At 61.1% G+C, this 57,671-nt stretch carries 39 protein-coding genes and 1 tRNA gene (1 of these 40 running past the window's edge); 15 read left to right on the top strand and 25 right to left on the bottom strand.

Annotated features, from left to right (window positions below; all coding sequences use genetic code 11):
- Positions 1-736, top strand: the 3' end of a protein-coding gene (locus J1G34_RS22075) for a S8/S53 family peptidase (RefSeq protein ID WP_222994634.1). Its footprint begins 1,031 nt before the window's first position; the window shows 736 of its 1,767 coding nt (coding positions 1,032-1,767); its start codon lies beyond the left edge, outside the window; it ends in the stop codon at positions 734-736.
- Positions 737-804: 68 nt separating this feature from the next.
- Here J1G34_RS22075 and gbdR read toward each other — a convergent pair whose 3' ends face one another.
- The 9 genes from gbdR to J1G34_RS22030 form a co-directional block, all read right to left on the bottom strand.
- Entirely contained in the window at positions 805-1,890 is a 1,086-nt protein-coding gene (gene gbdR / locus J1G34_RS22070) for a choline metabolism transcriptional regulator GbdR (RefSeq protein ID WP_222994633.1), read from the bottom strand.
- Positions 1,891-1,911: 21 nt separating this feature from the next.
- Positions 1,912-3,318, bottom strand: a complete 1,407-nt coding sequence (locus J1G34_RS22065) for an amino acid permease (RefSeq protein ID WP_104503802.1) — start codon at positions 3,316-3,318, stop codon at positions 1,912-1,914.
- Positions 3,319-3,470: 152 nt separating this feature from the next.
- Positions 3,471-6,035 (bottom strand): hypothetical protein, encoded by a 2,565-nt coding sequence (locus J1G34_RS22060; protein ID WP_139113400.1) that lies wholly within the window; start codon positions 6,033-6,035, stop codon positions 3,471-3,473.
- A 49-nt stretch (positions 6,036-6,084) separates the two neighbouring features.
- Complete coding sequence (locus J1G34_RS22055) at positions 6,085-6,486, bottom strand: InvB/SpaK family type III secretion system chaperone (RefSeq protein ID WP_065884205.1); 402 nt, start codon at positions 6,484-6,486, stop codon at positions 6,085-6,087.
- Between the two features lie 159 nt (positions 6,487-6,645).
- On the bottom strand, positions 6,646-8,379 hold the full coding sequence (locus J1G34_RS22050) for an OPT family oligopeptide transporter (protein WP_222994632.1): 1,734 nt from the start codon (positions 8,377-8,379) through the stop codon (positions 6,646-6,648).
- 573 nt (positions 8,380-8,952) lie between these two features.
- Positions 8,953-9,579 (bottom strand): glutathione S-transferase family protein, encoded by a 627-nt coding sequence (locus tag J1G34_RS22045; protein WP_122462042.1) that lies wholly within the window; start codon positions 9,577-9,579, stop codon positions 8,953-8,955.
- Between the two features lie 67 nt (positions 9,580-9,646).
- Positions 9,647-11,704 (bottom strand): methyl-accepting chemotaxis protein, encoded by a 2,058-nt coding sequence (locus J1G34_RS22040; RefSeq protein ID WP_065895495.1) that lies wholly within the window; start codon positions 11,702-11,704, stop codon positions 9,647-9,649.
- Between the two features lie 261 nt (positions 11,705-11,965).
- Entirely contained in the window at positions 11,966-12,661 is a 696-nt protein-coding gene (locus J1G34_RS22035) for a tRNA (adenine(22)-N(1))-methyltransferase (RefSeq protein WP_122562091.1), read from the bottom strand.
- A gap of 13 nt (positions 12,662-12,674) precedes the next feature.
- Positions 12,675-13,385, bottom strand: a complete 711-nt coding sequence (locus tag J1G34_RS22030; protein WP_130138896.1) for a FadR/GntR family transcriptional regulator — start codon at positions 13,383-13,385, stop codon at positions 12,675-12,677.
- 327 nt (positions 13,386-13,712) lie between these two features.
- Here J1G34_RS22030 and J1G34_RS22025 point away from each other — a divergent pair, with 327 nt between their 5' ends.
- The 3 genes from J1G34_RS22025 to J1G34_RS22015 all read left to right on the top strand — a co-directional run bounded on the left by J1G34_RS22025 (position 13,713) and on the right by J1G34_RS22015 (position 18,151).
- Positions 13,713-15,074, top strand: coding sequence for an MFS transporter (locus J1G34_RS22025; RefSeq protein ID WP_222994631.1), 1,362 nt, complete (start codon positions 13,713-13,715; stop codon positions 15,072-15,074).
- Positions 15,075-15,093: 19 nt separating this feature from the next.
- Positions 15,094-16,419, top strand: a complete 1,326-nt coding sequence (gene gudD, locus J1G34_RS22020) for a glucarate dehydratase (protein ID WP_222994630.1) — start codon at positions 15,094-15,096, stop codon at positions 16,417-16,419.
- A gap of 355 nt (positions 16,420-16,774) precedes the next feature.
- Entirely contained in the window at positions 16,775-18,151 is a 1,377-nt protein-coding gene (locus J1G34_RS22015) for a hypothetical protein (protein WP_222994629.1), read from the top strand.
- Positions 18,152-18,329: 178 nt separating this feature from the next.
- Here J1G34_RS22015 and J1G34_RS22010 read toward each other — a convergent pair whose 3' ends face one another.
- Entirely contained in the window at positions 18,330-18,686 is a 357-nt protein-coding gene (locus J1G34_RS22010) for an addiction module antidote protein (protein ID WP_065883237.1), read from the bottom strand.
- Position 18,687: 1 nt separating this feature from the next.
- Positions 18,688-18,990 (bottom strand): type II toxin-antitoxin system RelE/ParE family toxin, encoded by a 303-nt coding sequence (locus J1G34_RS22005; protein WP_065936397.1) that lies wholly within the window; start codon positions 18,988-18,990, stop codon positions 18,688-18,690.
- Positions 18,991-19,688: 698 nt separating this feature from the next.
- On the opposite strand from J1G34_RS22005, the gene J1G34_RS22000 reads away from it, so the two are divergent.
- The 3 genes from J1G34_RS22000 (at position 19,689) to J1G34_RS21990 (ending at position 21,686) form a co-directional block, all read left to right on the top strand.
- Entirely contained in the window at positions 19,689-20,300 is a 612-nt protein-coding gene (locus tag J1G34_RS22000) for a DapH/DapD/GlmU-related protein (RefSeq protein ID WP_222994628.1), read from the top strand.
- A gap of 100 nt (positions 20,301-20,400) precedes the next feature.
- Positions 20,401-21,429, top strand: a complete 1,029-nt coding sequence (locus J1G34_RS21995) for an alpha/beta hydrolase family protein (RefSeq protein ID WP_222994627.1) — start codon at positions 20,401-20,403, stop codon at positions 21,427-21,429.
- 86 nt (positions 21,430-21,515) lie between these two features.
- On the top strand, positions 21,516-21,686 hold the full coding sequence (locus J1G34_RS21990; protein ID WP_065895488.1) for a DUF2986 domain-containing protein: 171 nt from the start codon (positions 21,516-21,518) through the stop codon (positions 21,684-21,686).
- Here the strand turns inward: J1G34_RS21990 and J1G34_RS21985 are convergent.
- From J1G34_RS21985 to J1G34_RS21975, 3 genes are all read right to left on the bottom strand, one after another.
- Positions 21,658-22,653 (bottom strand): GlxA family transcriptional regulator, encoded by a 996-nt coding sequence (locus tag J1G34_RS21985; protein WP_065936394.1) that lies wholly within the window; start codon positions 22,651-22,653, stop codon positions 21,658-21,660. The genes J1G34_RS21990 and J1G34_RS21985 overlap by 29 nt on opposite strands.
- 4 nt (positions 22,654-22,657) lie before the next feature.
- Positions 22,658-23,200, bottom strand: a complete 543-nt coding sequence (locus tag J1G34_RS21980) for a cysteine hydrolase family protein (protein WP_122461433.1) — start codon at positions 23,198-23,200, stop codon at positions 22,658-22,660.
- A 134-nt stretch (positions 23,201-23,334) separates the two neighbouring features.
- Complete coding sequence (locus tag J1G34_RS21975) at positions 23,335-24,546, bottom strand: YeeE/YedE family protein (RefSeq protein ID WP_065883250.1); 1,212 nt, start codon at positions 24,544-24,546, stop codon at positions 23,335-23,337.
- Between the two features lie 837 nt (positions 24,547-25,383).
- Here J1G34_RS21975 and J1G34_RS21970 point away from each other — a divergent pair.
- Positions 25,384-25,665: a BrnT family toxin gene (locus tag J1G34_RS21970; RefSeq protein WP_065883251.1), complete on the top strand. Its 282-nt coding sequence runs from the start codon at positions 25,384-25,386 to the stop codon at positions 25,663-25,665.
- Between the two features lie 3 nt (positions 25,666-25,668).
- Positions 25,669-26,037 carry a BrnA antitoxin family protein gene (locus J1G34_RS21965; protein WP_065895484.1) on the top strand — a complete coding sequence of 123 codons (369 nt, stop codon included), beginning with the start codon at positions 25,669-25,671 and terminating at the stop codon, positions 26,035-26,037.
- Positions 26,038-26,121: 84 nt separating this feature from the next.
- Here the strand turns inward: J1G34_RS21965 and J1G34_RS21960 are convergent.
- Both J1G34_RS21960 and J1G34_RS21955 read right to left on the bottom strand, forming a co-directional pair.
- Positions 26,122-26,197: transfer RNA gene (locus J1G34_RS21960), tRNA-Asn, on the bottom strand.
- A gap of 54 nt (positions 26,198-26,251) precedes the next feature.
- The gene (locus J1G34_RS21955; RefSeq protein ID WP_130138892.1) at positions 26,252-27,154 is read right to left on the bottom strand and encodes a LysR family transcriptional regulator; all 903 of its coding nucleotides are present in this window, start codon (positions 27,152-27,154) and stop codon (positions 26,252-26,254) included.
- A gap of 100 nt (positions 27,155-27,254) precedes the next feature.
- On the opposite strand from J1G34_RS21955, the gene lldD reads away from it, so the two are divergent.
- Together lldD and J1G34_RS21945 are read left to right on the top strand one after the other, a co-directional pair.
- Positions 27,255-28,391 (top strand): FMN-dependent L-lactate dehydrogenase LldD, encoded by a 1,137-nt coding sequence (gene lldD, locus J1G34_RS21950; RefSeq protein WP_128876318.1) that lies wholly within the window; start codon positions 27,255-27,257, stop codon positions 28,389-28,391.
- A gap of 305 nt (positions 28,392-28,696) precedes the next feature.
- Positions 28,697-29,623, top strand: coding sequence for a GGDEF domain-containing protein (locus J1G34_RS21945; protein WP_065895481.1), 927 nt, complete (start codon positions 28,697-28,699; stop codon positions 29,621-29,623).
- Positions 29,624-29,644: 21 nt separating this feature from the next.
- Here J1G34_RS21945 and J1G34_RS21940 read toward each other — a convergent pair whose 3' ends face one another.
- From J1G34_RS21940 to J1G34_RS21915, 6 genes are all read right to left on the bottom strand, one after another.
- On the bottom strand, positions 29,645-30,418 hold the full coding sequence (locus J1G34_RS21940; protein WP_262411909.1) for a TenA family transcriptional regulator: 774 nt from the start codon (positions 30,416-30,418) through the stop codon (positions 29,645-29,647).
- A 75-nt stretch (positions 30,419-30,493) separates the two neighbouring features.
- On the bottom strand, positions 30,494-32,956 hold the full coding sequence (locus J1G34_RS21935; RefSeq protein WP_222994626.1) for an EAL domain-containing protein: 2,463 nt from the start codon (positions 32,954-32,956) through the stop codon (positions 30,494-30,496).
- A 71-nt stretch (positions 32,957-33,027) separates the two neighbouring features.
- Positions 33,028-34,812 carry an ABC transporter ATP-binding protein gene (locus J1G34_RS21930; protein WP_222994640.1) on the bottom strand — a complete coding sequence of 595 codons (1,785 nt, stop codon included), beginning with the start codon at positions 34,810-34,812 and terminating at the stop codon, positions 33,028-33,030.
- A 7-nt stretch (positions 34,813-34,819) separates the two neighbouring features.
- The gene (locus tag J1G34_RS21925) at positions 34,820-35,458 is read right to left on the bottom strand and encodes a DsbA family protein (protein WP_065895479.1); all 639 of its coding nucleotides are present in this window, start codon (positions 35,456-35,458) and stop codon (positions 34,820-34,822) included.
- A gap of 3 nt (positions 35,459-35,461) precedes the next feature.
- Entirely contained in the window at positions 35,462-36,403 is a 942-nt protein-coding gene (gene trhO, locus J1G34_RS21920) for an oxygen-dependent tRNA uridine(34) hydroxylase TrhO (RefSeq protein WP_122560524.1), read from the bottom strand.
- Between the two features lie 130 nt (positions 36,404-36,533).
- Positions 36,534-39,440, bottom strand: a complete 2,907-nt coding sequence (locus J1G34_RS21915; protein ID WP_222994625.1) for an RHS repeat-associated core domain-containing protein — start codon at positions 39,438-39,440, stop codon at positions 36,534-36,536.
- Positions 39,441-39,624: 184 nt separating this feature from the next.
- On the opposite strand from J1G34_RS21915, the gene J1G34_RS21910 reads away from it, so the two are divergent.
- From J1G34_RS21910 to J1G34_RS21900, 3 genes are read left to right on the top strand one after another with little or no spacing between them, the layout of a single operon-like run.
- Positions 39,625-42,447: a Tc toxin subunit A gene (locus tag J1G34_RS21910; RefSeq protein ID WP_222994624.1), complete on the top strand. Its 2,823-nt coding sequence runs from the start codon at positions 39,625-39,627 to the stop codon at positions 42,445-42,447.
- A 2-nt stretch (positions 42,448-42,449) separates the two neighbouring features.
- Positions 42,450-47,264 carry a Tc toxin subunit A-related protein gene (locus J1G34_RS21905; protein WP_222994623.1) on the top strand — a complete coding sequence of 1,605 codons (4,815 nt, stop codon included), beginning with the start codon at positions 42,450-42,452 and terminating at the stop codon, positions 47,262-47,264.
- Positions 47,261-51,817, top strand: coding sequence for a SpvB/TcaC N-terminal domain-containing protein (locus J1G34_RS21900; RefSeq protein WP_222994622.1), 4,557 nt, complete (start codon positions 47,261-47,263; stop codon positions 51,815-51,817). The genes J1G34_RS21905 and J1G34_RS21900 overlap by 4 nt, the downstream gene beginning before the upstream one ends.
- 143 nt (positions 51,818-51,960) lie before the next feature.
- Here J1G34_RS21900 and J1G34_RS21895 read toward each other — a convergent pair whose 3' ends face one another.
- The 3 genes from J1G34_RS21895 to J1G34_RS21885 form a co-directional block, all read right to left on the bottom strand.
- Positions 51,961-54,942 (bottom strand): RHS repeat-associated core domain-containing protein, encoded by a 2,982-nt coding sequence (locus tag J1G34_RS21895; RefSeq protein WP_222994621.1) that lies wholly within the window; start codon positions 54,940-54,942, stop codon positions 51,961-51,963.
- Positions 54,943-55,079: 137 nt separating this feature from the next.
- Positions 55,080-55,373 carry a BolA family protein gene (locus J1G34_RS21890; protein WP_065895473.1) on the bottom strand — a complete coding sequence of 98 codons (294 nt, stop codon included), beginning with the start codon at positions 55,371-55,373 and terminating at the stop codon, positions 55,080-55,082.
- 6 nt (positions 55,374-55,379) lie between these two features.
- Entirely contained in the window at positions 55,380-55,898 is a 519-nt protein-coding gene (locus tag J1G34_RS21885) for a DUF2059 domain-containing protein (protein ID WP_003175221.1), read from the bottom strand.
- Positions 55,899-56,079: 181 nt separating this feature from the next.
- On the opposite strand from J1G34_RS21885, the gene J1G34_RS21880 reads away from it, so the two are divergent.
- Positions 56,080-57,468, top strand: a complete 1,389-nt coding sequence (locus tag J1G34_RS21880) for a class II fumarate hydratase (RefSeq protein ID WP_065895472.1) — start codon at positions 56,080-56,082, stop codon at positions 57,466-57,468.
- The last annotated feature ends 203 nt before the right edge of the window (positions 57,469-57,671 follow it).

Raw genomic sequence — 57,671 nt, 5'->3', positions numbered from 1 at the left:
CGCCGCATCAGTCAACCTCGTGGAGGACGGCGTGCGCGTGCTCAACTGGAGCTGGGGCGTTCATCGCGTCGGCACCAAGGACGTCAACGGCCATGACGTCGACTCGCTGGTGCGCTCGGGAATAGCCATGAGCGGCTACGAAGAACTGCTCGAAGAGTTTTTCCTGTGGCTGCGCAAGGAACACCCCGACGTGATCGTGGTGAACTCCGCCGGTAACGGTTCGGCCTTCTCGGGCAGCGACGAGTACCGCCTGCCCTCCTCCTTCGTCACCGAGCAATTGCTGGTGGTGGGTGGGCACCAGCGCAATGAGCGCGACGACGTTGCCGTCGATGATCCCGCCTACGCCGTCACGCGCAGCTCTTCGAACGTGGACATGCGCGTCGACATCACCGCCGCCGCCTGCGCTCACGCGTCAACAACGGGCGCCGACCAGGAAGGCGCCGTGCATTGCGGCACCTCCTACGCCACGCCGATGGTCGCTGGCCTGCTGGCGGCGATGCTGTCGATCAACCCGCAGCTGCAACCCGAACAGTTGCGCACGCTGTTGCGCCGCAGCGCCCTGGCGATCGGCGATAACCATGACTTCGAACGCAGCGACGCCCAGGACCTCACGGCACCGATCCTGCCGTCGGAGCGCAATTACCAGCTCAATGACAAGGATGTGGGGCGCTCGGCGCGGCTGGATATGCAAAAGGCGCTGGACCTGGCGGTGCAGAGTCGCACGCGGGTGCGGTAATGGCGAGCGGCGGCATAATCGATAGTTTGGCCGCCTGAGCCAGGGCTATCGCGCAGCAGCCCCCCACCTCAACGCCGCTGAAGCTTCACACTGGCAAACGTCGATTCTTCCCTTGCCTGCTCCAGTATGTTCTTGGGTTTGGCCGGCGCCCCCGGCTTGGCCACAGGGCGCGGCGCAATCGGCAGGCGCAGGCGCATGTCCGAGCGTTCGTCACTGGGCGCCACGCCGAAGAAGTCCCGATAGCACTTGGAAAAGTGCGGCGTGGACACAAAGCCGCAGATCGCCGCAAGCTCCACCATCGAGATAGGGGTCTGCATGAGTAACTGGCGAGCCCGGGTCAGGCGAAGCTTGAGGTAGTAGCGCGACGGCGTGCAGTACAGGTAGCGCTGGAACATGCGCTCCAGCTGGCGCCGCGATACCTGGACGAACGCGGCCAGTTCATCCAGGTCGATGGGTTCTTCCAGGTTGGCTTCCATCAAGGCCACCACTTCCTGCAGCTTGGGCTGTTGCGTGCCCAGCAGATGCTTGAGCGGCACGCGCTGGGTGTCGCGCTCGTTGCGGATGCGCTCGTACACAAACATCTGCGAAATCGCCGCCGACAGTTCATGCCCGTGATCGCGCCCGATCAGGTGCAGCATCATGTCCAACGGCGCGGTGCCGCCCGAACTGGTGAAGCGGTTGCCATCGAGGGAGAAGACGCTGGCGCTGACCGTGACACGGGGAAAGGCTTCCTGCATGGAGGCCATCAGTTCCCAATGCACGCTGCACTGGAAACCATCAAGCAAGCCCGCCCTGGCCAGCGCCCAACTGCCGGTGCACACCGCGCCGAGGCGGTTGCAGTACAGACGCGCCTGGTTGCGCAACCAGGTGATATGCGCGGCTGTGGCGGCCTGTTGGATGCCCACGCCGCCACACACGATCACGGCGTCCAGGTCGCGCTGTTCATGCGCCACCGCATCCGGTGTGACCGACACGCCATCGCTCGCCCACACCGGTTCACCGTTAAGGCTGAGGGTGCGCCAGCGATAGAGTTCCTCACCGGCCAGTTGATTGGCCATGCGCAAGGGCTCGACCGCACAGGACAGCGATATCAGGGTGAATTGGTCCAGCAGCAAAAAGCCGAGGGTCTTGCAGGCAGGCGCGTCAGGTTCCATCACAGTACTCCGCACGCGTGATCAAGAGGGCTCAACCACAATGGCCTTGGCCGACTGCCCGTGCTGACGCGCCGTGACCACGCCGATCAAGGAGATCAGCAAGGCCAGGCCAATCGTTGAGGACACTTCCGTGCGGTGTTCCGGTGTCACCATCATCACGGCCAATGCTGCGCAGATGAACACGATCACCAGGTAAGTCAGCCAGGGAAACAGCCACATACGAAAGGCCAGCTCGACGTTCTGCCTGAGCAGCATCCGCCGCATGCGCAGTTGCGAGATGGCGATGACCAGGTACACCAGCAACGCGATGGCACCGGAGCTGGCGAGCAGAAACTGGAACAGACCGGCGGGCATGAAGTAGCTCAGCAGCGTCACCCCTGCGCCGATGATGGTGCTGGCAATCACCGCCGCCCTGGGCACGCCCGCGGCTGAGGTGCGTTTAAGCGCCGCAGGCGCGTCGCCGCGTTTACCCAGGGAGAACAGCATGCGCGAGGAGATGTAGATCGAGGAGTTCATGCAACTGGCAACGGCGATCAACACCACCACGTCGACCATGAATTTGGCGTTGGGGACGTTCATCAATTCCAGCGCGCGCTGATAGGAACCCACGGACGCCAGCAACGGGTCATTCCAGGGCACCACGGAGATAACGACGAAGATCGACAGCAGGTAAAACACACCGATGCGCCAAATCACCGAGCGTGTCGCCCTGGCGATGTTCTGCGCCGGATTACTCGATTCGGCCGCGGCGATGGTCACCGCCTCCGTACCGATAAAACTGAACATGATGGTAATAAACGCCCCGACCACCGCCGACAAACCGTTAGGCGCAAAACCACCGTGCTCCTCCATCAACCGACTCAAGCCACTGGCTTGGTGATCAGGCACCCAGCCCATCAGCACGCTGAATCCCAGGCCGATAAACCCGATAATGGCGATCACCTTGGCCATCGCGAACCAGAACTCGAACTCACCATATTTGGCCACGCTGAACAGGTTGGTGATCACCAGCAGGATGATCGACAGCAAGGCGAACAGCCACGCATCGACCTGGGGAAACCACTGATTGAGTACATAACCGGCAGCCAGCGCCTCGATCGGAATCACCAACACCCAGAACCACCAATACAACCAGCCGATGGTGAAGCCCGCCCAACGGCCGATGGCCTGGTCGGCGTAAGTAGAAAAGGAACCGGTGTCGGGACGCGCCACCGCCATTTCTCCGAGCATGCGCATCACCAGCACCACCAGCAGGCCGGAGAACAGATACGCCAGCAACACCGCCGGCCCCGCCGCCGCGATGGCATGGCCGGAACCGACAAATAACCCCGCGCCGATGATGCCTGCGATGGACAACATGGTGACGTGGCGCGGCTTGAAACCCTGCGCCAACTGACCGTTGGAATCGTTGGAATTTAGGCTATTCATTGTTTTTGTTGTTCTCGGGCGACCAATACCCCTCACCTTAAGGGTGCTGCGCCGGGCCAAAGTAGCCTGAGTACGCCATCGTCGTGTCTGATCTCGTCATTTGTCGATCGGTTGCGGCGGCTGGCGAGCCGGCGCCTGCAACCGACCGCTCCTCAGGTTGCGGTACCGGCCTTGAATAATTCGCTCATGAGTTCGGTGGCCGCTCCGTGCCCGAAGACATGCGCGGAGTCACGCTGGGAGGGGTCCAGTGTGCCTTCGCCTCTGATGCTCTGCCCGGTATAAACCAACGTTCCCTCAAGCACTTCGACTGCGCTGTGATAACCCAAGCCGACCAAAAACGCGCCGGTCCCAGCCGCACGCGCATAACGCTGCTCCTGCTCGGCCGGCGTCAAATCCGACATAGGCGTGAGCCCGCTACCGTCCCGAGCGGGCAGCGCGCCCACGTATTGATCGCTCGCGCTCACCCCGCGCAGCATGTCCCAGGTCTGCAAAATTTCGGCCGGCGAGGCTGACATATGCCCGACAAGCGGCTCGGTAGTTTCCTTGATGCGGGCCGTACCGATATCGAAAACCGCCCAGCGATTATCAGGAATACGCTCGGATGCCGGCACATTGAGCGCTTTATCCGCCTCCAGCCCGCTGTTGTGCACGCCTGCCCGAAAAGGCATGTGGGCAGGCGAATCGAACGAACGGACTTTTCGTTCAGCGCGCTTATCCGGGCCTACCGCCGCAGAGCCGCCGTGCTCGCGCATGCGCTGGACGGCGGCGGCATCCGGCACTTGCAGCCCCTGTGCCTGGAGCTGCCGGTTGAGCGCCGTCATCAGTCCCTGGTCCGCGTTGCCGGGGGTGGTGTAAAACCCGCCGATATCGCCCATCAATGCGATGGCCACCGCTCTATCGGTGGCGCTTGCCGATCCGCTGCCGGCGCGCGCCAATGCTGCCAGCAAGTCATCCGTTGTCTTCCCCGCCAACAGCCTGCCTTCCCCCAATAAATGAGCGCCCAACGTGCCCTGATGCTGCGGGCTCAGGTTCGAGACCACACGGTGCAAGACGCTGGCGGCACCGGCCAGCTCTTGAGTCAAGACGTCGCCGGGCTTGTAGAGCACGTTTCGCGCCGCGACAGTCTGTGCCAACGCCAACGCTTTGGTGGTCGCCTGAGCGGACTGGCCCGCCGGGTTGCCATGGGTGATGTGCTGATGCACGGCATCCTTGGCCTTGAGCACCTCATTGAAGACCCCGGCGTCCCTGGCGGCGTTTTCCAGGGCGCTGTCATTCATGAAAAGCCTATCGCCGATGTGCTCGAAGCCGGGCCTTCCCGGGAACGTTTCAAGCAATTTGCCGCGTACAGCCGGATGGGCCAGCGCATATGAAATTTCATCCATCGAATGCCCGCCATCCACGTAAATGAACAGCGCGGATTGAATGGCCAAATAGGCTTCAAGGTCGTCCGGCCGGGTATTGGCATGCACATCCTTGCAGGCACGCACCGCCCCCTGTTCGATCACAATCGAACCCGACGGCCCGTTAACGTAAGTCCCCGTGCCTTTTTCAAACAAAGCCTTCACATAAGAACCCGGCTTGGATGCATCCGGATGCTCGGGATCCTGCATCTCAAGCCTGTCGGGGCAACGGGTGCTGGCGCCGGCCAGCAACTGGCTCCGGTAATCGCTTTCATATTTGATATTGAACGGCTCATTCAGGCGCAAGTCCCGGGGGGTCGCATCGATATTTCGCAAAATACCGACGTTATGACTGTCTGCCTGCCGGAACAAATTACCTTCTCGGGCGTTGAGTTCAATACGGCCTTTTCCGGGTGCCTTGATGGGATCAAATACACTGTCCCAATGGCCCGCAGGGAGTTTTGCCGCGACATCCGGCTCATTCCTCAGCGCGTAACTTAAATAACGGTGTTTGTAGATATCAAACAAGGCCGTCCTGGCCTCGGGCGAGATATTCAAGGTCTCCAGGGTTTTCTCGGCACGCGTATAGAACCCCTGGAGTTGATCCAAACCCTCGATGCTCGTGTCGAAACGCTGGTTCTTCCAAGCCGCCTCGTATTTCTCGAACAACGGCGCAGACACGTAGTTGTCCTTGATGTAATTGACCTGATTGTTTGAGATAGCGACAAAGGTTTTATAGGTGTCCGGCGAACGGAAATAATCTTGCAGGGCATGCTTGGCATAGTAACTTTCGAACGCGCGCCGCACCGGGTCGTTGACCATTTTCAGCCTCATCGAACCGTCGGCTGCGTGCGGCGAGCCGTTGGCGACCAGCTTGGTCAGCTCGGCTCTACGCTGCTCCGGATCGATAAGGCCGCGCAGTCGGGTAAGGATCTTCTGGGTTTCGGTTTCAGCCGGCCCCGCGATCCTGAACCTGTTCAAGCCCAGGCTCAGCGCGCCATCCTTGATGGACGCCTTGCCCGGCGCGATACGATCCTGGGAGTGTTTTTCAACGATATCACTGTCAATCACGGCGTTATAAATAGCACCGTTCCTGATTTGCGCGACCTGCGGGCCGCCGTACAGAAAACTGACCGGGCGCTCTTGCCCGTCGGCTTTGAGCGTGACCGTAGGCAGGGCGTTGGAAGTGACTTCAATAGGTTTGTTTTTTATGGAGTCGAAGTTCTTCACAAACTCGACATTCTTCAATACCCGGTTACCAGCGTTGGCCTGCAATTGGGCCGCAGCACTGGAGCCGTTATCATTATTGATCAGCATAGTGGTTGCCTCTACCTTTGAATAAGGCGGCGAGCGTCGTTGCGACGGTTTATTTGAAAATGCTGTGCAGCGATGTCATCAGGTTGAAAAAACCATCCAACGCAATCTGCAATGTTTTGGCCGACCCCGTGCACGCGTCGTCCAGCAGGGCTTTGACTTCGTAACCGCGCAGACCTTTGCCCAACACCGGCTGGCCGGTCACCACCGATGGCAATGCGTGTTGCAGTGAAAGCAGCAGTTTTTCCGCATGGATATTCAGCGTGGCGCTGTTCAGATTTTTCAACTCACTCCACATCCACACCCCATGACGGTCGGCAGTGAGCATGATCGGGCTGATGGTTTTAAAGTTAAGCGCGATCGAGGAGTGGCGATCAAAGGAGCCGAGGCGTTCCTGGGGTACGCCAAGGTCCAATAAAGTTTCGCGGAGTATTTTCGCAATATCAGAACTCACGGCCTATCCCCTCAGCGTAAGCAGCCTTGCTTCTGGAGTTATAACTGGCGTCCCTGAGTTACCCGTTGGCGCCCTGCTCAGCGAATGTGAGAGAGGCGAGAGATGAGTGGCGGCCGTCCACGAACAGTTCCATTGGGCAATAGCTGCGCGATTTGCCTATCAGCCCGCCTGCACCATCATTTGCCACAAGGAAGCCCCAACGCCGGTGATGCTTTCGCCGGCAATAAGCCCGGCCGCCGCGGTAATCGCAAAACGTTCGGTAAGACGTGGCCGACGACAGCTGACCAACCAGGTCAGCACCGCTCCCAAAGCCATCATCAGCGAAATGGACGCCGGCAGTACAAACGCCAATCCCAGGGCGGCGGCGCTGGGCAGGTAGCGCGCGCGATGCGCAGACAAGGTGCTGTCGAGCACACCCAGCAACACGCCGATCAAGCCTGCGATGGCGATGGCCCAGCGAATGCTCGGCGATAACGAGTCCAGCCCGTGGGTCAGGGTTTGCGCCACGGCTTTCCAGGTGGCGACGGCCGGGGCCGGCCATTGTTCGGTGAGGAGCATGGTGTGTGGGTCGGGAATCAGCGCCAGGTAGGCGAATACGCCGACGATACTGCCGACAAAAATCCCCAGGATCTGCGCGATCACTTGCTTGTGAGGCGTGGCGCCAATCGCCTTGCCGACCTTGAAATCATTCATCAAGTCCGTGCACTGCCCGGCCGAACCGCCGGCCGTGTTGGCGCTCATCAGGTTGATCGGCACCTGCCCCGGCGCGACGATGCCGAAGCTCAGCTGGGACAATTGCCCAATTGCGCCAATCGGCGGAATGCCGGTGGCGCCCACCACCCGCGCGGCCACGGCGGCCAGGCAGATGGCCAGGGGGATGGTGAGCAGCGCCATCCACGGGTTGATGCCGAACAACAACGCCTGCAGGCTCACGACCAGGATGATCGCCAGGGCAAACCCGGCAGCCGGGCCCCGTTTCGGCAGGGTCCAGGGCGTGCCGCCGTCCGCGCGGGTGGTTCGGTGCAATGCCCACAAGCGAATCGCCAGGGACGCCAGGGTAGAACAGACCATCAGGCTCACGCCGGGCCACAGCAGCCACTCCACCAGCGCGGCGAATTGCGGGCCGCTGCTGCCCGGCGCAACGTGCACCAGCCCCTGCGCCAACAGCCAGGGCCCCAGCCCGCCCCAGGCCAGCAAGGCGCCGAGCAACAAGGTCAGGCCCACGCGCAGGCCGATGATGCCACCAAAGCCGAGCAGCAACAGCGACGGGTCTGTGGTAAACGTCAGGCGTTCCAACTGGGCCGTCGGCGACCAACGCGGCAACGCCCACAGGAAGGTATCCACCCACTTGACCAACCCCGACAGCAACGCCGCGCCGAGCAGCACTTTCAAGCGCGTCGCCGCTTCGCGACCGTGGTTGTAGATATGCAGCAGGGTCTCCAGGGTGGCCATGCCTTCGGGAAACTTCAACGCCTTGTCGTTGAGCAACGAGGGCCGCAGGTACCACGCGATCCAGATCCCCAGGAAGCTCACGGAAAACACCCAGGCGATCATCGGGATCGCCTCCAGTTGATTGCCCGTAAGCAAGGTGTAAGCCGGGATGGGCGCGACCAGCCCACCGGAAATGATCGACGCCGCGGCCGAAGCGACGGTCTGGTTGATATTGCTTTCGTGCAGCGTCCACGGCAATGGCGCAGCAGAGCGTTTGGCCAGGCCCTGCCAGATCGCGTAGCCGATCAGCAACGCGATGATCGACATGTTGAACGACCAGCCGATCTTGAGGCCGGCGTACACATTGGACGGCGTGAGCAGGATACCGAGCAGGATCCCGGTGATGACCGCGCGCAGGCTGAGTTCACGTTCTACGGGAGTGATTGCCGAGGTGGGGTGCATGCAGATTCCTTTCGACGAAAAACAGTGCCACCTCATAAGTGAGCGCTGAAAGGCTCGAAGGTTCATCGATGCGGCTTGCCTCGATAGCCATAGCTAGCTACACAACGCTGTAGCCCCCCGCTAACCACGATGCGAAGCGAGCCGCTCTTGATCTGGCTTTTGATCTTGATCTCAGGCGCCCCGTTAAACCACGCTGGCCGAACGCAGGCTTGAATCCGTGGGTAACCCGGCAGGACGCCGGGTTAGCCGCACTGGGCCATGGATGGCCCATTGCGGCGGCCCACGGATTCAAGCCGGAGAGAGGGCACACCGAGCCTAGGCGAGGTGCCGAGTGGTGGGGCAAGAGCGTTTTGCTTACTTTTGCGCTTTTCAAAAGTGAGCCGCTGTAAAAGCGGAACCTATAGCAGCCGTTACCGCAGAAACGGATATGTACTCGGTCTGATCCGGCATCCTGGTCGGCCCAGAGGCCGCCATCGGGGGCAAGCCCCCTCCCACATTTGGACCGAGGTGTATCAGCTGGATAACCGTTGGCTGACAGGCGCCATCGGGAGCAAGCCCCCTCCCACACTGAATTCATTTAGCAAACGCGTACTCGCCGCCCTGCTCCACCGCCTTGCGATAAGCCGGCCGCTGCTGAAGCCCGTCCACCCACGCCGCAAGGTTCGGATACGCCTGCAACTTGCCCTGGGCCTTGGCGATCTCGCCGATAAAGCTCATCTGAATGTCCGCCCCCGTCAGTTCGTCACCCACCAGATACGGCGTTTGCCCAAGCACGTCATTGAGGTAACCAAGGTAGTTGGCCAACTCCGATTCAATGCGCGGGTGCAGCGGCGCGCCGGCTTCACCCAGGCGCCCGACGTAGAGGTTGAGCATCAGCGGCAGCATGGCCGAGCCTTCGGCAAAATGCAGCCATTGCACATAATCATCGTAGGTGGCGCTGGCCGGATCGGGTTGCAGTCGTCCCTTGCCGTGACGACGAATCAGGTAGTCAATAATGGCCGCCGACTCAATCAATACGCGGGCTCCGTCCTCGATCACCGGCGATTTGCCCAAGGGATGAATCGCCTTGAGCTCGGGTGGCGCGAGGTTGGTTTTCGGGTCGCGTTGGTAGCGCTTGATTTGGTAAGGCAGGCCCAACTCCTCCAGCAGCCAGAGGATGCGCTGGGAGCGGGAATTGTTGAGGTGATGGACGGTAATCATAGGGAAGCAGCTCCATTGGGGTTAAGGAGAAGACTACAACACGGCGATGGAGTGCCCTGAATGGACCTCATCCCAATCGAAACCGCGCCGTGTTGTCGCTCAACGCCCGGCTGCCCTGGCTCAGGCTGTCGGCAGCCTGATTGACCGCCCGCGCGCCGTCGAGCAGACGCCCGGCCGCTTGGTCGACCTGCTGGATATTGCCGCTCACTTCGTCCGCCGTCGCAGCCTGTTCTTCCACGGCGGCGGCGATGTGCGCCAAGGTGTCGGTGACGTGCTGCACCGCACCGGCAATTTCTCCCAGGCGCGTGCCCAGGCCGGTGACGGATTCGGCATCGGTGAGCGCCTGCTCGCACGCGGCGCCCATCAGGCTGACGGCCTGGCTGACCGTGGCGCGCAGGCTGTCCACCGTGCCGGCGATCTGCGCGGTGGACGCCTGGGTGCGTTGCGACAGGCTGCGTACCTCATCGGCAACCACTGCAAACCCTCGGCCTTGCTCGCCGGCGCGGGCGGCTTCGATGGCGGCGTTAAGGGCCAGCAGGTTGGTCTGCTCGGCAATGCCGCGAATGGTGTCGACCACCGATTGAATCTGCTGGCCCTGCTGGCTGACCTGTTCCAGGGCATTGGCGGTGTCGCTCAGGCGCTGGTTGAGTTGCTGGATACTGGCCGTGGTGCGCTGGCTGTCGCGGCTGCTGTCTTCGGCGATACGGCGGGTGTGGCGGGCGCTGTCGGCCGCCTGTTCGCAGCTTTTGGCAACGCCCAGGGAGGTGGCGGCCAATTGGGTAGCGGCCGCGGCGATCTGGCTGATCTGGTGGCGCTGGTCTTCGACGTCGGTGAGGGTGCTGCCCGATTGCGCGCTGAGGGTCAGCACGGTGGCGCCCAGTTGCTCGGTCTCATGATTGACCCCGAGCAGGCTGGTGCGCAGTTGCACCACGGCCACATTGAGCGCGGTGCTGATGGCGGCGAGTTCGTCGCGCCCCTGCACCGCCACTTCGACGTGCAGGTTACCGTCACGCAGGGACTCGGCGAGCGTGGTGATGCCACTGGCGCTGCGACGGATCGAGGCTTGCAGGCAGATGAACAGGTACAGCGCCGCCAACGCCAACAGGCTGAACGTGGCCGCCACGGGAATGAAGTGCTGCAACGATCGCTCACGGTAGTACCCCAAGCGTGCATCGAGCGAATGCAGCGACTGGCTGCGCAGCGCACCCAACGCCGCGAGCATGGCGTCGACACTTTGATCGAATGCGGCGGTGTCGAGCTTGATGGTGCCGCCGAATACGCCGTCGTCGAGGGTTTTGAGTTCGCTGTCCAGGCGTTGCAGGCTGGCGTCGTATTGTTCGGTCCAGGGTTCAAGGCCGGGGTATTGCTTGGCCTTCAGCGCCGTGGCGGCCTTGACCAACTGGTCCCGCGCATCACCGATGCGGCCGCGCAGGTCACGCATCTGCAAGCGGCTTTGCAAGGTGAACTGGCCCGAGGCAATGGAGGATTGGCCAACGCTGGCCGTACGGCCGATACGCTCGATCAGGTCCGGTGTGTGCTGGCTGGAAATCTGCATCAGCAGATAGGTTTCCAGCCAGGGATCGAGGATCAGCCCGGCGTCCAGGGTGATCTGTTCGCGTAGCGATTGCATCGCGGTCAGGGCGGCGGTGAAACGGTCGTAGCCATCCGGCCACCAGCCGACGGTGCGCAGGGACTGGGTGTCCATGCCCTTGACCGCGGCCTGCAGCGTGTCGAAGCGCGCCTGGGTAGCGGCGCTGGCATGATGGGTCTTGAGGGCGTCCCCCAGGGTTTGCAGGCCTTGCTGAATCAGCGGGCTGCCCGCATCCACCCTGGCCATCGCGGCCTGGGCGGCAGGGGTCGGCGTATGCAGGATATCCAGGGCTTTCCAACGGGCGGCCAGATTGCGCTGGGCGCTCAGTTGCCCATCGAGCAGGTCCAGCGCCAACAGCTGGCGCACGCCGGACTGTTCGCTGGAAATCACCGCGAGTTTGTCGTGGTAGTCCTGGCCGATCATCCACAGGCTGCCGGCGAGCGGTAGCATGAACAGCAGGAACAGCACCTGGAACTTACGCGCGAAGCCGAACCGCCCGAGCAGACGGATACCGGGTGATAAAAATCTTTGCATGCCCTACACACTCCCCTGAACAACCCCATACTTCACAGCCGGGAATGACTAACGGCAAAATGCCATGTCATTGATTCTTCTGGCTCAAGCAAGATCTGGGCCGTGGGATACAAGCGTGACGACACGTGCCATGGCGCTAAGAAACCTTTGATCAGTGCGCGAAAATGGGGCGAAAGCACTCATTATCGGGCGCGCGCCTGTAACCGCCGGGGACACGGCGCGACGCGGGAGAGGTCGAACGCTGACAATCCCGAGCGATCTTCAGGTCAGCAGTTGAGTGATCCACTGAATTTCCCGGGCGATCCCGTGGACTTTCTCTTCCGGCACCGACTGCCTGGCTTTCTCGAAACTGGCCAAGGTCTTTTGTTTCTGCTGCAGCAAGCGCTGCCACTTCGCCACGAACGCGGGACTGCGCGCCAGCAACTGCAGCGGTCCGAAATACAGCTGTTGTTCGGTGTAGGACACAGGCCCGGTCGGTTCGGCGACGATGATTTCGTAGTAGAAGCGGTTCTCGTGCAGCAGCTCTTCGCCCACGATGCGGTAGCCGTTGTGCATCAACCAGTGGCGCAACGGATACTCGCCGCCATTGGGTTGCAGGACCAGGCGCTCCTGGCCATTCAACCGCGCCTTGCCGTTGTCGAGAATGTCACGAATGGTCTCGCCGCCCATGCCGCACAGACTGACGGCCGTGATGGCGTCGCCGGGCTCGATGGCCGCCAGACCGTCGGCCAGGCGCACGCTGATGCGCGCTTCAAGGCCGTTGTCGCGCACGGTGCGCCGGGCCGCATGAAAGGGCGTGGTTGCAGCCTCCCCCGCCACCGCGCCGGCAATCACGCCACGCCGCATCAGCGCCACCGGCAAGTAGCCATGGTCCGAGCCGATATCGGCCAGGCGCGCGCCGGCCGGCACGTGCGCCGCCACGCGCTCCAGGCGCAGGGACAATGTGTGTGGGTTCAACGCGGGTTCCTTTTCATTCGCCGGAAAAACGGTCGCGGCTATTGGTCAAATGCAGCACCATTGCCGCCCGCGCCGCATCCGGGTCCTGACGCTTGATTGCATTGAAGATCGCCTCATGCTCCAGGCTCGCCAGTTGACCCAGCTTGGCAAAATCCGCCCCGCCGCGCTCGTCAGCCTTGACCTGGGTGCGGGGGATCATCGCGGTGCCCAGGTGCTGCATGATTTCACTGAAAAACGTATTGCCGGTGGCTTCGGCGATCAGTTGGTGGAAGCGTTTGTCTTCTTCCACGCAGCTGTCGTTGTTGGCCAGGCAGGCCCGATAGTCGTCCAGCGCCTGGCGCATATGGGCCAGTTGCGCGTCGGTACGGCGCAACGCGGCCAACGCCACCGCCTGCACCTCCAGACCCAGGCGCAGTTCCAGCATGTTGCGCACGCTGGCGACGGTGTCGACGTGCAGGCGCAGGCCCTGCCGGGCGTGTTGCTCCAGCACGAACGTGCCGATGCCGTGCCGCGTCTCCACCAGCCCCGACGCCTGCAGCTTGGAGATGGCTTCGCGTACCACCGTGCGGCTCACCCCATGCTCAAGCACGATGGTGGATTCGGACGGCAGTTTTTCGCCCGGTTTGAGCTGGCCGAGCAGGATGCGCTGGGTCAGCGCGTCGACCACGCCCTGGGCCAGGTTGGTGGAGCGTCTGCGCACGGGAGGTGCGTTTTCAATGGGCATCGCTAAGGGTCCACGGGGTTGGGCTGGAGGGAGCTTAACATCCCGTTCACCGACGACGCCGAGTTGATTCAAAAGACAGTCAACTTGTATGACAACCAATCTGATAAACCTGTATCTCGCCCCGAACCATCCTGCGGACCGAACCGAGTTCCGCTGGTAGAAAACCCCTTATAGCACGGGTAAATAACCAAAATATCATTCCATAAGCGCCTTTATGAGAACAAATACTCATTGCGGCGCATTGCGATTTTCAAAAAACAACTTGTATGATGTCTGGCAACAAAACCCATAACCCGCATAAAAACAAATCAGGGGGCGTTTTCCATCGTGAACCATTCCAGCCATGCATCCGCTGCACCCGAAACCGACTCGGTGCTCACCCGCGCCGTGAGCAAAGTGAAGGGCCATGTGCTCCCGCTGTTCGTGGTCATGTTCATCCTCAACTACATCGACCGGGTCAATATCGGCTTCGTGCGTACGCACATGGAGCACGACCTGGGCATCGGCGCGGCGGCCTATGGCTTCGGCGCCGGGCTGTTCTTCATCGGCTACGCGCTGTTTGAAGTGCCGTCCAACATGCTGCTGCAAAAGGTCGGCGCACGCATCTGGCTGACCCGCATCATGTTCACCTGGGGCATCGTCGCCACGCTGATGGCGTTCATCCAGAACGAAACCCACTTCTACATCCTGCGTTTTTTGCTCGGCGTGGCTGAAGCGGGCTTCTTTCCCGGGGTGATCTACTACTTCACGCGCTGGTTGCCCGGGGTTGAGCGTGGCAAGGCCATTGCGATCTTTCTCAGCGGTTCTGCGGTGGCGTCATTGATCTCGGGCCCGCTGTCGGGTGCGCTGTTACAGATCGAAGGTTTCGGCTTGCACGGCTGGCAATGGATGTTCGCCATTGAAGGCCTGGCCTCGGTGGCGCTGGGCTTCTTTGTGTGGTTCTGGCTGGACTCCAAGCCCCATGACGCCCAGTGGCTGAGCCGCGAAGAACAGGACGCACTGGTTGCGGCCATCGATCAGGAACAGCGTGACCGCGAAGCCCTGACCACGGTCAAGCCGACCCTCGGCAAGCTGCTCAAGGACCGGCAGATCCTGCTGTTCTGCGTGTTGTATTTCTGCATCCAACTGACGATTTACGCAGCGACGTTCTGGCTGCCGAGCATCATCAAAAAGATGGGTGACCTGAGTGATATACAAGTCGGCTTCTTCAACTCGATTCCGTGGCTGATCTCGATCATCGCCATGTACGCCTTCGCAACGCTGTCCGGCAAGTTCAAGTTCCAGCAGGCGTGGGTCGCGGCAGCCTTGTTGATCGCAGCGGCCGGGATGTTCATGTCCACCACGGGCGGGCCGATCTTCGCGTTCGTGGCGATCTGCTTTGCGGCCATCGGTTTCAAATCTGCGTCTTCGTTGTTCTGGCCGATTCCCCAGGGCTACCTGGACGTGCGCATCGCCGCTGCAGTGATCGCGTTGATCAATTCCATCGGCAACCTGGGCGGCTTCGTCGCACCCACCACCTTTGGCTTTCTGGAGCAAACCACCGGCTCGATCCAGGGCGGGCTTTACGGCCTGGCCGGCACCTCGGTGCTCGCGGCCATCCTGGTGTTTTTCGCCAGGACCTCACCTTCCGCGGGGCTCATGTCGCCCGGCATTGCGCCCACCGCCAACGCCATCAGCAAACCTCTTTAAGCGTATTAAGGACCTTGCCATGAATACTCCCGTCATCACCCACTTGCACGTCATCCCGGTCGCCGGTCACGACAGCATGCTGCTGAATCTCAGCGGCGCCCACGGCCCTTACTTCACGCGCAATATCGTGATCCTCAAGGACAGCAGCGGCAACACCGGCGTAGGTGAAGTGCCCGGCGGCGAGCGCATCCGCGAAACCCTGGAGGACGCGCGCAGCCTGGTGATCGGCCAGCCGATCGGTCAGTACCAGCGCATCCTCAACCGGATGCGCAGCACCTTTGCCTCTCGCGACGCGGCCGGCCGTGGGCTGCAAACCTTCGACCTGCGCATCACCATTCACGCCGTAACCGCGATGGAGGCGGCGCTGCTCGACTTGCTCGGTCAGTTCCTCGAGGTGCCGGTGGCCGCTCTGCTGGGTGAGGGGCAGCAACGCGATGCGGTGAAGATGCTCGGTTACCTGTTCTACGTCGGTGACCGCACCGCCACGGACCTGGCCTACCGCAACGAAGCGGAATCCGACGACGACTGGTTGCGCCTGCGCCATGAAAAAGCCCTGACGGCCGACGCCGTGGTACGCCTGGCCGAAGCCGCCAAGGCCCGATACGGCTTCAACGACTTCAAGCTCAAAGGCGGCGTATTGAGTGGCGATGCCGAGATCGAAGCCGTCACCGCCCTGGCCGAGCGCTTCCCGGAGGCGCGCATCACCCTCGACCCGAACGGCGCCTGGTCACTCAAGGAAGCCATCCGTTTGTGCCGCGACCAGCATCACGTCCTGGCCTACGCCGAAGACCCCTGCGGCGCGGAAAACGGCTATTCGGGCCGCGAAGTCATGGCCGAATTCCGCCGCGCCACCGGCCTGAAAACCGCCACCAACATGATCGCCACCGACTGGCGCGAAATGGGTCACGCCATTCAGTTGCAATCGGTGGACATTCCCCTCGCCGACCCGCACTTCTGGACCATGCAAGGCTCGGTGCGCGTGGCGCAGATGTGCCATGAGTGGGGCCTGACCTGGGGCTCGCACTCCAACAACCACTTCGATATTTCCCTGGCCATGTTCACCCAGGTGGCGGCAGCGGCGCCGGGCGAAATCACCGCGATCGACACCCACTGGATCTGGCAGGACGGCCAACGCCTGACCCGGGAGCCGCTGAAGATCGAAGGCGGCTACGTGAAAGTGCCGGCCAAGCCTGGCCTCGGGGTGGATATCGACATGGATGCCGTGGCCAAGGCCCACGAGCTGTACAAAGGCATGGGCCTCGGCGCGCGGGATGACAGCGTGGCGATGCAGTTCCTGATGCCGGGATGGCGCTTCAACAACAAGCAGCCTTGCCTGGTGCGGTGAGACGGCTTTACGCAGGAGCGAGCGTGGTCGTTCATGCTCATCGATCGTTCCCACGCTCCGCGTGGGAATGCAGCCTGTGACGCTCTGCGTCACGACCTCAACAGCGGACGCAGAGCGTCCAGGACGGCATTCCCACGCAGAGCGTGGGAACGATCGAAGGCGCTCTAGTTAAGCGCTGATCTTCCAGCCAGTCGAAAGATCGCCATAGGGTTATAACGACCGTCATGACCGCTCGGCGATTTCTCCTCGAATAACTAAACCGGTCATTGGACTTGCCCCGCTTAATATTGCAGCGCTTGTGACTGTCAGCTATCGTCCAATAACGGCTTAACGCCATCTAAAAAAGGTAACCCCTATGAACAGAGTACGACGACTGGCTCTGGTCATGTTGATGGCGATACTTAGCAGTGCCTGTATGCCCCAAGGCCCCTATCGGGTAACGGCTGACCCTCTACCAGAACCAGACGGCCGACTCCCTCCCCTCAAAACGCTCGACGCCGGGAAAACCATGCAATGCGCAGCGTCAGACGAGCAAGATGAACGTTGTATTCACTTCGTTGAGTTTGACGAGTTTGGCAATTCATTCAGCAGAGGCCAATTGAGTTCCGCAGTGGATGCTGCTCGAGAAACAGCGCAGTCCGGCGGGAATATTGTTGTTTATATTCACGGATGGCATCACTCTTCCAGAGTCGGCGATAGTGACATTGATAAATTTCAACATCTGGTCTCCAAATTTAGCAATACCCGAAAGGTCCCTGGAAAAACAATGGGCATTTATATAGCCTGGCGTGGTGATTCTATCGACAAGCACACGCCGCTTGTTGGCTGGAGCAGCTACCTGCTTACATTCTGGGATAGAAAAGCTACAGCACATAACGTCGGAAGTGGCGGAGGCGTATCAGAACTTCTACGCAAACTATCCAATATCCGCGAGAGGAACTTCGACTCTCGCCTGATCGTTATGGGGCACAGCTTTGGCGGTGCCATTTTATATTCTTCCGTCTCACAGACGCTGGGCGACCAGATTCGCCGCGATGCCGACGGGGCCGACAGTTCAAAAGCCACATCGGTTGCCGATTTAACGCTTCTGGTTAATCCGGCGTTCGAAGCAATGCGCATAAAGCCGCTGTTCGACCTGGCGAGGTCATATGAGTACCAGGACCAAGACGTTGTCAGACCCAGTTTAGTGATCGTCACGACCGCTGCTGACTGGGCCACAAAAAGCGCTTTCTCATGGGGCAGAAATATCGGAACGCTCTTCCAATCGTACCCGGATGAATATTATCGCGCGCTGAACACTACAGCCGTGGGGCATTATGAGCCCTTTATCACTCATCAGTTGGTGGCGGCAAACTGCACGGCCTCCGAGTCCGATCCCCTTCCACTGGAGGCCATCAATAAACCGCCAAAAACCTTATGCATTCCCAGCACCGGAAGCAGCAACGCTTCGTCTTTGTTACTTACCCGCTGTGAGAAAGCCCATGATTGCGAACGCGTCATCGGGGATAACTATCTGGCACGCGGCCCTGTTGCCGAAGGTTTCATACCTTATCGATTTCCAATTGCAAATATTCGCACCGATGCCTCAGTGATGACGGGGCACGATGATATCTGGAACGATACGATGGCGAACTTTATTTATGAATTAATGCTGGTAATCGTTGAGCGACCAAATGCAATGCCAGCACCGGCCTACACTGAACCAGAAGAACCCCCACTCCCTATAATGTAACTGCACCTTATCTGAACCTGCCACAACGACAGAGAAGGCGCCGGCTCCATGCAAGGCTCGGTGCGCATGGCGCAAATATGCCATGAGTGGGGCCTGACCTGAGGCAGCCTGCCTGGTGCGGTGAAACGGCTTTATGCAGGAGCGAGCTTGCTCATTGCTGCCAATGGCGTGCCCGGCATTAAGGTCTGTGGGCCTTTTTGCTTACAATCGGCTGCACCGTCAGCTCCACCCCCAACGCCACCATCAACTTCTGGATCGTCTCATAGCGCGTCTTGGACCCGCCCTTAAGGGTTTTATAAAGACTTTCCCGATTAACCCCCGCCGCTTCGGCCACTTTGTTCACACCCTGGGCCTTGGCGACTTCAGCCAGTGCTTTCATAAGGATCTGCGGGTCTTGGGCCTTCATGCTCTGCGCAAGATAGGCACTGATGGTCTCCGGGCTGTCGAGAAAGCGCGAAGCTTCGTAAACGCGGGTACCGGATGTATCAAGGTCGAGGATTGGCATGTCCTCGGGTTTGAATGTCGATTCGCTCATTTCATCTACCTCTCAGGGCATCGAGGATTTCTTTTGCCCGTTTAATTGCTCTTTTTTGATCGGTTTTATCGCCGCCCCATAACATCAGGTAAGCGGCGATGCCCGTGCGTACAAAATAGATCCTGTAGCCTGGCCCGACAAAAACACGCATTTCGCTCAGGCCGTCGCCGACAGGGGCGCAATCGCCAAAATTGTTCTCTTCGGCTCGATCCAGACGCGCCAGCACCGCCGTTTTTCCGCAAATATCCTTCATGCCGTCGAGCCATGCATCGAACTCAGGCGTTCCGCCGATCGTATTGGTCACAGATTCACATGTAGCCTACTGGCTACTCCTTGTAGATGCCAGTGAATTTTTATTCCGTTGAGAACCGCAAGAAAAAATCCTAGACCAGCATCCGTGCAGGCAACCGGACGATACTATTAGCGCTTGTTTCGCTGCGCTCCCTCCAAACAATCCCGACCTGAAGCCCAATCAGGCGGCGCATCGCGATCGGGGCATAGGTATCTACACAACGTTGTAGCGCCCAACGCTAACCCGCTAACCACGATGCGCAGCGAGTCGCTCTTGATCTTGATCTGCTTTTGATCTTGATCTCAGGCGCCCCGTTAAACCACGCTGGCCGAACGCAGGCTTGAATCCGTGGGTAACCCGGCAGGACGCCGGGTTAGCCGCACTGGGCCATGGATGGCCCATTGCGGCGGCCCACGGATTCAAGCCTGCGTTCGGGCACACCGAGCCCAAGCGAGGTGCCGAGTGGTGGGGCAAGAGCCCTTTGGTTACTTTGGGGCTTTTCCAAAGTGACCCGCCGTCAGGGCGGAACCCTAAGTGGCCGTTACCTAAATAATGGATATGTACTCGGCCCAATCCAACATCCCGGCCAGCCCAAAGGCCGCCATCGGGGGCAAGCCCCCTCCCACATCGCGCGCCATTAGCCAAATCCGGGGCAGACCATTATAAGATATGGCCTGAGCCCGCCTTCTCACGCACCGGAAAAACTCTCCATGAAGCTCCCTGAGATCAGCACATTCATTGCGCAATGGCCCTCGCTTGACCTGGGCCCTATCGCCGCCTGGCGGGTGACTCAGGACTGCGAAAACCACGTCCTGACGTTGCTCTCACGCCTCGGCGCAGGCTACCGCCGTCACGCAAACTGCGCCATCCATGAAAGCGCCACCGTCGAAGAAGGCGCCGTGCTGAAGGGGCCGATCATCATCGGTGAAGGCTCGTTCGTCGCCGCAGGCGCCTACCTGCGTGGCGGCGTTTATCTGGGCAAACACTGCATCGTGGGCCCAAGCTGCGAACTGAAAAGCAGCTTCATGCTTGATGCAAGCAAGCTGGCGCATTTCAACTTTGTCGGCGATTCGGTGATCGGCGAAGGCGTCAATATTGAAGCCGGTGCAATCATCGCCAACTACCGTAACGAACTGGATGGCGCGCATATCAGAATCCGCTATGCCGATGCCGTCATTGAGACGGATGTGAACAAATTCGGCGCCCTGGTAGGCGATGGCTGCAAGATTGGCGCAAACGCAGTGATAGCTCCCGGCGCACTCTTGCAGCCCAACAGCCGTATCCCGCGCTTGGGGTTGATTGATCAGTTCGCCTACGACTAAGCAGCGGCAGCGCGGAACAGTGATCACGCCACTTGCGCGCTACCCAAACCGCCCGTTTCAGATCATGCTGCGCCTCTCACTTCAAGGACGATAGAAACCAGTGAAAATCACCCTCGCCGCCTTTCTCCTGATTGGTCTGATCACTCCCGCATTCGCCAACGACAACCCCATCGGTTTCAAAACCACCACCCTGCCCGACGCACGCAACCAGCGCGCGCTGGAAATGGCCGTCTGGTACCCCACGGCAATCAGGACCGCTCCCCGGTTGATCCGAGACGACGCGGTGTTCTTCGGCGCCCTCGCCGTGCCCGATGCGCCGCCGACCGGTGGTGAGCACCCGTTGGTGGTACTTTCCCACGGCTATCGCGGCAATTGGGGCAATCAGATGTGGCTGGCGAGTGCGCTGGCGCGGCAGGGTTATATTGTGGCGGCGGTGAATCATCCGGGCACCACCACCAAGGATCGCAGTGCAGACGCAGCGGCGCAGTTATGGCAACGGCCCAAAGACCTGAGCCGCGCCATCGATACGGTGCTTGCGCAGCCAACGCAATTTGGCGCGGTGGCGCAACACCGGATTGCGGCGGTGGGCCATTCTCTCGGTGGCTGGACGGTGCTGGAAATCGCCGGCGCGCGTTTCGATGCGGATCTGTTCGCCCGGGACTGCCTGGCCCATCCCAAGTTGGGCGGTTGCATCGGCTACGCGCAGATGAACCCTACCGGCGTTGCCGATGGCAAAGCCCAACTGGCCGCTGACTTGAGCGACAAGCGCGTCGCCGCCGTGGTGTCTTTGGACCTGGGCCTGTCGCGGGGCATGACCGATGCCAGCCTGGCCGCGCTGCCCGTGCCGGCGCTGGTGATTGCTGGAGGCGTGCCCTCGGAGGACATGGCTGTGGGGCTGGAGTCTGCCGACTTGGCCAGACGGCTGCCGAAAGCCTCCACGCAGTACGTAGAGATCAGCGACGCGAGCCACTTCAGCTTTATGGCGCAGTGCAAACCCGGCGCGGCGGCGATACTCGACGAGGATATGCCCGGTGACAGCATGATTTGCCGAGACGGCGAGGCCGGGCGGACCAGGGCGCAGATTCAGCAACAGGTGATCACGCTGATCAGCGCGTTCCTCGCGCATTGATCGGTGGCCTCCTCGGCAGGTAAACCTTTCAATCCACGGTTTTTTAGCTGGTATCATTCGCGCCTTTACCTGCCAGGCCCACGCACATGAACCGCCAGAAAAAACTCCAGCAGCTTTTCAAGGCCAAGGCCAAAAAGGCCAACGCCAAACTGGCGCCGAAAAGCAAAGATAAATACATCAGCAAGGCGGACCGCTTGAAGCTCGAAGCCGAGGCGGCTCAAGCCCCAATCACGCCTGCCGAGACGCCTGCTCAATAAGGCGCATTGCCGACGGCGTGCCCGCTTCATATTTGCCCCAGATACGCCGCAGATGACGCGCCGAACCAAAGCCTGCGCGCTCGGCCACCGTTTCGATGTCCAGGCTCGACGCCACCAGCAGCTCGCGGGCCACGGCCAGGCGCAGACGGTGCAGGTAATCCAGCGGGCTGATGCCGACATGCTCGTGGAACAGGCGCGCCAGATGGCGGCTGCCGGTGCAGGCCAGGTTTGCCATGCGGGTCACGGTCCAGGCGTCACACGGGGCGGCGGCAATGGCGTCCTGTACGCGATGGACGGCCGGATGCAGGTGATTGCGCCCGGTGATCCACGGCGATAGCTGCGGGTCAGTGCCGCTGCGGCGCAGGTACACCACCATATCCCGCGCGACGGCGCATGCCAGTCTGGGCCCGGCACGCTCGGCGACCAGGTGCAGCATCATATCGATACCGGCGGTGATCCCGGCGCTGCAGCTGACCGGGCCATCGGTGACGTACAGGCGGTTTTCCAGGACCCGTGCCTTGGGCGCCAGGGCCTGGAGGGTAGCGCACAGCGCGTGGTGGGTGGTGCATTGGCGCCCGTCAAGCAGCCCGGCGCGGGCGGCCGTCAGTGCGCCGGCGCACACGCATATCAAATGCTCGGCAGACGGCGCAAACACCGTTTGCAGCCACTGCACCAGGCTGTCGCTGGCGGATTCGAAGGCGCGCAGGCCGGCTTCGTCTGCCTTCATGCTTGAGCCCACCAACACCACCAGGGTGCCGGGCGCCAGGCTGGCCGGCAAAGGTGCCAGGCCCGTCAACGGCAAGCCGATGGAGGTGTGCAGGGACGGCACCGGGCTGACGTAGTGCAGCTCGAAATCCACCGCCGCCGGGTCATCCATCTGCGCGGCCAGGCGCAATACTTCGGCAGGCCCGGCCAGATCCAGCATCAGCACATTGGGCAACAACACGAACAGCACCGGCACGCTCATTGATTCACCCCGCCAATGCCTGGGCGACGGTGACGATGCGCGCAAACCGGCCTTCCAGCACCAGCTCCGTACGCTCGCGAATCTCGGCCGGGGTGTACACCCGGCCGCTGCGGGCGTGGGTCATCGGGAACGTCAGCGTGGCCTCACTGACGAAGTCGACGTTGAACCCGCTGTCCGAGGCCTGCCGCGTGGTGGTCTCGCAGCACTGTTCGGTACGAATACCACTGATGATCAAACGGGTGACGCCCATCTCGATGAGACGCGCGCCCAGCGGCGTACCGGCGAAGGCGCTGTGGTAGTGCTTATGGATGACCAGCTGCGGATCGATCGAAAGCTCGCTCAATACCCTGACGTTACCCGATGCCAGCGAAAAGGCGCCCTGGTCCTCCACATGAAACACCTGCACCACCGGGATGCCTTGCTGTACGCAGCCATCAATAAGGGCCTGCTGGTTTTCCAGGTAGCTCGACAGGTCGTTTTCGGACCAGTAGGGTGCATGCCGAAATGAATGCTGGGCGTCGATTACGATCAGGGCTGTGCGGCTCATGGTAGGTCCTTCAGGCTTGGATTAGGGGCCGATACTGCAAATCATGGTAAAGCCCTCTTCAGGATCGTAACAGGCGCAAGGCGGACCGTCTCGGGACGGATTCGGACATGCCAGGCAAACCTGGAGCCGCTCGCTCAGCAACCGTTCAAGGCCACTTGAGGCCGTTCGCCAGCGAAAAAGAAAGGTCGCAGCCGCACGCCCACGCTATTGCCGATAAACGCAGCCACCAGCCACAGCCAGCCGTGCAGGCTGCCCGAGGCGATGCCGCTGAAGTAGGCGCCAATGTTGCAGCCATACGCCAGGCGCGAACCATAACCGAGCAACAGGCCACCGATGACCGCCGCGATCAACGAGCGCGCCGGTATCTTCAAGCTCGGCGCAAACCGTCCGGCAAGGCCCGCGGCCAACAGCGCGCCAAGCACGATGCCGATGTCCATGACGCTGGTGATGTCTTCCCAGACCGGTGCGGCCAGGGCCTTGGCGTTGGCCGGCATCTGCCAGAACGCCCAACTGGCCACGTCTACCCCCAGCCCACTCGCCACCTTGGCGCCCCACAGCGCAAACGCTGAAGTAATCCCCCACGGCCGCCCGGCCAGCGCCAGCGTGGCATAGTTGAGCAAGGCGAGGCCTATCGCCCCCCACACCAACGGCCAGGGCCCACGCAGGAAGCGGCGCAGCCCTTGATGCTCGCTGGTGACGCCGGTTTCAAGTTGGCCATGGCGGGCCTTCTCCAGGCGCACGCTGACCAGCGCGATGACCGCGAACACCGCCAGGCTCAGGAGCAACGCCGGCAGTACGCCGAAACTTTTGACGATTGAAACCGGCGCAAACGACGGCAAGGCAAACCACCAATCGACATGATGGGTGGCGATCAACGATCCGCAGATAAAGAACAACAGGGTCACCAGCATCCGCGCATTGCCGCCACCTACGGTGAACAGGGTGCCCGACGCGCAACCGCCGCCCAGCTGCATGCCGATGCCGAAGATAAACGCGCCAAAGACCACCGACACCCCGGCCGGCGCCACCAGCCCGACCACCGGCTGACCGAACAAGGTCCCCGCGCCCAACGCCGGGAAAAACAGCACCACCGCCACCGCCAGCATCACCATCTGCGCGCGCAACCCGGCGCCACGCCGATCCTTGATAAACACACGCCAGGCCGAGGTGAAACCAAAGGCGGCGTGATACAGCGTCAGGCCCAAGGCGGCGCCGACGATCAGCAACACAACCTGGCGCATGCCCACCGCGCTTTGCAGAAACAGGGCGCCTGCCACCAGGATGAGAAAGGCCACCAGGGGCGCGACCGGCTTGCGTGCCGGCGTCAGGGAAACAGAGGTGCTCATGGGAATCTCGACGTATTTGAAGGTGGCCAGTATAAACCCGACGGGATAGCGGTCGGGCGATAAGCCCCGAGAACGCCCGCGTGGCGGATGCGCTGACCTGGGATATAGGCGTGGCGACGCGGTGCACAGGAAAGCCCAGCCTGGACGCAGAACCGAAATTACCGGCCGAGCGCGAGTTGTTATTGAGTCGTTAAGGGCCTATGTTAAATTCAGCCCAGTGGTTAATGGATATTTCGGTTATGGAGAACGCATCATGTTTGCAGTAGGCGTGTCAATGATCGCCGTAGGCCTGGGCACCGCAAACCCTGCCTTTTGGATACCCGGTTGTGTCTTCATGGCGATAGGGTGCTCCCAAAGAGGCAATCGTCGAGGCTGATGGCTGGGGTTAAGTGAGGGTGCATTAGCACTGGATCAAATTGATGATCGTCGCCGTGCACTTGCTTGCCGCGGCAAATCCCACGCAAAAAAAAGCCTGCATCTCTGCAGGCTTTTCTCTATCTGGCTCCACGACCTGGACTCGAACCAGGGACCCAATGATTACCAGTTATTTGCCAACGCCACCAAGGCAAAACGTTACACCCCTCCCCCCAAACCGCCTTTAAAAACCCTCTGCCTGAGCCTGCGGGTCAATCCAATCATGCCTTCCGACAATCGGAACTGAATGTGGCTACGTAAGGGGTCGCCCGCGACTTACGGAAATACCTGAACGATTTCTGCAAGATCAAACTTCAACTGATCGAGTGGGAAATAGCGCCTCCAAACACGACCCATCCGGGCTGTGCCGTTCCTTGATGGCCGATCCATTTATCCGCTTTTTATACATATAAAATATGCATAATGAAAACATTCATGGTTCAATTCGACAATGCAAAAAGCCTCTCCAACGAGCGCAAGCACAGAGGCATAAGCCTTGCTGATGCAGAGCCGGTGTTTTATGACGAGGCAGCCCTGACCATGCAAGACCGCGATCACGCAGAAGAACGCTGGGTGATTATGGGCACAGATGCAAAGGGGCGCGTATTGGTGGTGGCCTACACCTATCGCGACCCCAACTGCGTACGCATTATCAGTGCACGGCTTGCATCCAAAAATGAACGGCGCCAGTACCTGGAAGTTTGAACCATGAAAGACGAATACGACTTCAGCAGCGCCAAACGCGGCGCCATCGCCAGCAACAAAGGAAAAACCCGCATCACGATCATGCTGGACGATGCGGTGATCGAAGCCGCCCGTGCGCGTGCGGAAAATGCCGGCACCGGCTATCAGACTGTCATCAACAACCTGCTGCGACAGGCGTTGGTTTGCCCGGACGCACATGACCTCGCGCCTGTTTCGAACAAACAAGCCAAAACCCTGCAAGTCATCAGCAACGGCATCAGCGTCTCAGAGGTCGAAGCACTGGAGCAACAGCTGATAGCGCTCGCCGGTGAATTGAATCGAATGCTTGCTACCCCAAAGCCAACCAAGCCAAAAAGCAAATCTGTCCCATAACCATCATCGCCCTGCTTTAAAGCCGGTTAATTCGTCAAATCCCACGCAAAAAAAAGCCTGCATCTCTGCAGGCTTTTCTCTATCTGGCTCCACGACCTGGACTCGAACCAGGGACCCAATGATTAACAGTCATTTGCTCTACCAACTGAGCTATCGCGGAATGCGCCGTATGTTACTGATTAAAAAGAAGAAGTCAAGCCTCCTCTAAGATTTTTCACGACTGTAAAGGCTGACCGGTCGAAATCGCCTGCTCCCTGGCCAGTTCCAGCCACGCCCGGGCTGCCGGTGGCAAGTGGGCGCTGGCGCGCCAGGCCAGGGCGATGTGCCAGTCGGTGTGGGGTTCGTCCAGGGGGATCAGGGCAATGCCGGCGTGCTGGTGTTTGTGCGCCAGCATCCGCGGCAGGAACGCCACGCCCAGGCCGGCGGCGACCAGGTCGACGATAAAGTCGATCTGCCCACTGCGGGCCGTTACCTTTGGCACGACGCCCTTGCGTTCGCAGGCGGCGAGGATTTTCGCGTTGAGGGCGAAACCGGCTTCGAACAGGATGAACGCAGAGTCCGCCAGGTCGGTGAAGTCGATGCGTTCGCGGCGCGCCAGCGGGTGGTGGATGGGCAGCACGGCGATCAGCGGTTCGTTGCGCACCGGCTGGTAGTCGAAACACTCATCCACCGGTAGCAGCAATGCCGCCAGGTCGACCTCCCCCGCCTCCAGGCATTCGCGCAGTTTTTTGCTGCCGTACTCGGTGAGTTCGATGTCGATGTCGGGGTAACGCGTGCGGTAGGTGGCAAACATTGCAGCAAACAGTACGCCGCAACCCACCGGCGGCAGGCCGATGCGCAGCACGCCGCGCTTGAGGCCACGCAGGTCGTTGATCTCGGCAATCAGGTCGTTGCGTTCAGCCAGCATCACCAAGGCCCGACGGTAGGCAATTTCGCCAGCGGCGGTGAGTTCGTTCCGGTGGCCGAGACGATTAAGCAACGGGGTGCCCAGTTCCTCCTCCAGCGTCTTGACCGCTTTGCTGACCGTGGACTGGGTCAGGGACACCACGTCAGCCGCCTGGGAAAACCCGCCCTGGCGTACCACTTCAACAAACGCCCGCAGGGTTCGCAGATTCATCAGTATTCCCTTTGCGACTCGATTGCAGCGATAAAAGTTGTTTTTATCATGCCAGAATTTTGCTTATCGTGGAGCGCTTCGCCGAGTGGAGCCCCTCTACATGATCATTTCGTCCGCATCCGATTACCGCGCTGCCGCCAAGCGCAAGTTGCCGCGCTTTCTATTCGACTATATCGATGGCGGCGCCTACGCCGAGCATACGCTGCGGGCCAACAGTTCGGACCTGGCCGAGATAAGCCTGCGCCAGCGCATCTTGCGCAATGTCGACAACCTGAGCCTGAAAACCTCGTTGTTCGGCCAGGAGCAGGCCATGCCGGTCATCCTCAGCCCGGTCGGTTTGACGGGCATGTATGCCCGGCGCGGTGAAGTGCAAGCGGCCAAGGCGGCGGCGAACAAAGGCGTGCCCTTCTGTTTGTCGACGGTGTCGGTGTGCTCGATTGAAGAGGTGGCATCGCAAAGCCCGCAGTCGATATGGTTCCAGTTGTACGTGCTCAAGGATCGCGGCTTCATGCGCAATGCGCTGGAGCGCGCGCAGGCCGCGGGGGTGACGACACTGGTGTTTACCGTCGATATGCCGACCCCGGGCGCGCGTTATCGCGATGCCCACTCCGGCATGTCCGGCCCCTATGCCGCGCAGCGGCGAATGCTGCAAGCCATGACCAAGCCGCAATGGGCGTTCGATGTGGGGTTGATGGGCCGTCCCCATGACCTGGGCAATATTTCCCGGTACCTGGGCAAACCCACGCACCTGGAGGACTACATAGGCTGGCTGGCCAACAACTTCGATCCCTCGATCAGTTGGAAAGATTTGGAGTGGATTCGCGACTTCTGGAAGGGGCCGATGATCATCAAGGGCATCCTCGACCCACAGGATGCCAAGGATGCCGTGAGCTTCGGAGCCGACGGCATCGTGGTCTCCAACCATGGCGGCCGCCAGCTGGATGGCGTGTTGTCTACCGCCAAAGCGTTGCCACCGATTGCCGAGGCCGTCGGCGATGACCTCACCGTGCTGGTGGATTCCGGCATTCGTTCCGGGCTAGACGTGGTACGCATGCTCGCCCTGGGGGCCAAGGCCTGCCTGCTCGGGCGCGCCAGCGTGTACGCGTTGGCCGCCGACGGGCAGAGCGGTGTGGAAAACCTGCTGGATATCTTCGCCAGGGAAATGCGCGTGGCGATGACGCTGACCGGTGTCACGTCGATCGAACAAATTGACAGTTCCACGCTGGTAGCCCGGTAATCCTGCGACTGTCCAGCCAGATAAATGACGCCACGCGCTGTCGATTGTTTTTCGAGCCTGGGCAGTCAATTGATTCCTATGGCTATTTAATAAATAAAACGATTTGGCATGAATCTCGCTCTAACGCCTCTCAAGCAGGTCAAGCGATGACAAGACGTGTGGCAGTGCCCCGGGCTTATAACCCGGCGTAAAGCGGTTTAGACTGATCCCCAATGTTTTACGGAACTGAAGGACCAGTAAGACGCCTGGCACTTGCCACTCTCATCCGCCTGTAAGACAGTCATGTGCTTAGAGGCCGCGCACCCATGAAAACACCCACCCAGACCAACGCAATTGACTTTGACAGTGCCAAATTGCAACGCCTGGGATTTGGTCAGCCATCCCTGCGTTCAGCTCGCCCCGCCACCCTTGGCCAGCTCCGCCAGCAACTTAACCAGCAATTGCAAACCAGCCTCGAGCCGGAACGCATCCTTGGCCTGTTCTTTCGCGAAATCCAGCGCCTGGTGCCGCTGGATGCCTTGCAATACCGCCACGTCACCACTGACCTGCGCCTGGAGTTCGGCCAACGCGGCCATCATTCGATGAGCTACACCTTGAGCCATGATGGCGAGCACCTGGGCGAGTTGGTGTTCCGCCGCAACCAGCGCTTTATGGAAGAGGAACTGGGCCAACTCGAATCCCTGTTGGCGGCCCTGCTGTATCCGATGCGCAATGCCCTGCTCTACCGCGCCGCCACCCGCAGCGCCTTGCGCGATCCGTTGACCGAAACCGGCAACCGCATTGCCATGGACCAGACGCTGCAACGGGAAATCGACATGGCGCGGCGGCACATGCACCCGCTGTCTCTGTTGATGCTGGACATCGACCACTTCAAGCGCATCAATGACACCCATGGTCATACCGCCGGCGACAGCGTATTGCGCGCCGTGGCTGCGGCGATCAAGGGCCAGCTGCGCAACGTGGACATGGTGTTTCGGTTTGGCGGGGAAGAATTTCTGATCCTGCTGTCCAACACCGGCCGTGATGCGGCGCGGATGGTCGGCGAACGCCTGCGCCAGGCGGCGCAGGCCCAGGACTACTGGGTAGAAGGGACGCGAATCGAATTGACGGTAAGCCTCGGCTGCTCGACGTTACTGGCGGCTGAGTCGGCTGAAAGCCTGCTGCGCCGAGCCGACAATGCCTTGTACGTGGCCAAGCGCGCAGGCCGTAATCGTCTGGCAATGGCGGGGTAATACCCCGCCATTGCCTGTGCATCACGCCTCGCTGGCAACTCGGGCATGGCGCTCACGCACGAGCGCCGGCGCCTTTTCCTTCTCTTGCTCCAAGTGCATGCAACTTTCCAGGAACAGATACATGTAGTCGTAGCTCTTGCACACGGCCTGTCGCAACTCCACCTGTAGGGCTTTGCTCGGGTTCGTGCCAGCGAGGGTGCAGATGATTTCCAGGGCTTCCCAAGGGTGCGCGTCATCGTACTGGGCGTGCATCTTCAGCCACTTCATCGCACGCTTGCGCTCTTCCTCGGGGAAGGCAGCGGCATACACGCCGGTGGAACAGACCACGGCGGACCACTCCCCCGTCGCGCCCTCGATGGCGTAGTTGGTGGCGGCAATCGCGACGATCAACGAGTCAGCCGAGCTGGTGTGCCAGCACCAATGGCTCAGTGCGTGCAACTCCGGTGGCACGTCCTGGGCCTGCAGGTCTTCAAGACTGACGCCATGGGCACGCGCCCAATTCACCCAATAATCAGCATGGTTCAATTCCACGCGAATATTGCGCATCAGCCAGCGTCGCGCCATGTCTTCGCCAGGATGACGGGCGAATTTGGTCTTGGTGAGGTTCTGTGCCATGTACAAGGCAAACTGCTCCACCACAGGCCAGCCGCCGATCAGGTAGTGGCGCATGGTCCTGGCGCTGAGCGTGTTATCACGCATGCGGTGGTACAGTTCGTGTTCGACAACTCGACGCTTGCTCTCGCTACAGTCCTGGATCAATTGCTGGGCCCAGGCGGGGTAACTTGAGGCTTCCATAAGCGGGCCGGTTCTGTTGAATGTGTCGATCACTGTAGGGCTCCTTTTTAAGTGTGATGTACAGACCGGCAAGTTTCAGCGGAAGGTGCCGGGCGCCTTGAATAACAGAGGCTGCGGCCGCACGGGTCGGCATTGCAGGCGGTCACAGGTAAACAATTGCGGGCGTTCGATCAGATAGCCTTGAGCGTAGTCCACACCTATCTCAAGTAACGCCTGTTCTATCTGCGACGTTTCAACAAACTCGGCAATTGTGCGTTTACCCATGACATGGCCGATGTGATTGATCACTTCGACCATGGCGCGGTTAATCGGGTCGTCCAGCATATCCTTTACGAAACTTCCATCGATCTTCAAGAAGTCTACAGGTAAATGTTTGAGATAGGCGAATGAGGACATTCCGGCGCAAAAATCATCAAGGGAAAAGTGGCAACCTAACGCCTTGAGTTCATTAATAAAACGAATTGCGCTGCCTAAATTGGCGATAGCGCTGGTCTCAGTTATTTCAAAACAAATCATTTCCGGGGGAATGCTGTAAGTGTCGAATTTCTCACGCAAAAACCCGAGAAAATCATCATCGCCAATGGTTATACCTGACAGATTAATCGCACACATGGCCATGGGTCGGCCCGGATGCTCATGCATGCAACGGGCGATGATCTTGAATACGTTCTCCACCACCCAGCGGTCCAGGGACGTCATCAAGCCATAACGTTCGGCCGCCGGAATAAAACTGTCGGGCAGAATGGTTCGGCCCGCTTCGTCGTGCAGGCGCAAGAGTATTTCGATGTGACCGGTGCCCGCTTCGGTATGGCCCAGAGGTGAAATCTCCTGGGAGTAAAGGCAAAAGCGGTCCTCCTCAAGGGCCATGTGCAGGCGTTGCACCCACGCCATCTCGCCAAAGCGTATGGACAGCTCCGAGTCATCGGCGTGATACACCTGCACCCGATTACGCCCCTTCTCCTTGGCCATGTAGCACGCCATATCGGCGGCGCGCAGCGACGTTTCCAGGGTGGTGGGCGTTTGCGAGATATGCACCAGGCCGATGCTGACGGTGGTCATGAACGGCCGGCCCTTCCACACAAAGTGCAGGCTTTGCACGGTGTGGCGCAGGCTCTCGGCGATCTTTTCGGCTACCGCTGCCGGGCAGTTTTCCAGGAGGATGCCAAATTCATCGCCGCCCAGGCGCGCCAGGGTATCGCCTTCGCGCAAGTCCGATTGCAGCAGCGCGCAAATGTGCCGCAGCAACTCGTCGCCCGCAGCGTGGCCGCAGGTGTCATTGACCAGCTTGAACTGGTCCAGGTCGAGGAACATCAAGGCATGCCGGCCGTTTGGCTGGCGTGACACCTGCTGCAGCACTTGCTCCAGGCGGTATTCGAATTCACGCCGGTTGGCCAGGCCGGTCAAGGCATCGTGGGTCGCCTGCCAGGAAAGATTAGCGATGTACTGGCGCTCCTGGGTCATGTCATGCAGCACCAGCACCGCGCCACTGACCTTGCCTGCGCTGCGAATCGGCGCGCCCACCAGGGTCACCGAAACGGTGCTGCCGTCCAGGCGCTGGATCAGCTTGGAATGGTCACTGCCGCCACTGAGTTCGCCTTTGATGATGTGCTCGATCAGGGTGAAGCCGTCCGGCTCGGCGTTCTCATCCAGCAATTTGAACAACGCCGCCAGCGGCAGGCCCTGGGCCTGGGCCGAATTCCAGTGGGTCAGCGCTTCGGCGGCGGGGTTCATATAGGCAATCGCACCGTCCACGTCGGTGGTGATGACCCCGTCACCAATCGACTCCAGGGTGATCTGCGCCCGCTCTTTCTCCGCCTGCAGGGCGTCGGCAAACGCGTGGCGCTGGGCCAGCAACTTGTACGTGCGCAGCAGCGCCAGGACGATCAGGCCCAGGGCCGTGGCCAGGTTAGTGATCAACAGCAGGCGCAGGATCATCCGCGAACCTTCGCCCAAGGCATCGCTGAACGCCTTGGCCGCCGGTGTCACACCTTCGTTGATCGCCGTGATACGCGCCTTCCACAGCCGCACATCGTCGGCATCGACCCGGTCAGCAGCAATGGCGTCATGCATTTGGCGAGCAAGGTCGTCCAGTTGCAACAGGTAGCCGTCGCCCACCGTCCAGAGTTCGATGGCTTTTTTCAGGTAGCTGAAATGACGAAAGTTGAGGTACAGCCAGATCAGGCTGGAGACGTCGTCCGGGTGGTTGCCGCCCTTGATGATACCCAGGCGCGCAGCCGGAATATCAGGCGTAGAACTGTCCAGGGCGATGCGCAATTCGTGCCCGCCCTGGGGCACGGCAATGGCTTGCTGATACTTGAGGTAGGTGGCGGCTTCGCGATTATCGGCGTAGAGGGTCAGGTAGTAGATGGCGTCTTTCTGGCCCTTGGACCACAGACTTTCACCTGCCACATAGCCACGCACCGCCGAGAGCACGTAGAGACTGACGCAGCCTAACAATGCCTGGAACAGCACAACGGCAATAAAGGGCCAGACAATGCCCAGCAGCCGTGGCGTTCCGAGAGTCCGCTTTTGCTTCATGAAGTCCCTTGCACATGCACAGCTCAATACGCACGCGAAAATCCGCTCCCGATAGCACAGCCTAAGCTAAATCAACGCACTTGTTGCAGGTGTCCATACAATTTGGCGTACAACCCGCCATCGGCAATCAACTGCTGATGGTCGCCATCCTCGGCGATATGCCCGCCATCGAACACCAATACACGGTCAGCCTGTTTCACTGCCGAGAGCCGGTGGGCGATGATCAGTGTAGTACGCCCACTGAGAAACCGCGCCAGCGCCTGGTGCAGGTTGTATTCGGTGGCCGCGTCCAGCGCCGAGGTGGCTTCATCCAGAATCACCACCTTGGGCTCGGCCAGGACCATGCGCGCAATGGCCAGGCGTTGCCGTTGACCACCGGAAAAACGCACGCCGGAACGCCCCACTACGCTGTCCAGGCCCAACGGCAATGCCTTGACGGTAGCATCCAGCTGGGCGATTTCCAGTGCCTGCCAGCAGGCCTGGTCCGTGCGCTCGCGGCCCATCGTCAGGTTGGCGCGCACGCTATCGTTGAACAGCGCCGGGTGCTGCAGTACCACCGCGACGTTTTCACGGATGGTCGCCAGGCCGATTTCCTGCTGACTCGCGCCGCCAAAACGAATGCTGCCGGCCTGCGGTGTATAGAGGCCCAGCAACAGTTGCACCAGGGTACTTTTGCCGCCGCCGCTGGCGCCGACAATCGCGACTTTCTCCCCCGGTGCGATGGCCAGGTTCAATTGGTCGAGCACCAGGTCGTCACCGTAGCCGAAGTCCAGGCCGCGCACTTCGATACCGACGGTCGCACGCCCGCTGAAGGGGTCCGCACCTCCGGCGTATTGCGGCTCGTCGGCGCGGGCCAGCAGCTCGTTGATGCGCGTCAACGCGCCGCCTGCCGCGTAGTAGGCGTATTGCAGGTTGAGCAACTGCTCCACCGGGCCGATCATGAACCACAGGTAACTGAACACCGCGAGCATCTGGCCGATGGACAGGTCGGAAAACAGCACGGTCAACATGGCGGCGGCACGGAAGATGTCGATACCGAACTGGAACAGCAAACCACTGGCGCGGCTGGACGCGTCGGTTTTCCATTGCGAGTGAATGGCGTAGTCCCGCACTTCCCGGGCCCGCTGGCCCAGACGCCCGAGGAAAAAGCCCTGGCGGTTGCCGGCGCGCACTTCCTGGATGGCGTCCAGGGTTTCGGTGAGCGCCTGGGTGAACCGCGAGGTGCTGTCGTTTTCGAGTTTTTTCAGGTGTTTGACGCGCTTGCCCAACTGCACCGTGGCGTAGATCACCAACGGGTTGAACAGCAGGATCAGCAGCGCCAGTTGCCAGTGCATCCACACCAGAATCGCCGACGTGCCGACCAGGGTGAGCATCGCCACCAGGAAGCGGCTGAGGGTTTCGCCGACGAATTTGTCCAGGGTGTCCAGGTCGGTGACCAGGTGGGTGGTTACCGTGCCGCTGCCCAGGCTTTCATATTCGCCCAGGGAGATGCGCTTGAGCCGCTCGATCAGGCGCACGCGGATGCGGTAGACAATGTCCTTGGCCAGCCGCGCAAACAGCCGCGCCTGCACCACGTTGAACACCAGTGCGCCGCAGCGCAGGGCCAGGGTCATCAAGAGCATCAGGCCGATATAACCGGCGGCTTTCTGCCAGCCCAGGGGCAACGCGTGGTTCATCACCTTGAGTGCGGCGTCGCCATGGCCCAGCAGCACTTCGTCGACCAGCAGCGGCAACAGCAACGGGATAGGTACGCTGCACAAGGTCGCCAGCACGGCGACGCTGTTGGCGATCCACAGGGATTTGCGGTGACGCAGGGCCAGGCGGCGGATTTCCGCCCAGGTCAGGCGGTCGCTGATGGTTGACTCATCCCGCACAGGTAGCGCGCTCCAGCCATCGGGCGAGCAACGGTGACAGCTCGTCCAGCGGCTGGTAGCCATTGGTGAGCAGCGCCAATTGGCCGTTGCGCTCGGCCAGCAAGGTTGGGAAACCGGCAATGCCCAAATCCTGCACCCAGGTGAAATCCGCTGCCGTGGCCGCGTGCTGCTCGGCACGGTCGAACTCGCCGGCAAACTCGATACGCGGAATACCGGCCTGTTCGGCCAGTTCCACCAGCACGTGGGCGGAGGTGACGTCGCGGCCTTCTACATAAAATGCATGCTGGATCAGCCCCAGCAGCGTCCAGGCGCAATCCGGCGCCAGGCTGCGCGCAGTGACAAGGGCGCGGCACGCAGGCTCGGTGTCATAGACAAACCCCTCGGGCAACGCACCCTCGCGCTTGAACGGCTGGCCGGTGGCGTCGGTCACCGCCTGCCAGTGCTCAAGGATATAGCGCCGCGTAGTCGGTTCCAGTGCCGCGCCACTGCCGGTGCGCAAGCCGCCCACCACCAGGTGCAACTCCACGCCGGCCGCCCGGGCCTGCTCAACCAGCGCCTGTGCCACCGGGGCAAAGCCCCAGCACCAGGAACACATCGGGTCCATTACATAGAGCAGGCGCGCGGACATGGTTCAAGCCTCGGAAGGGGTTTGCTTGTAGTTGAAACCAATCGGGTGCGGCATGTTACGGGCCTTCGCCAGTTCGATCTGCTTCTGCCGGTCGATGGCGCTGCGACGGGTTTTCTCCGGCAGCTTATCCCAGCAATGCGGACAACTGATGCCGGCCACGTAGTGCTCGGACGCGCGGTCTTCTACGCTGACCGGTGTGCGGCAGGCATGGCATTGATCGTAGTCGCCTTCGCTCAAATCGTGGCGCACGGTGACGCGATTGTCGAACACGAAGCAGTCGCCCCGCCACTTGGTCTCCTCCTGCGGCACCTCTTCGAGGTATTTAAGGATACCGCCTTTGAGATGATAGACCTCGCCGAAGCCTTCGCTGAGCATATAGCTCGAGGCTTTCTCGCAACGAATGCCGCCGGTGCAGAACATGGCGACCTTCTTGTGTTTGGCCGGGTCGAAGTTGGCTTTGATGTAATCGGGGAATTCGCGAAAACTGGTGGTCTTCGGGTCGATCGCGCCTTCAAAGGTGCCGATCGACACTTCGTAGTCGTTGCGGGTGTCGATCAGCAGCACTTCGGGGTCACTGATCAGCGCGTTCCAATCCTTGGGGTCGACGTAGGTGCCGACCTTTTTGTTCGGGTCCACGCCTTCCACGCCCAGGGTCACGATCTCTTTCTTGAGCTTGACCTTGGTGCGATAGAACGGCTGGTCGTCGCAGTAGGACTCCTTGTGGTCAATGTCGACCATGCGCGGGTCTTGCTTGAGCCACGCCATCAGGCCGTCGATGCCTTCGCGGCTGCCGGAAACGGTGCCATTGATGCCTTCTTCGGCGATCAGCAGGGTGCCTTTGATGCCGTTGTCGACCATCGCCTGCAACAGTGGCTCGCGCAGGGCGACGTAATCTTCAAGGGTGACGAACTTGTACAGTGCCGCCACGACGATAGGTTGAGTCATGGTTAATCTCTCCAGGTGGCTACCCTCGTAAGGGGTGAACCGGATGCAAAATGACGCCGACCAGGCGACGCGGCGGGCATTCTAGCAAAACCACGCCGCCACCGCATCGACACGCAGCCGCTGACAGGTCTCAGCGGTGCGGGTTGCGTACGCCCTCCACTCGGTACCGCTGGCCGCCGAGATGGCTGAACATCAAGCGATAGGCACCGCGTCCACGCGCAGCAGCGTAGCCGTGCAAATCAGCGGACCACAGTTGGTCGCGATGAACATGCCAATGAACCGCGCCGAAACGCCCTTGACGCAAGTGGCTGAGGGTAAGGGCAATGCTGCGGCGTTCCCGGCCCGAGAGTTGGGTGTCTGCAAGCGCTGTGGTATCTAACTCCACCTGCGGGGCAGCCGCTCTCGCCGCCGCCGACGCCACCAACGGCATCTGCGCCTGGGCTTGCCGAGCACGGCGTGCGCGGCTTGTGCCGACAACCGGTGTTGTCTCCCCCACCTCGAACACGCTCGCCCCTGCCTGCTGGCCGCTCGCGCCCGCCGGATCACGGCTCGGACTTCGCAGCAAAATCGCGCCGTAGCCCATGCGTCTGAGCTCTGGTATCGGGTTACGCTGCCCCGCGAGCACGCTTTCGACTTCCCCCGGTTGGTCCACCGGCCCCGCATAGCCGTAGCTGGACCCCTGAGTTGTATAAACATAAAGCGACATGCCGCCTTCAGCAGGACGGCGCCCATAGGCGAAATTCACCATCCGCTCCGTTTCTTCGTGGCTCAGTTGCGCCTGCTGCGCCAAATTGATCGCCAATTCCGAGATATTCCTGGCGAACTGTGCTTCGATTCCTTCCGCGGCCCTGGCCACCGCCTGGGGTTGCATATATCGATAGGCACTGAGGCGGCTGGCACCAAACAATACGCCTCCCACCAGAGCGCCCACGGCCGCCCCCAGCCGCGCATTGCCCAGCAGTGCCCCCGCTCCCAGGCCCAGCAAGACCAGCAGCAGCAGGATGACGACGCCACCCTGTATTTGAGTATTTTCCACGGCGGCAGGCTGCAACCCCATTGAGTCGACGAACGTGAGCGGGTTGTTGGACGCCATCAGATAAGCATTCAACTGCGCCCCGCCGCCTGCGGGGTCCGGGCTTATCCAGCGCTGCAACCACGGGGCGTAATAGCGAAAGCCGTAGTAATACAAACCGCTGACGTCACGCTCCTTGCCAGAATATCGGCGGGTTTTGTCGCGACCCTGCACCGCGTTGCGCGACGCCCACCACGCGGTGCCCCCGTACGGAAAATAGCTCTCCTGGCTCAATAACTCGGCCTCTTCGCCCAGCTCCAGTCCATGACTCGATTGCTGATCCTTCAGGCAATAACGCAGGGTCTCCTGCGCAGCGCCGTCATCGGGTCCCAGCTCCCATTGCAGGACCTCAACCGTGCAACGCGCCACCTCAAGGCGCACGATATTCAGCCGACGCATCGGCCGGTGGCGCAGTTCCAGGCCTGGCAGGTAATACACCCGCGCCGTTTGCCGGCTACCGGCGACCTGCTGATGAGTGAGTTTGAGCGCACGCTGACCGTCACCGGCATACACATAGGTCTCTTCGTCGGCATCCTCCCCGTCACGCTCAATGGAGGTGACCCTGGCCAGCTGATTACGCACGTTCCACACCATGGGCTGGCCGCGCCCCAGCTGTTTCTGATTGCCATTGGCGTCAAAGCCTTGCGCCCCTTCGGTTGGCGCAAGCTCGCTCGACAACGCACGGTTACTGCCCGTCGCCACCTGCATGACGCGGGTGTAGCCGACACCACTGGACGGCACATGGCGCAGCCGGGTCAGGTTGCCCCCCTCGTCATAGGCATAGTGCTGGGTGTAGTTGCGCCATAAAGCGGCATCGGTCGAACCGAACGAAATACGCGCGGGCAGCGCCGGGCCAATCGTGGCGCCGGCACTTTCCCGCCCCGTCGCCTGGGTCAGTTGGTACAGCGAGTCGTATTCATAGCGGCAGGCAGCCTGCACTTGCGTGTTGTGGCTCCATTGGGTCGGTTGCGCCTGATCGAGCAGGTTTGAAACATTGCCCACGGGATCATAGGCGTAGCTCAGGTCCTGCAAGGCGGCCGCCGGTGCGTTTTTGCGGTACGCCATCAACCGGCGCATACGGCCGTCCTCGGGCCGATAGGTGGCCAGGCTGCTCACGCCATTGCCCAACAGGGCCGTCTCCACCTGACCGGCGGCATTGTAGTCGTAGCGTTCGATGACGGTCTTGCGCACGCCACTTTTCAAAGTGAGGTGAATATGTGTGGCCTGTCCGTCCAGACCATAGGCAAAGTGCCGGCCGTTTCCCTTGGCGTCGACCTGTTCCAAGGTGCTGCCAAGGGCATCAAACGTCCAGCGCGTGGTGTAACCCGCGCTTTCCAGCTGCTGGTTCTGCTCGGTCTGGGCAAGCGGCCAGTCGACCTCACCGGGCGCGTCGCGAAACCGCCGCGTTTGCCGCAGCACTTGCCCGGTAATCCCGTACGCGTCGTACACCTGCGTGCCCGCCGGGTCGGCATGCCGTACCAGTTGGCCGCTGCGGTTGAGCGCGCGGTGCTCGGGGGTTGGCGGGGCATACGCCAGGCTTTCGACACAGCGGGGCCGCGCTTCGTTTGCCGCTTGTTCGAACACTGCCACCGGACGCTGCAAGGCGTCGTAGTCGTGGCGCTGGTAGGCCCCCCGCCCATCCCAGGCATGCAACAGTTGCCCGGATGGCGCTGCCAGCAACAGCCGCATACCGGCGTCCACATCGTTGCGGCGCACCAGCGCACCGGACAGGCTGTACACCGACACCTGGTTGGCCTCGGTGGCGGGCTCGCTCAATTTAAGCGCATGCAGGCGCGCGTCCCACTGCTGCAGCAGCAGACCGCTGGCCCCAAACACCTGGCGCATGACACGGGCCGTTGGCGCCGCCTGGGGGGTTGCGCGCAGGTAAGCGAAGTTGCGCACGGTCAACCCACGGGGGTCGAATGCCGCGAGCGAGGGCGTATTTCGATGAAGCGAAGCAGACATGATCACATGACCTCAATGGCACAAAGGTCGGCAAAGCCTGGGCTTGATGCGGTGGATAAAGGTGGTATCGGCGTATGGGTGCCGGCGATGCCTGTAAATACCTATACCTGGCCCCGTCAATCTGCGTGATAGCGTTTTTCATTGCCCGCCGGACCCATCGGCGGGCGTGAAGGAACGTACGAATATGCAAGCCGACAGCAGCTCCTTGCTCGCTCAATTGATTGATCACTCACGCCCTCCCGCCCCCGGTCGGGACGATTTCAACAGCGCGCTGCAGCGCCTCGCCATTCACTCGGTATTCGACATTGTGCGACTCGGCGAAAAGGCCTTTGCAGAGCAACTGGCCACCTGCAACGACGACGATGCCCACGCGGTGTACCTCAAGGCTCGCAGCGCTGCTGCGCAACTGGAAAGCGTGTTTCGCGAACAGCAAGTCTCGTCGGACCGCCCTTCCCGGCGCGATAAACGCGATGTCGCCGCTCAAGACGGTGCCACCTACCAGGCGTTGTTCAAGGAAAACCGCGAACAGTTCTGCGCCAGTTCGTCCATTGCCGCCATCGATTCGCCGGCCGCCTACCTGCGCGCGCTTTATCTGTTCGCCCTGCAACTGGAACAGAATGCCAAGGGGGCGGACGCGGTCAAGCTGGCCGAGCGCCGCGCGGACCTGCAGGATCTGTTGATCGACCCACACAGCGTCGCGGGCCAGGTGCCCATGCTGTCGATCATCAATCACACCTTGCTGCGCAATATCGCCGGTGCCAACGACAACGCCACCTACACACGACTGAGCAAAACCTGGTACCCCTTTTCACTGCCGTATCATTTTCACCACCAGCAATGCCGGCTGGGCTTGTCGGGCGACAGACCCATGTTGGGTGAGTTGAACTATCGCATCAGTCGCCAGGTGCCCCTGGCCGCAGAAACCAGCACTTACGGGCAAGTCGTTACCCACAATCACGAGGTTCAATGTCTGTTATCGGGGCTGAGCCCTGAACAACAGGCGATGCTCAAAAGTGACTTGGCCTCGGCGCAGGATGCGCCGACGTTCTATCTGAGGTACTTCAACTGGACGGCGGCACAGGGCCCGGAAAACGTCACTGACTTCCTGCACCCTACGCAACTGGACGCCGAACAACTCCAAGCGCTGCTGGCACAACAGACACAAACACCGCGCAAATCGCCTTACTGCAAGCAGGACACCGGGCTCACTTACGGTGCCTGTTACATCAATGGCGCGACGGCCCCCACACCCGCGATCAACCTGGACAACAAGGCCCCCGCCAAGCTGGTCAACGTGAGCCTGGAACGCTTCGACAGGCTGCAACGGATGATCCGGCTGCAGCGCTGGCTCGGCCTGCCGTTCGCACAATTGGACACCTTGCTGGTCAGCGCCATGCGCTGCGAAAACGCCGACAACCGCGCGCTGCTGATCACCCATAACACCCTTCGGGCGCTGGGGGTGTTTTGCCATCTGAGCAAGCGCTACAACTTGCAAGCCGAAGAGTTTGCCGCCTGGCTCCATCAGTTGCCGGTTCACGCCTCGGGTGAGCGCGTGTCATTGTTCGATCAGGTGTTCAACCGCGCAGGTTCCGCCTTGCCGCCCCTGTACCTGGACGGCAAGGCGTTCGACGCCACCACTGCACAACAACTCTGCGCCGGACTGGGCCTGCAAGACACCCAGGATTCGCTGCAACTGCTGATCGCCGATGGGCCTGCAACGCGTACGATCGAGACCGTCAGCGCACTGTATCGACAAGCGCGAATCGCCCGCCTGTTCGGCTTGTCGGTCATGGAATGCCAGCAACTGGCGCAGTTGCTCGGCAAAGCCAACGTCCTCACGCAACTGCGCAACCCGACGCTGCGTCGCAATGCCATAGGCGCTACCGACTTTCTCGATGTGCTCATGCACCTGGAGTGGGCCAGCCGCTGGCTCAAGGAAAACGGCAACAGCCTGTCACTGTTCAGGCATCAGCTACTGCTTGACCAGCAGGTCCTGGACCCCGCCATCAACCTGCTGTTGAAAGAGTTCACGGCCTATGATCAGGCGTCCGTCTCAACAAAGTTGAATCTGCTTGAACTGCCTCGACAACCCTCTGACGAAACACCTCGCCTGCCCGCCGTTGACTGGCGATCCCTGATCCATCAGGTACTGCAACGGATGCGCTCGAACACGACCATCGAGGTGGCGCTCGATCAAGTGCTGGCTGGCGTTGTAATCAGCACGGCCCCCACACGCAGAGTCCTCATCATCGAACAAACCAAACCCATGCTTCTTACCCTGGTGGGCACGCTACGTGATGAGCTCTGGGCGCTGTACGGGCGCCTCAAAGACATCATCCACGCCGTCCCCCAGCTGCCTGGCAACGCCAACGGGCATCAAAAATATGACCATCATGGGCATTTCCTGCGTTTGTACGCGCCCGGTGCCCCACCGCTGCAAACCCTCGGCTATCTGATCTTGCTGCTCCCTCACGCCGTCGATGTTCTGCAATGGCCGATCAGCCGCCAGGCGCTTGATCAATTTCTGGTAAACCCGCACTGGCTGGACAGCGATCATCAACCGTCCTCGTTACTGGAACTGACGCCGCACACCCTCTACCTCATGCAGCAGTTCAACCATTGCATCGACCGCTTCGGCCTGACCGAAGGACAGATTCTCGATTACTTCAGGCTGGCCAATACACCGCCCAGTAGCGCGGCACAAAACACCAGTGACGAAACCAACGAGCATCTGGCCCGACTCTGTGGCTGGAGTGCCAGCGAAATAGGCGTTTTCAGCGGCCAGCTGAGCCCGCCCCGCATTACCTCAATGGATCGCCTGGACTGGCTGCTGCGCTGCCGCCACGCCAGCAGCGCCACCGGACTGTCCGCCACGCAGCTGATTGCCGCCAGCCAACTTAAAACCGACTCGACGTTCGCTCAATGGAAGGCCGTCGGCGAGGCGCTGACCAGTGCGCATGCCTCTGCCATTGACACCCTGTCCCCTTTTGACCTGCTCAAGGACTGATCATGTCGCATTCGCTTGACCACCAGCTTAATGAAAGCCTGCGCGACGCCATGCTCGCGTACTACCTCACCCATAAGGTACCTCGCGCCCTCAAAGCCAGACTCAGCACGGCCGATGACCTTTACGCGTATTGGTTACTCGACGTGCAAGTCAGCCAGGCCGTGCCGACCAGCCCGGTCGCCTGTGCCGTTTCCAGCCTGCAGCAATACATCACCCGTATTCAACTGGGCCTTGAGCCGGGCTATGAACATCAGGGCATGACCGCGCAACAGAGCAAGGTCTGGCGCGAACAATTGCACAGCTACCCGCTCTGGAATGCCAGCCAGCAATTGCGCTACCACCCGGCCAACTATCTGGACCCGACGTTACGGCGTGACAAGACCGACAGTTTTCAACAGTTGGAAAACGATCTCAGCCAATACCGAATTCAAGCCGACGCCGTCGTCACGGCGGTTCAGAGTTACCTGGCCCGGTTCGAGGAAACCGCCAACATACGCACGATCAACGGCTATATCGACGCAGACTTGAGCAACCTGCATCGCGGCACTTATTACTTCATCGGCAAATCGAGCTCCGGGAACACCTATTACTGGCGCTCCCTGGACCTGTCCAGGCGCGCCGGCGCGGTGCTGTTGCAGGACGCCTGGTCGGACTGGAAAAAAATCAACCTGTCGGTCTCCGACGCTACCGCCGAGCAAAGCATCCGACCGGTGTATTTCAATAGCCGACTATTTTTCATCTGGGCCGAGTGCATCAAACCCACCCCAAGCAGTTCGTTCAAGCCGGCGCGATGGGATTCAGAGAAAAAGGAACTCCTGGCCGACTGGATCAATACCCACTACGTCCAATTCCGGCTCAACTTTTCGTATGAAAAACACGATGGCAGTTGGAGCGCACCCCAAGCGTGCATTGAGAAATACTGCGCGACCGAAGACGTCAACGCCTCGACCTCCGAGCTCCTCAAAAGCATTACGCAAACGGTGGCGATCGTTGATGACAACAGCACCCCTGCGCTTTTTTTAAGTGTCCTCGCCACCAGCCGCAAAGATCCCAAACAGCAGGATAATTTCATCGGCAAATTCTTCCAGGCCGTGCATATCGACCAGTCTTTCAACATCACCACCGTCGCCGATGGCGGTAGCCCCGAGCGCTACAGCGTGCTGCCCGACTCAGACGTGGACGAAGAAATAAACCGGCTGCTGGAACCCTTCGATCCGTCCCAGAAGACCAAAGTGCAGGCCATACTCAAGGGCCAGACGCACAGTCCCAACGGGTATTACAGCGAATTGCTGCCTGACAGCGCGCGGCACTTTCTCGCGCTCTTTGCGCACAAGAACCAGGGCAACTTGCAGTTCAAAATAACGCCCACGCCCGACTACACTATTTCCATAGCATCGCAGAAGATTTTCCAGGACAAGGCGCATTGGAACCATGAAAACAACCAGACAAAAATAAAGGACACCGACCGCACTCAGGTTTTTTTTGATTCAAACACCCATGAACTCGTGTTCTCTTCGACACTCAGTGACCGCTTCCAGCAGCCGTACACCGTCACAATAAACAAACTGCAGGGTGCGACCATTACGCTGATCACCCATGATGCGCTGGATGACCCGACAACGACTCAGCTTAAACTGAGCAAGGGGTCAAAAATTACCGGTGTATCGACAGCGTTGAAAACCAACTTTTACGCACTGTATTTTAGAAATTCGATCACGCAGGAAGAGTTCCCCAATGCTGTACATCATGCTGACGGCGCATTGTTTACTCATATAACAACCGCAACAGAGCCAGACACCCTATTGTTGGAAGGTCATTTCATCGAAAAAGACGCCTTCGTCAATTTATACACAAACAAACTCTTCGATTTCACCCTTAACCGTTACGGCGCTTTTCCCGAGCCCGAGAATAAAATCAACAAGCTGCATTCACAGAATGTGTTGCTGACCAAAAAGGCAAAAGTGACCACGCCCCACTTGCGCGCCTTTAAACACGTCATCATGAGTGCGAACTTCAAAGACTACCCCTTTACCGAGACCATCAACGCCAACTCTCATCGCATCATCAACTTCCAGGACACGGCCCACGAAAGCCTCACCGGATCGAGTGCCGAATTACCGGCCGGGCATCGGGTCACGACGCGCATTCCGGTGACACAGGAGCAGATGACCTCCGGCCTCACCCTGATCCATGGCGTGGTCACCCTTGAGCCCGAGAAAGACGGCACGAAAATCCTCGGCTATGCGTTGAATACGGCGGTCCTGAAACTGACAACATCGGCTTCTGAGCCCATGCTCAACCCGCAACTGGCGCCGACGATCAGAAGGCTTGAGTCGGACAGAATCGGCACCGCTGAATTCATCGACTTCTCCAATAGCGGGGCAAGCCTGCCTGCCGGCCTGCCCGCCACCCTGCGCATGAATACCTGCTTTGCCGCAAAGCTGGTGCAGGCGGCAAATGTCAGCCTTGAACACCTGTTCTCGTTAACGCCAGAAACCTGGCAAGAACCTCCACTCACCCCCGAGGGTAAAGCGCAAGGCATTGACTTCCGGGGAGCCAACGGCAAGTACTTCTGGGAGCTGTTCCTGTACGTGCCCTGGCTGATCGCCCATCGCCTGAATCAGGAGCAGCAGTATGTCGAAGCGCAGGCCTGGATCAGCTACCTGTTCGACCCGGGGCGAGCAGCCGATGCCGCCAACGACCGGCCCGCCTTTTGGGGATTGCGCGAACTCGCCCGTGAAGAACGCCTGCCTGGTCACACCAGCCACGATCCCCATGAACTGGCGACACGCGCCCCCGTGTATTTTCGCAAGGCGATCTACCTGTTTTACCTGGACATCCTGATCAATCGCGGCGATGCGGAGTATCGCCAGCTCACCCCGGACAGCCTGACCCAAGCCAAGCTCTGGTACACCCGAGCCCACCATTTCCTTGGCCCACGCCCCAGGGTCACCACCGCTGAACCCTGGGCGCAAATCACCCTTGCCACGTTGGCAACGCAGGGTTCTCAAGCGCTGAAAAGACTTGAGCAAACCCACCCCACCGTCGACATCAACCTGTCGGTCGAAGGCGATGCACCGGCTTCGCTGACGGACACCGACAACCTGTGCCTGCCTTTCAACACCGAGCTGGTGGCGCGCTGGGACAAGCTCGAAAGCCGTCTGCATAACCTGCGGCACAATCTTGACATCACCGGCAGACCCTTGCGCCTGGCGCTCTACGCGGCCCCGCTGTCGCCTCTGAAGTTATTGGCCAGCCAGGGCAAAGGGGCTTTCAGCGAAAGCGCGGCAGCGCCGTTCATGGACGCGCAGGTCAGCCATTATCGCTTCCAGGTCATGCTGGGCCACGCGCTCACGGCCACCGAAGCGGTGATCCAACTCGGCAATACGCTGCTGAGCCTGATTGAACGCAAGGAACAGGCGGAATATCTGGAGTTACAGCAACAACAAGCGTGGGACCTGGCCAACATCGTCGTGACCCAGCAGACCCAGGCGTTGCAGATCGACGGGAAGAACCGGGAGGCACTCGACGCCAGTCGCCGCATGATCGAGTCGCGGATGCACTACTACGCACACCAGCTCACCGAAGGCATCAGCGCCGGGGAGTCCCACGCCGGCTGGCTCTACCTGCTCAGCAGCGGGTTCGACACCGCTGCTTCGGCCGCCGCCGTAGGGGCCGGCATCGCGATGGTGGCGCCGAATATCTTCGGCACCAGTGTCGGCGGCTCGCGCTGGGAAGGGCCGTTCTATGCCGCCCAAGCCTTGGCCCAGGGCGCTGCCACCGCGCTGCGTGGCGACGCCGCCGACCTGGATCGCTCCGAGCAATTCAACCGCCGGGCGCAGGAGTGGGCCCATGCCCAGGATCAGGCCCGACTCGAACTGGCCCAAGTCGATGCCCAACTACAAGCCTATGCCGAGCAGGAAAAAGCCACGCGCCTGCAATTGCGCCTGGCCGAGACCTCCCTGGCCCAGGCCTGGTCGACCTATCAATTGCTGGCCAAGCGCTTTTCCAAGGCGCAGCTGTATGACTGGCTCAATGCCCAGTTGAGCAAGTTCTACTATCAGCTCTATGACCTTGGCCTCTCCCTGTGCCGCACCGCCCAGGCGTGCTGGCAGTACGAGATAGCCGACCATGAGCGCACGTTTATCCAGCCCGGCGCCTGGAACAACAACTACCGTGGCTATCTGGCGGGCGAAGCGCTGAAGCTGTCGTTGTTGAACATGAACACGGCCTATTTGAACCATAACGTGCGGGACCTGGAGATCGTCAAAACCATTTCACTGCGTCACCGCCTGAACGAGTGCGAGGTCGCCTCACCCGGCACCTTCCAGACGCCGCCCTCCGGTCCTGAAGACAAATGGACACGTCTCAAACTGCAACTGGTCAGCAAAGGCAGGCTCTGCTTCAAATTGCCCGCCGCCCTGTTTGAGGAGGATTACCCCCGGCACATCCTGCGCCGGATCAAAGGCATCAGCGTATCGTTGCCCGCGACGCTGGGCCCCTATGAAGACATCAAGGCGATACTGACCCAGACCCGCAACGACATCGAACTGCCCACGGGCGAGCTGCGCACGGACATGCGTGCCCATCAGCAAATCGCCCTTTCCACCGGGCTGGACGACAACGGCCTGTTCACCCTCACGTTCGACAGCAACGAGCGTTACTTGCCGTTCGAATACACCGGGGCCATTTCCGACTGGACCCTGGAGTTTCCCAACCCGGACCGGCAGAAAGCCGTGCTGGAATCCATCAACGATATTGTCATTCACCTGCGCTACACCGCCAGGGCGGCCGCTGCCGGCGGGGGCCAGGCATGAGCGACGCCACTCACAACCTGCAGGTCAATACCCCGGCAATGCCCAAGGGCGGTGCCGCTATCCAGGGCACCGGCAAGGGCTGGGGCGATATCGGTTCCAGTGGTACGGCAAGCCTTGAGATTGCGTTGCCGATTTCGCCCGCGCGCGGCTATACGCCAGCCCTGTCGCTGACCTACCAGAGCGGCGCCGGTAACGGTCCCTTCGGCCTGGGCTGGGGCGTGCACCTGGGCGCCGTCAGCCGACGCACCTCCCATGGCGTGCCGGGGTACACAATGGACGATGCGTTTGTGGGCCCCGACGGGCAAATCTGGCTGCCGGAACGCGACGCCGAGGGAGCGATCATCAGCAGCCCCCTTACATCCTTCAATGGCTTGCCACTGCCGCGCGCGTATACGGTTACCCGCCACTTCCCCAGGGTCGAAACCCGCTTCGACCGTATCGAACACTGGCAATCGGCAACCGACACGGCGGGCTTCTGGTTGCTGCGCGCTGCCGATGGCAGTCAGCACTTCTACGGAAAAACCCCGCTGGCCCGGATTGCCGATCCGGACCAGGCGCAGCATGTGGCGCAATGGTTGTTGCAGGAAAGCCTGAATGCCCACGGCGAGCACATTTATTATCACTACACCAAAGAAACCGACACCGCGCGCTACCCCAGGGACTGCCGCGCCCGGCATTACCTGGACAGTGTCTGCTATGCCAACTTCAGCGCCAGGGAGCAGGAGCAGCTTTACCTCTGGCAGACCGACGATAAACCGGACAGGGGCTGGCACTTTCAATTGCTGTTCGATTACGGCGAACGCGCCCTTGAACTGGATCAACGGCCGACGTATCGCAAAATCCGCGACTGGCCGGCACGGCAAGACCCTTGCTCGGATTTTGCCTACGGCTTCGAGTTACGCACCCTGCGCCGTTGCAGCCAGATCCTGATGTTTCACCACTTCCCCAAAGAAGCGCGAATGGGCGCCGACCCGGTGCTGGTCAAGCGCCTGCTCCTGGAATACCGCACCTCCAGCCATGTCAGCCTGCTGAGCGCGGTCCATGAGCAGGCCTACGACAGCGCGGGCAATTGCGTGAGCCGCCCGCCGCTGGAGTGCTTTTACCAGACGAGCCAGCTCAAGGTCGATCCGAGCCGCTACCAGGCATTCAGTGCATTGCCCAGGCTGCATGACGGCGTGCGTTATCAACTGGTGGACCTGTATGGCGAAGGCCTGCCCGGTGTGTTGTACCACGTAGACAAAAGCTGGTATTACCATGAGCCGCTGAGACCGCAGCAGCCACGCACCGGCGACGAGGTGAGCTACGGCGCGGCGCTGGAGTTGACCCGCGTGCCGGTCGCCGACAGCACCCGGCCCGTGCACCAGGCGCTGGCCGATGTGGATGGCGATGGGCGTCTGGACTGGTTGGTGGCGGGTCCCGGAATGCATGGTTTTTTCAGCCTGGACGAACAGCGCAACTGGTCAGCCTATACGCCGTTCGATGCCTTCCCCTCGGAGTTCTTCCACGCCCAGGGCCTGCTCGCCGACCTGATGGGGGCAGGCCGTCATGACTTTGCGATGATCGGCCCGCGCAGCGTGCGCCTGTATGAAAATCGCCGACCCGCCGGCTTCGCCCCTCCCACCGAAGTGGCGCACAGGCCTGACGATAGCTTGCCGGTCATTTCCACTTCGCCCAACGAAGTGGTGGCGTTCAGCGATGTACTCGCCACGGGTCAACAGCATCTGGTGCGAATCCGCCACAACGAAGTCAAATGCTGGCCGAACCTGGGGCGCGGCCGTTTTGGCCAGGGGTTTGTATTGGCCACATTGCCGTTGCGGTATCAGACGTTCAACGCGGCGCATGTACTGCTCGTCGACCTCAACGGCGGCGGCGCGGCAGACTTGCTGTACCTGAGCGCCACGCACCTGAACATCTTCCTCAACAAAGGCGGCAACGGTTTCGAGACACAGGCGATCAAAGTCCCGTGGCCTAAGGGCGTGCAGTACGACGATCACTGCCAGGTCAGCGTCGTCGATGTGCTCGGCCTGGGCTGTCCGAGCCTGATCCTGACGGCTGTCCATCAGACCCCGGTTCATTGGCGCTACGACTTTTTCAACCACAAGCCCTGGCTGCTCACACGCACCGACAACAACATGGGCGCCCAGGCGTCGATCAAATATCGCAGCAGTGCCCAGGAGTGGCTGGACGAAAAACGCGAGCTGCAGGCCCAGGGCCAGCCCACGATCAGCCAGTTACCCTTTGCGCTGCTGCTGGCCAGCCAACACACCCAGCGCGATGAAATTACCGGCAACCAGTTGACCCGCCGCATGAGCTATCGCCAGGCGTATTACGACCGTGTGGACCGCGAGTTCCGTGGCTTCGGGCTGTTGCTGCAAACCGACACCGACAACCCCAAGGACGCCCCCCTCACGCCGGGCTCCAGCGCACCCTTGCTCAGCAAGACCTGGTTCCATACCGGACGATCCCTTGACATGCCCTGCCTCGGCCGCAGCACGCACGACCCACACGCCAAGCCCCTCGGCCGCACGCTGGTCAGCCGCTACAGGGGCGCGGCCCAGGCACGGCCGCTGGATCATCATGACGACGTGGTCGGCGATCCTGCGCCGGCGCTGGCACGCGAGGCGGCCCGCGCACTCAGTGGCGTGGTGCTGCGGGTCGAGGTGATGGCGGCGGGCGGGGCGCACGATGCGGTGCCCTATTCCATCAAACACCAGCGCTACCTGGTGCGTGAACTGGCGCCGCCCAGCGCCCATACGCCCTACGCGCGGTTGCTGCCATTGGCCCTGGAGTCGATCAGCTACCAATATGAAGGCGTGGCGGACGATCCGGTCTGCCAGCACCAGATCAACCTGCGCTGGGACGCCTATGGTTGCCTGGTGCATGGCGTGACCCTGCATTACGCCCGCCGCACCACCGCCGCCAGTCCGCCGCCCGCCGTGCTGGTGGATGAGCACCAGCAGCGCTGGTGGCGCGATACCCATGACGACGCGCAACAGTCCTATTACCTGAGCGAAACCCTGGCAGAGCCGATTCATCTGGACCACACACAGCAGTGGCGTCTGGCCTTGCCCTACCGCCAACGACATAACGCCCTGGTGCTCGGCAAGGCGCCGGCACCTGGTGGGCTGGACCCAGCGCGTATCGCCTATGAGGTGTTCATCGACACCCGCGACGGGCCGTTGGCGGCAGGAGCCGGGCGCACGCTGAGCGGCTTGTCGCGCCAGCACTACCGGCAGGCCGGTGGTTTCGGCAAAACCCTGGAACCCGGCGTCGCCACGGCCCAGGCATTGCCTGACTACCTGGAAACCGCCGAGCTGGATGACCAGGCCCTGAGCGTCTACAACGACATTCCGAGCATGCCCAACCAACCCAGGGTGGACCTGGTGCAAAAGCTCACCGACAGTGGCTATCACACCATGGCGGTGTTTTTCCTGTTCGACGGCGAGGTGGCGCCCGCGCAAAATCGCCTGTGGTCGATACGCCGCCACTTTCCCCGCTATGACAAGCCCAGCCTGTTTTGTCGGTTGAGGGCGCTGCGGGCCACCGAGGCTCACGGCGAAACGACACTCCAGTATGACCCCTACTCACTGCAGACCCTGCTGGTAAAAACACCCGACGGCTGTGTGACCACCGCCGAATACGACTATCAATTGCTGCTGCCGACAAAAATCGTCGACCCCAATGGCACTGTTCAAGAAGCGCGTTATGACGGTTTCGGGCAGTTGCTCGCCAGCAGTTTCCACGGCCATGAACAGAACCTCAGGGTGGGCTTCGCCGACCTGCAAAGCGACCGCCCGCGCCATGATGTCACGCCCGGGTCGGCCATCGAACAGGCGCACAGCGTGTTGCAGGACATGGCCAGCGCGCACTGCTACGCCCCGTTCAGTTGGATGGGCAGTATCGACCTGGCCCTGGTCAAGCCCGAGTGGATCAGCAAGGCGTACCTGCTCCCCGGCGGGCATATCCGCATGGGCGCGCGGGCGCGCCTGAGTGCTGCTCGTCACACCCTCGGCGACAGCGAAAAACAACTCAAGGCGTTGATCGACAAGGCCAGCCGCACGCCGGTCCATGGGCTCATGTTGCAAGCCGACCGTTACCCCGGCGACGCGGAACGACAGGTTCGCATGACCCTGACCTGCTGGGATGGCTTCGGTCGTTCGTTGCAGACCCGGCAAAAGACCGAACCGGGCCCGGCCCACGCGGTCGACGCCAAGGGCGATCTGTGGGTCGACGACGTGCCGGATGCCGCCGGCACCGTGAAGAAACAGCTGCGCCACGTGCAGGCCGACCCCCGCTGGCGCGTCAGCGAGCGTGTCGAATACAACAACAAGGGCTTGGTGATACGGGTCTACCGCGCCTACTTCACCAACAGCCACGCCTATGTCAATGATCACGCCATGCGCGAACTGGGCCACAGCGACCGGCAATGGTACGACCCCCTGGGACGCCCGACCCGGACACTGACGGCAGGAGGGTTCATGCGGCGTACCACCTATTGGGCCTGGTACAACGTCAATGAGGACGAAAACGACACCTATGAAGAGCTGAACTGACTGATCGCTGATCGTTCCTACGCTCTGCGTGGGAACGCAGCCTGTGACGCTCTGCGTCACGACTTCAAGAGCGGACGCAGAGCGTCCAGGGCGGCATTCCCACGCGGAGCGTGGGAACGATCGTCTGCCTGATGGTGCTCCCGTCAGGATCGCGGCGCGGCGCGCCAGTTCGACGCCAGGTGTGTGTACCCGCGCCGGGCAAACGCCACGACGAAGCCGCGCCATTCGGTCAATGATGCAATCACGCCGCGGGCCACCATCACAATCGTTCGCGTGGTGCGGCTTTGCGCGGCCTGGGGCAGGCCCGTCAGCGCCACGGCCAATGCCTCGACCCCGGTTGCCGCCCAATACGTCCATACCTGATTGAACATTCTGCTCAGCCCGCCGTGCATCAACCCAACAGGGTCCGGTGTCTGCACGGTCAGCCCATGGTGATCGTGGACCGCCGTGAGATGACCACTGCGCGTAAGCGTTCCCATCGCTGCATCGTAGGCTTCAATCGCGGGTGACACATTGGGTTGCATCAGCGCAGGCACTTCCCCGCCGTAGACGGCGTTGGCGATCGTTGCAACGGCGTACGCTGCCGTCGCGCCGGCGGTTCGGCCGACCCTGGCCCGCAGCGGTGTGCTGCCCCAGGAGGCGCCGGTGCCGTGCCCACGCATGATCTGCTGCACCAGTTCCCTGGAGAGCGAGCGGATATGCCCGCTCAATCGCTGCACCGCTACGGGGTCCCAGCGTTCCCCGGCTTGAGCGCTCGGCGTGTCAGCGTGATAGGCGTAACCAATACCCGCCACAGCTGCCGAAATAACCCCGATCTGTGGTGCAAGACGTGTCCAGTTACCGACGACACCGGTGCTCATATGCATCGTGGTCAGGGCATCCAGCGACGCGACGGTATAGCGCACAATCTGATTGCGCTGCGGCGTGGGCTCAAGGTTGCCGAATACCGCCAGATCAACGCCCGTCGCGATGACATTGGCGATATAGGTGGATAAACCATCGCGAATCGCGGCCGACGACGCTGCCTGTATCCTCGGGCGGATAATCAGCCCCATCGTCGCGAGCCTGCGGCTGAAGGAGAGCCTGCGTATTTGCTTATCCTGGGGCGCCTCCAACGCCGATGCGCCGACCAGGCCTTGCGCGTCGACGTGGGTGACCGGGTTACCGCCGACCATCGCGTACAGATTCAAGCCATCGGCATCGCCGATCGGGTCAGGGCTGATCCAACGGCCTAACCACGCTGCGTAATACCTGAAGCCGTAGTAGGACAGCCCGCTGGCATCGCGCTCCTTACCCGAATAACGGATGAAGCTGTAGCTCGCCTCGCTGGCATTTCTCGCCGCCCGCCACGCGGTCCCGCCGTAGGGGTAATAACTTTCCTGACTGAGCAATTGCGCCTGCTCGCCCAGTTCCAGGCAATTGCTGCCCAAGTGGTCCGACAAGCCATAACGGATCTGCGTGGCCTGACCCACTCCCGAAGGGTGGCGATCCCACAGCAGAACGCGGACGGTGGTCGTACCGGCATCGAGGTTGAGAACATTCAGTTGCTCACCCGTTGCGCTGTCATGGCGGATTTCCAGTCCCGGCAGGTAGCGCACCTCGGCGGTATGCATCACGCCACGGGCCTGGGAGACCCGACGCTTGAGAATGCGCTGGCCTGCGGCATCGTAGGCGTAGTGCTCTTGATCGTGATTGCCCCCCTCGCGCCGCACCTGCGTCAGGCGCACCAGTTGATTGCGCACATCCCAGTGCATCTTCTGCTCGCCTGCCAACACTTGCAGGTTGCCATTACGGTCAAAGCCCTGCCCCAACCCCGGTGCGGTCTTGCCATCGGCCTGCGGCAGAAAATGATTGCTGCCCGCGGCCACGCTCATCTGCCGCGTGAAGCCTGTGCCGCTGCTGGGCAGGTGCTGCATCTCGAGCAAATTGCCGGCAGCGTCATAGCGCAACCGCTGGGTGTAGCGACGCCATACGCTGTCGTCAGTCGAGCCAAACGCCACCATTGCCGGTAATGCCGGGCCGCCCGTGTTGCCGGCGGTTTCGCGGCCGGTGGCCGTGATCAGTTGCGATAACGTGTCGTACGCGTAGAGGCTGGCCGAACTGATGCGCGTGTTGCTGGACCATTGCGTCGGCTGGGCAAGGTCGTCGATGCGCACCACGTTACCCACGTTGTCATACTCATAGCGCAGGTCTTGCAGCGCTGCGCCTGCGTGCAAACAGGCCGTCATTTGCCGCAAGCGACCATCGAACTCACGATATTGCATGGCGCGCACCACGCCGTTGCCGGCGCGTTCGCTGAGCACCTGGCCCGCTGCGTTGTAACGGCGCTGGCCCAGCACCTGGGTACGCACGCCGGCCCTGGGCGTTACAAAGATACTCGCCGGTTGGCCGTCAATGCCGTAGGTGTAGTCGAAGCGATTGCCCTTGGCGTCCGTGTGATGCAGGCGCTCACCCAGCGCATTGAACCCGATGGTGGTCTGGAACCTGTCGGCCTCCAGGCGCGCCTCGCGCTGTGCATCGGGCTGCGGCCAATCCAACGCAGCGCCCGCCTGTCGAAAACGTCGGGCCTGCTGCGTGACCTCCGCGTGCAGCCCATAGGCCTCGTGGAACAGCGAACCGCCGCCGTCATCGTGGCGAACCACCCGGCCACAGCGGTTGCGTGAGGCCTCTTCACTGGACGATGAAGCATAGGCAAGACGCTCGACGCACAGCGCTTGCCCGTCACTGGCCGCCTGCTCGAAGACGGCAACCGGTCGCAGATATCGATCGTAGTGATGAGCCTGGTGAGCGCCCCGTCCATCCCATTCGTCCAGTACCTGCCCGGCCTGCCCTATAAGCGTCAGCCGCCGGCCGGCATCCACGCTGTCGGTGCGCAACGCGTGCCCGCCAAGGCTGTAAACCGTGCGTTGATTGGGCGCAGTGCCAGGTTTTGAGCGCGACAACTGCAACAGGCGGGGGTCCCATTGTTCAATCATCAGGCCCGTACTGCCAAAGACCTGACGATGAATGCGCACCTGCGCTTGATCCTCCGCGCTGGCGCGGTGGTAATCAATGTTGCGCACGATCAACCCGCGCGGGTCGATGGCCGCCAGGGACGGTGTGTGTCGATGGATGGAATAAGACATGACCTCAAGACCTTATTGCTGAATAAGTAGTCCTGAAAGCCTAGGGATGCGGGGGGAAGCAAGGTGGTGCTGGAGGATGTTTTGTGTGTCCGGGTACTGGCATCGCCCCGACCCGCTCGCGCGGGTCGAGGCTGCGCTCAATGCCCGCCGGCGCAGGTCGGCGAAGCCGGTGCCGCGTCGACCTTCGCCCATTCCTCAGGCGTATAGGTATGCAGCGCCAGCGCATGAAACTCGCTCATCAGGTCACCCAGGGTGGCATAGACCTTCTGGTGGCGCTTGACGCGATTAAGCCCCTCGAACTGCTGGCTGACCAGCACGGCCTTGAAGTGGGTCTGCAACCCACGGCTGTGCATGTGGCTCTCGTCCAGCACACTCAAGTGATCCGGGGCCAGGGCGGCAAGCGCCGTTTCGATACGCTGTTGCATAGTCATTGCTGCTTACTTCTTCTTGGCCGGTGCGGCGGCTTTTGGCGCCAGCTCGTTGGTCATGTCTTCCAACAGCTTGTTCACCACCGGTACTGCGCTTTCCAGCTTGGCCTGGGTCATCTGGGCCGATTGCTGGGTCAGCTGCGGCATTTTTTCCAGGACTTTCTTGCCCAGAGGCGACTGGTAGAACGCCACCAGGTCCTTGAGCTCCGATTCGCTGAAGTTGGTGGTGTAGAGCTTGACCATGTCCGGTTTCAGCTTCGGCCAGCCGATGGCCTGGTCCAGAGCAGCGTTGGCCTTGGCCTGGTAGCTGTCGAGTACGGACTGTTTGGCGGCAGGCGCCTTGGTCTGCTCGAAACGCTGGGCGAACATTTGTTGCACTTGCATGTACACCGGGGTACCCAGCTTGTCAGCGTGGGCCAGGGTAAGGAAGGCTTCGGCACTGGCGTTGTGGCTGGCGGTATCGGCAAAAACCTGGCCGCTGGCGCAAACCAGAGCAACCGCGGTACAGATGGCACGAAGACGAGTCATCGAGTTTCCTTTTCTAGCTGGCGAGGTAAGACCCCAAGGGCGCCCATTCTGCGCCTAAAAAACCTCGCGGCTCAACCCCGGGCCGCGTCGGGTGTGGTTTGATCGATGAAACGTCTTTTAGGGAACCCCCTTGGCCAATCACAGCCTAAACTGCGCAAACGAACCTGAAGGAGTGTGCCCGATGAGCCGTATCGAAACCGACAGCCTGGGAGAAGTCCACGTCCCGGATGACGCTTACTGGGGCGCCCAGACCCAACGTTCGCTGGTGAATTTTGCCATCGGCGAGCAGCGCATGCCGCTGGCGGTGCTGCATGCCCTGGCGTTGATCAAGAAGGCTGCCGCCCGGGTCAACGACCGCAACGGCGACCTGCCGGCCGATATCGCCCGTCTGATCGAACAGGCCGCCGACGAAATTCTCGACGGCCAGCATGACGATCAGTTCCCCCTGGTGGTGTGGCAGACCGGCAGCGGCACCCAGAGCAACATGAACGCCAACGAAGTGATTGCCGGCCGCGCCAATGAACTGGCCGGCGGCAACCGTGGCGGCAAGAGCCCGGTGCACCCCAACGACCACGTCAACCGTTCCCAGAGTTCCAACGACTGCTTCCCCACCGCCATGAGCATTGCCACCGTCAAGGCCGTGCACGAGCAGCTGTTGCCGGCCATCACCGTGCTGTCCGGCGGCCTGGCGGAGCTGGCGGCGCGGCACATGAAGCTGGTCAAGACCGGCCGCACCCACATGATGGATGCCACGCCGATCACCTTCGGCCAGGAACTCTCGGCGTTCATCGCCCAACTCGACTACGCCGAACGCGCCATCCGCAGCGCCCTGCCCGCCGTGTGCGAGCTGGCCCAGGGCGGCACCGCCGTGGGCACCGGGCTCAATTCGCCCCATGGCTTTGGCGAAGCGATTGCCGCCGAACTGGCCGCGCTGTCGGGACTGCCGTTCGTCACCGCGCCGAACAAATTCGCCGCCCTCTCCGGCCATGAGCCGCTGGTGACCTTGCACGGCGCACTGAAAACCCTCGCCGTGGCCCTGATGAAGCTCGCCAACGACCTGCGCCTGCTCGGCTCCGGCCCGCGCGCGGGGTTGGCAGAAGTCAAATTGCCAGCCAACGAACCGGGCAGTTCGATCATGCCCGGCAAGGTCAACCCGACCCAGTGCGAAGCCCTGTCGATGCTGGCCTGCCAGGTACTCGGCAATGACGTGACCATCGGCATCGCCGCCAGCCAAGGGCATTTGCAGTTGAACGTGTACAAGCCGGTGATCATCCACAACCTGCTGGAATCGATCCGCCTGCTGGCTGATGGCTGCAACAACTTCCAGGAACACTGCATCGCCGGCCTGGAGCCTGACGCCGAACAGATGGCCGAACACCTGGAACGTGGGCTGATGCTGGTGACCGCCCTCAACCCGCATATCGGCTATGACAAATCCGCACAGATCGCCAAGAAAGCCTATGCCGAAGGGCTGACCCTGCGGGAAGCGGCGCTGGAACTGGGCTACCTCACCGACGCAGAGTTCGACCAGTGGGTACGCCCGGAAAACATGCTGGAGGCCGGGCACTGAGAACCCAAGGTCGGCAGAGAGGCTTGCCCTAATACCCATTGTAGGAGCGAGCTTGCTCGCGAAAAACTCACAGGCACCGCGTTTATTCAGGAAGCACGCGTTATCGTTGACGTTTTTCGCGAGCAAGAGCTAGGCGCCCCCCTCGCTCCTACAGAGGGCGGTGTACGCTTAACTGACTGGCATAGGTACCCACACCACTCCAC

Origin of the sequence: Pseudomonas sp. Wu6 (assembly GCF_019891515.1) — a bacterium.
In the GTDB taxonomy this organism is placed as follows: Bacteria; Pseudomonadota; Gammaproteobacteria; order Pseudomonadales; family Pseudomonadaceae; genus Aquipseudomonas; species Aquipseudomonas orientalis_A.
Note: the sequence above shows the minus strand (reverse complement) of the source record. Positions and strands in the feature narration are given on the sequence as shown.

Bases quoted from the DNA above. Each gene is read 5' to 3' on its own strand.
- gbdR (WP_222994633.1), bottom strand. From the start codon at position 1,890: ATGGAACCTGACGCGCCTGCCTGCAAGACCCTCGGCTTTTTGCTGCTG.
- J1G34_RS22065 (WP_104503802.1), bottom strand. From the start codon at position 3,318: ATGAATAGCCTAAATTCCAACGATTCCAACGGTCAGTTGGCGCAGGGT.
- J1G34_RS22060 (WP_139113400.1), bottom strand. From the start codon at position 6,035: ATGCTGATCAATAATGATAACGGCTCCAGTGCTGCGGCCCAATTGCAG.
- J1G34_RS22050 (WP_222994632.1), bottom strand. From the start codon at position 8,379: ATGCACCCCACCTCGGCAATCACTCCCGTAGAACGTGAACTCAGCCTG.
- J1G34_RS22045 (WP_122462042.1), bottom strand. From the start codon at position 9,579: ATGATTACCGTCCATCACCTCAACAATTCCCGCTCCCAGCGCATCCTC.
- J1G34_RS22040 (WP_065895495.1), bottom strand. From the start codon at position 11,704: ATGCAAAGATTTTTATCACCCGGTATCCGTCTGCTCGGGCGGTTCGGC.
- J1G34_RS22030 (WP_130138896.1), bottom strand. From the start codon at position 13,385: ATGCCCATTGAAAACGCACCTCCCGTGCGCAGACGCTCCACCAACCTG.
- gudD (WP_222994630.1), top strand. From the start codon at position 15,094: ATGAATACTCCCGTCATCACCCACTTGCACGTCATCCCGGTCGCCGGT.
- J1G34_RS22015 (WP_222994629.1), top strand. From the start codon at position 16,775: ATGAACAGAGTACGACGACTGGCTCTGGTCATGTTGATGGCGATACTT.
- J1G34_RS22010 (WP_065883237.1), bottom strand. From the start codon at position 18,686: ATGAGCGAATCGACATTCAAACCCGAGGACATGCCAATCCTCGACCTT.
- J1G34_RS22000 (WP_222994628.1), top strand. From the start codon at position 19,689: ATGAAGCTCCCTGAGATCAGCACATTCATTGCGCAATGGCCCTCGCTT.
- J1G34_RS21990 (WP_065895488.1), top strand. From the start codon at position 21,516: ATGAACCGCCAGAAAAAACTCCAGCAGCTTTTCAAGGCCAAGGCCAAA.
- J1G34_RS21985 (WP_065936394.1), bottom strand. From the start codon at position 22,653: ATGAGCGTGCCGGTGCTGTTCGTGTTGTTGCCCAATGTGCTGATGCTG.
- J1G34_RS21980 (WP_122461433.1), bottom strand. From the start codon at position 23,200: ATGAGCCGCACAGCCCTGATCGTAATCGACGCCCAGCATTCATTTCGG.
- J1G34_RS21975 (WP_065883250.1), bottom strand. From the start codon at position 24,546: ATGAGCACCTCTGTTTCCCTGACGCCGGCACGCAAGCCGGTCGCGCCC.
- J1G34_RS21970 (WP_065883251.1), top strand. From the start codon at position 25,384: ATGAAAACATTCATGGTTCAATTCGACAATGCAAAAAGCCTCTCCAAC.
- J1G34_RS21965 (WP_065895484.1), top strand. From the start codon at position 25,669: ATGAAAGACGAATACGACTTCAGCAGCGCCAAACGCGGCGCCATCGCC.
- J1G34_RS21955 (WP_130138892.1), bottom strand. From the start codon at position 27,154: ATGAATCTGCGAACCCTGCGGGCGTTTGTTGAAGTGGTACGCCAGGGC.
- lldD (WP_128876318.1), top strand. From the start codon at position 27,255: ATGATCATTTCGTCCGCATCCGATTACCGCGCTGCCGCCAAGCGCAAG.
- J1G34_RS21945 (WP_065895481.1), top strand. From the start codon at position 28,697: ATGAAAACACCCACCCAGACCAACGCAATTGACTTTGACAGTGCCAAA.
- J1G34_RS21940 (WP_262411909.1), bottom strand. From the start codon at position 30,418: ATGGAAGCCTCAAGTTACCCCGCCTGGGCCCAGCAATTGATCCAGGAC.
- J1G34_RS21935 (WP_222994626.1), bottom strand. From the start codon at position 32,956: ATGAAGCAAAAGCGGACTCTCGGAACGCCACGGCTGCTGGGCATTGTC.
- J1G34_RS21925 (WP_065895479.1), bottom strand. From the start codon at position 35,458: ATGTCCGCGCGCCTGCTCTATGTAATGGACCCGATGTGTTCCTGGTGC.
- trhO (WP_122560524.1), bottom strand. From the start codon at position 36,403: ATGACTCAACCTATCGTCGTGGCGGCACTGTACAAGTTCGTCACCCTT.
- J1G34_RS21915 (WP_222994625.1), bottom strand. From the start codon at position 39,440: ATGTCTGCTTCGCTTCATCGAAATACGCCCTCGCTCGCGGCATTCGAC.
- J1G34_RS21910 (WP_222994624.1), top strand. From the start codon at position 39,625: ATGCAAGCCGACAGCAGCTCCTTGCTCGCTCAATTGATTGATCACTCA.
- J1G34_RS21905 (WP_222994623.1), top strand. From the start codon at position 42,450: ATGTCGCATTCGCTTGACCACCAGCTTAATGAAAGCCTGCGCGACGCC.
- J1G34_RS21900 (WP_222994622.1), top strand. From the start codon at position 47,261: ATGAGCGACGCCACTCACAACCTGCAGGTCAATACCCCGGCAATGCCC.
- J1G34_RS21895 (WP_222994621.1), bottom strand. From the start codon at position 54,942: ATGTCTTATTCCATCCATCGACACACACCGTCCCTGGCGGCCATCGAC.
- J1G34_RS21890 (WP_065895473.1), bottom strand. From the start codon at position 55,373: ATGACTATGCAACAGCGTATCGAAACGGCGCTTGCCGCCCTGGCCCCG.
- J1G34_RS21885 (WP_003175221.1), bottom strand. From the start codon at position 55,898: ATGACTCGTCTTCGTGCCATCTGTACCGCGGTTGCTCTGGTTTGCGCC.
- J1G34_RS21880 (WP_065895472.1), top strand. From the start codon at position 56,080: ATGAGCCGTATCGAAACCGACAGCCTGGGAGAAGTCCACGTCCCGGAT.